This window comes from Deltaproteobacteria bacterium, assembly GCA_020848905.1.
In the GTDB taxonomy this organism is placed as follows: domain Bacteria; phylum Myxococcota_A; class Polyangia.
The window spans coordinates 230,687-288,357 of record JADLHG010000009.1; the positions used below are offsets into that span (position 1 = coordinate 230,687).

The 57,671-nt window shown below is 71.8% G+C and carries 33 protein-coding genes (2 of these 33 running past the window's edge); 16 read left to right on the forward strand and 17 right to left on the reverse strand.

Annotated features, from left to right (window positions below; genetic code table 11):
- From IT371_06115 to IT371_06135, 5 genes are all read right to left on the reverse strand, one after another.
- A protein-coding gene (locus IT371_06115) for an N-6 DNA methylase (GenBank protein ID MCC6747216.1) crosses the window boundary here: on the reverse strand, positions 1-3,552 show its 5' portion. The gene continues 426 nt to the left of window position 1, outside the view; 3,552 of the gene's 3,978 nt are visible here — the first part of the coding sequence; the start codon lies at positions 3,550-3,552; its stop codon lies off the left edge, out of view.
- Positions 3,553-3,554: 2 nt separating this feature from the next.
- Positions 3,555-6,323, reverse strand: a complete 2,769-nt coding sequence (locus IT371_06120; protein MCC6747217.1) for a DEAD/DEAH box helicase — start codon at positions 6,321-6,323, stop codon at positions 3,555-3,557.
- Positions 6,320-11,668 (reverse strand): DEAD/DEAH box helicase, encoded by a 5,349-nt coding sequence (locus tag IT371_06125; protein ID MCC6747218.1) that lies wholly within the window; start codon positions 11,666-11,668, stop codon positions 6,320-6,322. The genes IT371_06120 and IT371_06125 overlap by 4 nt, the downstream gene beginning before the upstream one ends.
- Before the next feature lie 66 nt (positions 11,669-11,734).
- Positions 11,735-13,543: a sigma 54-interacting transcriptional regulator gene (locus tag IT371_06130; GenBank protein ID MCC6747219.1), complete on the reverse strand. Its 1,809-nt coding sequence runs from the start codon at positions 13,541-13,543 to the stop codon at positions 11,735-11,737.
- Positions 13,544-13,624: 81 nt separating this feature from the next.
- Positions 13,625-14,929 carry an MFS transporter gene (locus IT371_06135; GenBank protein ID MCC6747220.1) on the reverse strand — a complete coding sequence of 435 codons (1,305 nt, stop codon included), beginning with the start codon at positions 14,927-14,929 and terminating at the stop codon, positions 13,625-13,627.
- Positions 14,930-14,996: 67 nt separating this feature from the next.
- Here IT371_06135 and IT371_06140 point away from each other — a divergent pair, with 67 nt between their 5' ends.
- Together IT371_06140 and IT371_06145 are read left to right on the forward strand one after the other, a co-directional pair.
- On the forward strand, positions 14,997-16,247 hold the full coding sequence (locus tag IT371_06140; GenBank protein MCC6747221.1) for a BamA/TamA family outer membrane protein: 1,251 nt from the start codon (positions 14,997-14,999) through the stop codon (positions 16,245-16,247).
- Between the two features lie 127 nt (positions 16,248-16,374).
- Positions 16,375-19,872, forward strand: coding sequence for a protein kinase (locus IT371_06145; GenBank protein ID MCC6747222.1), 3,498 nt, complete (start codon positions 16,375-16,377; stop codon positions 19,870-19,872).
- Here the strand turns inward: IT371_06145 and IT371_06150 are convergent, their stop codons facing one another.
- Positions 19,873-20,895 carry a gamma-glutamyl-gamma-aminobutyrate hydrolase family protein gene (locus IT371_06150; GenBank protein MCC6747223.1) on the reverse strand — a complete coding sequence of 341 codons (1,023 nt, stop codon included), beginning with the start codon at positions 20,893-20,895 and terminating at the stop codon, positions 19,873-19,875.
- Positions 20,896-21,335: 440 nt separating this feature from the next.
- On the opposite strand from IT371_06150, the gene IT371_06155 reads away from it, so the two are divergent.
- Entirely contained in the window at positions 21,336-21,986 is a 651-nt protein-coding gene (locus IT371_06155) for a hypothetical protein (protein MCC6747224.1), read from the forward strand.
- A gap of 234 nt (positions 21,987-22,220) precedes the next feature.
- On the opposite strand, the gene IT371_06160 is transcribed toward IT371_06155, so the two are convergent.
- Positions 22,221-25,220 carry a hypothetical protein gene (locus IT371_06160; GenBank protein MCC6747225.1) on the reverse strand — a complete coding sequence of 1,000 codons (3,000 nt, stop codon included), beginning with the start codon at positions 25,218-25,220 and terminating at the stop codon, positions 22,221-22,223.
- A 211-nt stretch (positions 25,221-25,431) separates the two neighbouring features.
- On the opposite strand from IT371_06160, the gene IT371_06165 reads away from it, so the two are divergent.
- Positions 25,432-27,297, forward strand: coding sequence for a hypothetical protein (locus IT371_06165; GenBank protein MCC6747226.1), 1,866 nt, complete (start codon positions 25,432-25,434; stop codon positions 27,295-27,297).
- 28 nt (positions 27,298-27,325) lie between these two features.
- On the opposite strand, the gene IT371_06170 is transcribed toward IT371_06165, so the two are convergent.
- Positions 27,326-28,168: a hypothetical protein gene (locus IT371_06170; GenBank protein MCC6747227.1), complete on the reverse strand. Its 843-nt coding sequence runs from the start codon at positions 28,166-28,168 to the stop codon at positions 27,326-27,328.
- 366 nt (positions 28,169-28,534) lie between these two features.
- Here IT371_06170 and IT371_06175 point away from each other — a divergent pair, with 366 nt between their 5' ends.
- Positions 28,535-29,155 (forward strand): hypothetical protein, encoded by a 621-nt coding sequence (locus tag IT371_06175; GenBank protein MCC6747228.1) that lies wholly within the window; start codon positions 28,535-28,537, stop codon positions 29,153-29,155.
- Between the two features lie 74 nt (positions 29,156-29,229).
- Here IT371_06175 and rpsU read toward each other — a convergent pair whose 3' ends face one another.
- Positions 29,230-29,595: a 30S ribosomal protein S21 gene (gene rpsU / locus IT371_06180; GenBank protein MCC6747229.1), complete on the reverse strand. Its 366-nt coding sequence runs from the start codon at positions 29,593-29,595 to the stop codon at positions 29,230-29,232.
- Positions 29,596-29,818: 223 nt separating this feature from the next.
- Complete coding sequence (locus tag IT371_06185; protein ID MCC6747230.1) at positions 29,819-31,075, reverse strand: glutamate-5-semialdehyde dehydrogenase; 1,257 nt, start codon at positions 31,073-31,075, stop codon at positions 29,819-29,821.
- Positions 31,076-31,162: 87 nt separating this feature from the next.
- Between IT371_06185 and IT371_06190 the strand changes: the two genes are divergently transcribed.
- Positions 31,163-31,372: a hypothetical protein gene (locus IT371_06190; GenBank protein MCC6747231.1), complete on the forward strand. Its 210-nt coding sequence runs from the start codon at positions 31,163-31,165 to the stop codon at positions 31,370-31,372.
- A gap of 27 nt (positions 31,373-31,399) precedes the next feature.
- The gene (locus tag IT371_06195; GenBank protein MCC6747232.1) at positions 31,400-31,705 is read left to right on the forward strand and encodes a redoxin domain-containing protein; all 306 of its coding nucleotides are present in this window, start codon (positions 31,400-31,402) and stop codon (positions 31,703-31,705) included.
- Between the two features lie 198 nt (positions 31,706-31,903).
- On the opposite strand, the gene proB is transcribed toward IT371_06195, so the two are convergent.
- Positions 31,904-33,058, reverse strand: a complete 1,155-nt coding sequence (gene proB, locus IT371_06200) for a glutamate 5-kinase (protein ID MCC6747233.1) — start codon at positions 33,056-33,058, stop codon at positions 31,904-31,906.
- 10 nt (positions 33,059-33,068) lie between these two features.
- Entirely contained in the window at positions 33,069-34,355 is a 1,287-nt protein-coding gene (locus IT371_06205; GenBank protein ID MCC6747234.1) for a TIM44-like domain-containing protein, read from the reverse strand.
- A gap of 384 nt (positions 34,356-34,739) precedes the next feature.
- Here IT371_06205 and IT371_06210 point away from each other — a divergent pair, with 384 nt between their 5' ends.
- Positions 34,740-36,971: a PQQ-binding-like beta-propeller repeat protein gene (locus IT371_06210; protein MCC6747235.1), complete on the forward strand. Its 2,232-nt coding sequence runs from the start codon at positions 34,740-34,742 to the stop codon at positions 36,969-36,971.
- Between the two features lie 39 nt (positions 36,972-37,010).
- Here the strand turns inward: IT371_06210 and IT371_06215 are convergent, their stop codons facing one another.
- Positions 37,011-39,326: a PAS domain S-box protein gene (locus IT371_06215; protein MCC6747236.1), complete on the reverse strand. Its 2,316-nt coding sequence runs from the start codon at positions 39,324-39,326 to the stop codon at positions 37,011-37,013.
- Positions 39,327-39,490: 164 nt separating this feature from the next.
- Entirely contained in the window at positions 39,491-40,582 is a 1,092-nt protein-coding gene (locus IT371_06220) for a UDP-N-acetylmuramate dehydrogenase (GenBank protein MCC6747237.1), read from the reverse strand.
- Between the two features lie 110 nt (positions 40,583-40,692).
- Here IT371_06220 and IT371_06225 point away from each other — a divergent pair, with 110 nt between their 5' ends.
- From IT371_06225 to IT371_06245, 5 genes are all read left to right on the forward strand, one after another.
- Positions 40,693-41,613 carry an HDOD domain-containing protein gene (locus IT371_06225; GenBank protein MCC6747238.1) on the forward strand — a complete coding sequence of 307 codons (921 nt, stop codon included), beginning with the start codon at positions 40,693-40,695 and terminating at the stop codon, positions 41,611-41,613.
- Between the two features lie 230 nt (positions 41,614-41,843).
- A complete protein-coding gene (locus tag IT371_06230) occupies positions 41,844-45,869 on the forward strand; it encodes a CxxxxCH/CxxCH domain-containing protein (protein ID MCC6747239.1) in 4,026 nt (1,341 codons plus the stop codon).
- Positions 45,866-46,717 carry a hypothetical protein gene (locus IT371_06235; protein ID MCC6747240.1) on the forward strand — a complete coding sequence of 284 codons (852 nt, stop codon included), beginning with the start codon at positions 45,866-45,868 and terminating at the stop codon, positions 46,715-46,717. Before IT371_06230 ends, IT371_06235 begins: the two co-directional genes overlap by 4 nt.
- An 82-nt stretch (positions 46,718-46,799) precedes the next feature.
- A complete protein-coding gene (locus IT371_06240; GenBank protein MCC6747241.1) occupies positions 46,800-48,494 on the forward strand; it encodes a right-handed parallel beta-helix repeat-containing protein in 1,695 nt (564 codons plus the stop codon).
- 122 nt (positions 48,495-48,616) lie between these two features.
- The gene (locus IT371_06245; GenBank protein ID MCC6747242.1) at positions 48,617-49,459 is read left to right on the forward strand and encodes a hypothetical protein; all 843 of its coding nucleotides are present in this window, start codon (positions 48,617-48,619) and stop codon (positions 49,457-49,459) included.
- Positions 49,460-49,471: 12 nt separating this feature from the next.
- Here IT371_06245 and IT371_06250 read toward each other — a convergent pair whose 3' ends face one another.
- Positions 49,472-52,930, reverse strand: a complete 3,459-nt coding sequence (locus tag IT371_06250) for a hypothetical protein (protein ID MCC6747243.1) — start codon at positions 52,928-52,930, stop codon at positions 49,472-49,474.
- A 278-nt stretch (positions 52,931-53,208) separates the two neighbouring features.
- Here IT371_06250 and IT371_06255 point away from each other — a divergent pair, with 278 nt between their 5' ends.
- Positions 53,209-54,018 (forward strand): hypothetical protein, encoded by an 810-nt coding sequence (locus IT371_06255; GenBank protein ID MCC6747244.1) that lies wholly within the window; start codon positions 53,209-53,211, stop codon positions 54,016-54,018.
- A gap of 121 nt (positions 54,019-54,139) precedes the next feature.
- Here the strand turns inward: IT371_06255 and IT371_06260 are convergent, their stop codons facing one another.
- Positions 54,140-54,562, reverse strand: coding sequence for a hypothetical protein (locus IT371_06260; GenBank protein MCC6747245.1), 423 nt, complete (start codon positions 54,560-54,562; stop codon positions 54,140-54,142).
- A gap of 637 nt (positions 54,563-55,199) precedes the next feature.
- Here IT371_06260 and IT371_06265 point away from each other — a divergent pair.
- Positions 55,200-56,351, forward strand: coding sequence for a phosphodiester glycosidase family protein (locus IT371_06265; protein ID MCC6747246.1), 1,152 nt, complete (start codon positions 55,200-55,202; stop codon positions 56,349-56,351).
- On the opposite strand, the gene IT371_06270 is transcribed toward IT371_06265, so the two are convergent.
- On the reverse strand, positions 56,281-57,177 hold the full coding sequence (locus IT371_06270) for a hypothetical protein (GenBank protein ID MCC6747247.1): 897 nt from the start codon (positions 57,175-57,177) through the stop codon (positions 56,281-56,283). The two genes, IT371_06265 and IT371_06270, sit on opposite strands and share 71 nt — an antisense overlap.
- A gap of 279 nt (positions 57,178-57,456) precedes the next feature.
- Here IT371_06270 and IT371_06275 point away from each other — a divergent pair, with 279 nt between their 5' ends.
- Positions 57,457-57,671, forward strand: the 5' portion of a protein-coding gene (locus tag IT371_06275; GenBank protein ID MCC6747248.1) for a DUF3829 domain-containing protein. 1,069 nt of this gene lie beyond the right edge of the window; the window shows 215 of its 1,284 coding nt (coding positions 1-215); its start codon is at positions 57,457-57,459; its stop codon lies off the right edge, out of view.

The following is a 57,671-nucleotide window of genomic DNA, read 5'->3' on the forward strand; positions in this document are numbered from 1 at the left end:
GACAGCGACCTGTTCGAGCACGGAGTTCGTCAGATGGGTGCCACTAACGCGCTGACGGACGAGGAAATCGAACACGAAGGCGTTGAGCTGCGATAGGAGCAGAAGCTGCGCCGTACAGTCCGCGACATCCTGCTGGAACACCCGCACCGTATAGTCGCTGATGTTGGCCGGGACGATCGCGGCGATCACCGTCCGCTCGTCGGTCGCCCGGGCGATGTCTCGAAGACACAGAAGGCTCGGGGCCGTGCGCAGCCTCGAATTCCGTCGAAGCGCGATCTCTCTGGGGATGAAGCGCCAAAAGTTGCTGTGGTCGTCGGGGCCCCTTTCGCCGACCCGCCGCGTTTCGCCTTGGACATCGTAGGACGCGAATCGATGGTCGTATTGATGGAAGAGTTTCCCCTCGAGAAGGGGCACATAGTCGCCGGACTTGACGAAGCTCGTCGGCGCCGCATCTGCCGCAAACACCTTCGCCGTCCGGACCTCGGCCGAGAAATCGCTGACATTGATGTAGCGATCGATCGAGATCGCCCACGGACTGGCTGCTGGTTCACGTCTAACGAGCACGGGAAGTCGGCGATGGCACGCGAGAGTGATCTTGTAGTCGCGCTGCGACGTGAACATCGGCGTGGTCTGGCTCTCGGGGCTGATCGTGGCGACTGCCTCGAAGTCGAGCGCGAACTGGCGCCCGGGTACCCGGAGCTCGCTGACGCTGCAAGACGAGAACGACACCGTCGCGGCTCGCGACGGAACCCCCTCGCCTGCAACTACCAACAGGCAAAAGCGGTAGCGCTGGTCAACGCTTGGGAAGAGTCCCGCTCTGTTCTCGAAGTCGTGCAGCTGCACGATTCGCCCGTCGCGCAGTGCTGCCGAAAACCAGGCACGAGAAGCGTCATCCGTCGCCACGCCCGTCGGAACGATGAGGCCCGCTCGGCCGCTCCGCCGAACGAGCCCGCCGGCGAGCTCGGCGAAGAGCGAGTACGAGTTGAACTTCCCAAGGCCCGTCAGTGGAAACCGCGATGATCCGCGAAGTAGCGTGTCCTGGCCGGCCAAGAGGCGGCCAGCCACCTCCCAGCGGGCAAAGAGGCTCGGGTTCGTGCGTGAAAGCTCCGCAATACGCTGCCGGCGACGCGCTTGGTTCTCCTCGCGGAAGATCTGCTCGTCGTGCGCCGCGAAGAAGGCTCGCTCTTCGAACTGCAAGCGCTCCCACGGCGGATTCCCCAGCACCACGTCGAACCCGCCCCTCGCGAAGACCTGCGGGAAGGCGAGGTGCCAGTGAAAAAAGTCGTACTGCGCGGCCAGCTCATCGACGGTCTTCAGCGTCAGGGCCGGGAGCGTGCCCTGGCCATCGCGGAGCTGGCGCCAGAGCTCGTTCGTGGGCGCAGCGTCGGTCATCGGCCCGGGTTGCTTGGGCCAGACGAAGGCTGCGCACCAGACGTCGGCCACCCGTTGCTGGTGGCGATAGGCTTCCGATGAAAGAAGGTCCTGCCAGCGGGCCTCCTTGCGCGCGAGCGCGGCAGCGTCGGCGTCGGGCGCGGCCTCGAGCTCGGCGACGGCCCGGGCCAGGAGCTGGGCCTCGCTCTCGGCCGGCCGGGCCCAGAGGCTCTCGAGCCCGCGTTGCCCGGCGGCGGCCTTCTTGTTCCGCTTCTTCAGCGCGCTGGCCGTCTTCTTGTCGTCGCCCTCGATCGGCTCCCAGGCCGCGTCGGGGACGCCGTTCTCCATGAGCTCGGGCGTGGTGCCGAGGAGTGCGTTGCCGTGCCGGATATGCGCGTCGAGGAAGGTCAGCGGCAGGCCCGGCTCCACGGCCTCCATCCAGAGGCTGACCTTGCAAAGCTCCACGGCCATCGGGTTCAGGTCCACGCCGTAGAGGCAGCGGCTCACCACCTGCCGGAGCGCGTGGCGGTACTCGGCCGGCGAGGGCGTGCCGCCGGCCTGCAGCCGGGCGAGGTGCGTCGCGAGGCGACGGGCGGCGGCGAGCAGAAAGTGCCCCGAGCCGCAGGCCGGGTCCACGATCGAAAGGCCCAGCAGCGCGTCGATCGGTCGCTCGGGGCGTTTGGCCAGCGTGTCGGCGATCACCGGCTCGAGCGCGCTGTCGAGGAGCACCTGCACCAGGCTGTCGGGCGTGTAGTAGCTCCCGGTGGTCTTGCGGGCGTTCCCCTTGGTCTCGGCCCCGGAGGCGAAGCCGAACCGCCGTCCCTCGGTGGACACCTGCGGCACCAGCTCGAGCAGGCTCTCGTAGACGCTGCCCAGCTCCTCGGGGCCCATGTCGCGCCAGTTCACGCGCGAGAGGCCCGAGGCCTCCCGCAGCCACGAGAGCCGATAGACGGCCAGGAGCAGCCAGCGGTTTTCGAGCCGCGAGGTGTCGAGCGCCGGACACTGCTGCAGCGCGAAGAGCCCCGCGAGGCAGGGCAGCCCGAGGCGCGGCTCGCCGGCCGCGAGCCCGCGAAAGACGATCTTCACGCCTTCAAAAACGTCCGCGAAGCGGTCGTGCGCGCTCCGCCTGAGCGCCCGGTCGCGCAGGCGTCTCAGGCCGTAGCCCTCGGCGTAGAGGCCGCGGGCCCGCTCGTCCGTCCCTTCCGGGTGCAAGAGGCCCCGCTCCTCGACGGTCAAGAGGAAGATCACGCGGTAGACCAGCCGCAGGAGCTGGGCGAAGTAGTCCCGCGTCGAGAGCGAGCCGTCCTCGAGCGCCGCGCGCAGGCGCTGGTTCTCGGGGTGCGAGAGGAACCCCTGGCCGAGGGCCACGAGCGCCTCCTCGACGCCTCGCCGAAGCTGCTCGCGGGCGCGGGTCCCCTCCTCGCGACCGGCGTCGCGCCAGGCCTCGAGAGCGCACTCGGTCGCTGGCTGGCCGGGGCGACCGAAGCGGGTCTCGTGCGCGAGCAGCCAGAGCGCGGCGAAGTCGGCGTAGCGCTCCTCGGCGAAGATGCGGCCGAGGTCGGCCTCGATCCAGGCCGGGCGGGTAAGGCTCGCGTTGTCCCTCACGATGCGCAGCGTGAGCCCGTCGCTGCAGAGCCCCCAGAGGGCCCCCTCGGCGGCGTTCAGCGCCTCCTGCAAGAGACCAAAGGCGCTGCGCCGGCGGCCGCCATCGCCGAAGCTCGCCGAGAGCGCGTCGAGCCCGCTCCCCACCGGGGCGATCACCACCGGCACGCGCCCCTCGAGCGCGGCGAAGCCGATGGGGAAGCTCCGCCCGTCGAGCGCGAGCGGCGCCACCGGCGCGAGGCTGGCAAAGCCCAGGGCCTCGCGCAGCAGCGCGGGCACGAAGGTCTCGGCGAGGACCCGGGCGTCGGCCCCCGCCGCACGTCCCGCCGCGAGCTCGCGGTAATGCGCCTGCGCGATGCGGAAGTAGCGCCCGATCTCCTCGCGCAGCCCGAGGCCCTTGGGCACGCGGTAGTCGGCCTCGGACTGCTGCCCCGCGCCGAGCTGGGCCACGCGCGCCAGCCACTCCGGCGCGAGCAGCCCCCCTTCGATAGTCAGCGCGTCGAAGCCAAGCTCCACCTGGCGGGCCCGAGTCCCGCGGACGCGGCCGACCGCCGCTGCTGAACGAGTACGCGCGGCCATGGTCAGTCCACCCGCGGCAGCAGCACGAAGAGGCCGATCACGTCGACGGGGAGCAGGGGCTTGACGGTCGCGCTCCCGCGCGCATCCGCGGCGTCGCGCACGCGGCGGTGATCGGCGAGGAGGGCCTGCGCCCGGCGCGCGGCGAAGGCGTCGAGTGCGTCGCGGCGCTCGCCGAGCTGGGCCAGGGCCTGGGTCACCTGCCGCTCGCGCACGTGAGCCGGGGGATCGGCAACGGGCGCGGGCTCGAGGAGCGCGAGGGCCTCGGGACCTTCGAGCTGCGGCGTCGAACCGGCGCCGAAGGCGAGTGCCGCGGCCTCCTCGACGAGGAGCAGCTTGCTCTTTCCCGCGCGCGGGCTCGTGAGCTGGTGCCGCAGCCGCACGAGCGCCACCAGCGTGCGCTCCGTGACGCCGGTGGAGACCCAGCAGCCGACCCGCCCGAGCACCGCCGGATCGGCCGCCGCGGCGTCGCTCCCGGCGTCGAGCGTCCCCTCGAGGAGCGACTCGGCGAGGAGCGCGACGAGGGGGTGACTGCGCTGGACCGCGCGGCAGCCGGCCGCGGCCGGCACGGCGAAGTCGAGCGCCACGGTGCCCGAGAGCCCGGCCGCCTCGAGGCGCTCGCGCAGCTCCTCGGGGAGCGGGGCCAGCGGGGCCTTGAAGCCCCGGCGCAGCGGCTCGAGGCCCGAGCCGAGGCGCGCGAGCCCGCGACCGACGAAGCGCCGAACCTCCTCGGCGCCGCCCACCGCCTCGAGGGTGCGCCGCCACTCGGGCAGCACCTCGTCGGGCTTGAGCCTCTGCTGGGCGAAGATCGTGCGGTTCTTCTTCGCGCGGTCGGCCGCGCGGCTCCAGGCGTCGTCGAAGAGCGTGAGCTGCGTGGTCGGGGTCCCCTTCTGCCGGCGCCTGAGGAGCACGGCCTTCAGCAGGGCCTGGGTCAGGGTGTGGCCCTCGTCGGGGAGCGGCACGGAGATGCCGAGCTCCTCGCGGATCTTGGCCGCCTTGCGCAGGATCACCTCGAGCACGGCGCCGTCCACCGGGTTATTGGCCCCGTACATCAGCGTGGCGCGCACCACGGGGCGCCGCTGCCCGAAGCGGTCGACGCGTCCCTCGCGCTGCTCGTGGCGCATCGGGTTCCACGACAGGTCGTAGTGCACGACCGCGTCGAAGTGCTCCTGCAGGTTGACGCCCTCGGAGAGGCAGTCGGTGGCGACCAGCACGCGCCGCTCCGCCTCGCCCAGGATCTCGACCTTCTCCCGCCGTTCCGCGGCGGTCAGCTCGCCCGTGACCACGGCCACCGTGACGCCCTCGAGCTTCGCCGCGAGGTGACGACCCAGATAGCCAGCGGTGGCGATGAAGCGGCAGAAGACGATGGGGCTGAAGCCCTTCGCGAGGAGCTCGGCGACGTGCTCGGCGAGGATCTTGAGCTTGGGCTCGCCGGCCTGCCCCGTGAGCTGCTCGGCCTCGGCGATCAGCGTGTCGAGCTCGGGGTCATCGGCGCCCAAAGGTGGCTCGAGGTCGTCGTCGGGCAAGGCGTCGGCGGTCCCGTCGAAGACCCGGTTCTCGAGGCTGTCTTCGTCCGGCGCGGTCTCGAGGCCCGAGCGGGTGCGCAGGGCCTGGGCGGCAGCCGCCGGGCTCGAGGCCACGCAGCGCATCAGCGCCAGGGTGCCCCAGAAGCTCAGCCGCTGCCGCCGCTCGTCGCCGCCCGCCGCCTCGACGACCTCGGCGCAGTAGTCGAGCACGGCCTGGAAGAAACGCTCCCAGGGGCCGGCGAGCTGATAGGTGAGCTCGCGCGTCTCGCGCCTGGGGAAGAGGTCGCCCTCGTGCCACTCGGCGATGTCCGGCCGCCGCCGCTGGACGAAGTGCTGCGCGAGCCGCTCGCGCAGGCGCGCGTGGGCCTCGCCCGTCGCGGTGGAGAGCCCCTCGAAGTCGCGGTGCAGGAGCCCGAGCAGCCGGTAAAATGCCTCCTCGTCGCCGCTGTGCGGCGTGGCGGTCAAGAAGACCAGGTGTCGAGAGGGGGACTCGGCGAGGCCGCGCAGCAGCTCGTAACGCTGGTGTCGCCCCTGCCCCGTGGGGGCGCAGGTGTGGGCTTCATCGACGATCGTGAGCTCGGGGCAGGCGCGCAGGAAGGTCGCGCGGCGGCTCTCGCTCTTGATGTAGTCCAGGCTGACCACCGTGAAGGGGTGCACGGAGAAGATGCTCTCGCTCGGCGGGACCTGCCGTTCGAGGCGGGTCGCGCTCGCGGCGGTGACCGCCACGGCGCGCAGGTGGAAGCGCGTTTCGAGCTCGGTGACCCACTGGTCGACGAGGTGCGGCGGGCAGAGCACGGCCAGGCGGTCGACCTCGCCGCGATCGAGAAGCTCACGGGCGATGAGCCCGGCCTCGATGGTCTTGCCAACGCCCACGTCGTCCGCGACGAGGAGGCGCACGGGGTCCAGCTTGAGCGCCATGAGGAGCGGCACGAGCTGATAAGCGCGCGGCTCCACGGCGAGCTGGCCAAAGCTGCGGAAGGGTCCCGCTCCGCGGCGGAGCGAGAGGAGGAGCGCGTCGCGGAGCAGCAGCGCGGCGTCGTGGCCGGCCTTCTGCGACGCGGCGGGCCAGGGGAAGGCGGCGTCGGTAACCGGCTCGAGCTCGACGGGCAGGTGCAGGAGCGTCAGGTCCTCCTCGGACCCGGCGAGCGGCCGCAGGCGAAGGGTCTCGGCGTCGCTTCCGGTGAGGACGATCCACTCGCGGCCCCGCGCCCGGACGAGGCTCCCCGGGGTGTAGCTCGCGCCGTTCATGGCGCCCGCCCGAGGGCCTGCGTGAGGGCGGAGAGCGCGTCCTGCCAGCCCGCCTCGTCGGCCGAGATCGGGATCACGGCGAAGCCCTGCTCCTCGAGGCGCGCGGCGAGCGGGGCCTGCGCGTCTTCGATCACCACCACGAAGTCTTGGCGCCAGACGAGGGGTAGGCGCGCCTCGCCGAGGGGAAGGGCCGCGTCATCGGGTGAGGGGAGACCCAGCTCGGCCACGCGCTCGCGAAAGCGCGCGGCGGCTCCCGGGAGCGCGGCGACGGGCGCGGACCCCGTGCGGCGGCGCGGGGGCGGAGCGCTCTCGACCGCCCCGGTCCTCGAGCCGGCAAGGCGCAAGAGGAGCTCGCGCAGCTCCGGGTCCCGGCGGTCGAGGAGCTCGTGCTCCGGCTGGTTGAAGTAGGACATCAGACATCCATAGCAGGCGGCGACGCAGGCCGTCCCCGGCCGTTCGCGGAGTCCGCCCGCGTCGGGAGGCAGCCCCCCCTCCTCCGGCAGCTCGAAGTGCAGGAGCTCGAGCGCTCGCCGCGCCACTCGCGCGAGGGCCTTTGGCTCCGCCACGAGGCGCGTGAGCACCCCCGCGCCCCCCTCGGTGGCCTCGTAGAAGAGGAAGCCCTTGCGAGCCTCGCGGCTCGGGAGCGGCTCGGCGAGGAGCTCGCCCTGCTCGAGCTGGTAACGGGTCTCGATCCCCCGCAGGAGCGCGTACTGCAGGGTGGTCAGCGTGACCGGCGAGAAGTCCTGGCGCGTGGGTCGAAGGAGCAGCGCGTTCTTGTGGTCCTGCACGCAGGGCACGATGCGCTGGGGGGGCACGGCCGTCGGGTCCTCGCCCTCCGCGTCCTCGTCGGCGTTCTTGGCCCAGTAGCCCGAGATGGGGTTCATGAGGAAGCCGTGGACGGCGCGGTCGGCACGGCGCCGAAGCCCCTTGTTGAGGCGGGTGATCGTGGCTCCCGCCCCGAAGGAGAGCTCGGCAAGGGGTCCGCGCGCGTCGAGCGCCTGGACGCGGCGCACGTCGAGCACATGGTCGCGCGTGGCCCAGGCGAAGGTCGTCTGCAGCTCGAAGCCCTGCCGCTGGCGCTCCTCGTCATTGGCCGTGATGCGCTCGGCCGGCCAGGTGCCGACGTTCTCGATGCGAAGGATGTCCCGCACCTGCTCGGCGTCCCCGAGCGGCGCGCGGCAGGCGTGGCAGAGGGAGCTCTCGTCCTCGAAGTGCGCGGCGCCGCACGAGGCGCAGATGCGCACGGCCAGGGTCGGCAGGCGCGTCTCCGCCCCCGTCGCCTCGGACCAGGCGGCGCCGAGCAGGGTTCGCACGACGCGGTAGGCGCGCCCCTCGTGGTAGATGAGGCTCCGCGGTCCAAACTCGGCCACGGCGAGAAAGCGCGGACGCTGGAGGTACGTTTCCCGGCCGCGTCCGTCGGGCGGCGGTGGCACGAAGGCGCGCAGCGGCAGGCGCGGGAAGTTGTAGCCCGGCAGAAAGCCCTCGGTGGCGAGATAGCGGTAGACGTAGAAGTCGCCGGAGCGCTCGTGGATCGACTGCTGCAAGAGCTCGAGCTGCGCGAGGGCCTGCGCGTGCCGGGCCTTGGCCTCGCTCCGCTCCCGAGGGCGGGCCGCGTAGCTATCGAGGACGCGGCGCGCGGCGTCCCGCTGCAGCTCGGCGCTGGCGAAGAGGTCGCGCCAGCGGTCGAAGGCCCGGCGGAAGCGCTCGAAGGCCGCCTCGACGAGCTCGCGCGCGAACGGCTCGGGGCCCGGATACCAGGGCGCCCGCTCGGCGGTGAGCTCGGGCTCGAGCGATGCGAGCAGACGCTCGAGCCGCACCACGGCGCGGGGCCCGACGGGGGGCGCGCACAGGCGCTGGACCAGCTCGGCCTTGAGAGGCCGACTGCGGTCGGGGAGCACGAGCAGCTCGGCGATCGAGGGCTCGAGCGGCGTCTCGGTCGAGGCGAGCCAGGTGGCGAGGAGGTGGCTCTCCACGAGCTCGCGGTTCGAGAGGTCGAGGATCGGTGGGCGCACCTCCCCGTGCACCATGGCCTTCGGGTCGCGGAAGAAGTACTGGTCGTGCGGGCTCTGGGCGGCGCAATAGGTCAGGACGAGCGCGGCCTGGCCTCCGCGGCCCGCGCGACCGCTCCGCTGCGCGTAGTTGGCGGGCGTCGGCGGCACGTTGCGCAGGTGGACGGCGTTGAGGCTCGAGATGTCCACGCCGAGCTCCATCGTCGGGGAGCAGAAGAGCACGGGCAGAAAGCGCGTGGACTCGCCGAGGGACTGGACCTCTTCCGTCCGCTCCGCAAGGTCGCGACGCTCGTGCTCTCCGTACCGGAAGCGTTTCTCGCGGATGGCGCGGCGGGCCCCCTCGACCTGCGCGGTATGCTCGCGCGCCTCGAAGCCGAAGAGGGGGTGCTCGGGCTGTCCCAGCACCGCGGCCAGGTTCGCGTAGAGGCCGCGGAAGAAGGTGTTGGCCCGCGAGCCGCCGCGGGCCGGATCGGGGTGGCCCCGGCGGAAGACCACGCAGGCGTCGTTCAGGCGGTAGCCTTTGAGCGCATCGAAGGGCGTGACCTCCTCGGAGACCAGGCCGTGCGCGCGCGCCGCGGCGAGGAGCGCCTCGATCAGCCGGTCGAGCTCCTCCGCTCTGAGCCGGCGGGCGATCGTCGCGTCGGACCAGAGCCGGCGCCCGCTCGGGGCCTGGGAAGAGCGGAGGAGCCGACCGAGAGCGCTCCGCGCGCCGCCCCGCACGAGGAGATCTTCATCCCGCATCCGCGTCTCACGTCGCGCCGGGGCGGCGACCATCAGCCAGCGCCCGCTCGGCGGCTTCTCGTCGCGAGAGAGCCCCCAAGGGGCTCGCAGCCGCGCGTGAGATCGGTCCGCGAGCTGCTCGACCGTCGCGGGCTCGAGCACCTGGCTGCGCACGGCCAGGGAGCGCCGGAGATGATCGAAGAGTTCGAGGTAGACCGCCTCCCGGACCTCCGGCGTCGCATGGCGCAAGAGCTCGGGCGCGTCCGCGAACTCGCTGTCGTCGGCGGCGAGCTCCTCGAGGCCGAGGTAGCTCACCTCGAGGAGGCCGAGGTCTTCGAGGTTCGGGTTCGTGTAGCGCCAGCCGCGTCGCTGATCGAACCAGGCGCGATAGGCGAGCACCTGACGGAGCGTTCCCTCCGCGTCCTGGAGGTTGAATCCCTTGAGCCCGGCCTCGAGCAGCCATTCCGCGCGCAGCTCCGCGTGCGCGCCGTCGAAGCCCAGGGCGCGCTGCTGGGCCAGGCCGAGCTCGTCGCTCCGCAGCCCCGCCTCGCCGGCCGCCTCGAGCGCGGCGTAGAAGGACCCGCGGACGAGAGAGACGAAGATGAAGTCGTTGAAGTGACCCGCCTGGAGGGCCGCGTCCTGGCGATTGTCGGAGAAGCCGAGGAGCTTGCGCGTGTAGCGGTCGAGCCCCGAGTCGGCCTCGTGGAGCGCCCGCAGCACGCTGGTCACGAGCACCGTGGTCGCCGAGCTTCGGCCCTCGGAGGAGAGCGAGGCCAGCCGCGTGCGGTCGCGGGCCGAGGTGGCGTGCGCCGTGCGGCAGCGCAGGCAGAAGCGGAAGCGCCCGGGAATGAGCCAGCCGGGCGTGCCCGTGCCGAGGAGCCCCCCCGGGCTCACGCGCACCTCCTGCACGCGCGCGCCGCGATAGGAGCTCTTCAGGCGCGGGGCCCCGTCCGCGTCGTGCTCGAGCCAGGCCTCGGGGTAGTCCGCGTCGCGGGCGGCGAAGTCGAAGTCGGCGTCAACGGGCGCCGGGACGAGGAAGCCGATCCCCTGGGTCTCGAGCGCCGCAGCGTCGGCCTCGGCCTCGGGCGCGAGCGCCATGGTGTCGTCGATGTCGCGCGGTAGCACGCGCGTCTCGGCGCCATCCGTGGCGAGCCGTACGGGGTGAGCCTCCTGGCCGCACTCGCGACAGAAGTGGAGCGGGTAGAGCCGCTTTTCCGGCGCACCGGGCAAGAAGTGCTGCCCCTCGACGGTCACGCTGCGCTGGCCGGGCGGCTCGAAGGTCGCGTAGGCGTTCCCCGCGCCGGAAAGAAACTGGTGCAGCTTGAAGGCGAAGAAGCCCCGCGAGCTGTCCCCCGGCCGGCCAGTGCGCACCTGCTCGGGAAGGCTCGAGACGAGGAGCAGCTCGCGCAGCGCCGCCCGACAGGCGTCCACGTCGCGACCCGCGTCCCGGCTGAGCGCGTCGGAGGCCTCGCCCAGGCTGAGCGGGCGCGCGCGCACCCACTGGCTATCGGCCTCGGACCAGGTCACGCCGAGGCGCGTCTCGACCCAGATCGCCAGGGGGTGCTCGCGCAGCTCCGCGTCGGAGATGCTCTCCGGCAACCCGGCGTCGATCGACGGACCGAGCAGCGGACGCACCTTCTCGTGATCGAGGTCGGCGCAGGTCACGCGCTCGAGGGACTCCGTGATCACGTTCGACTCGGGAACCTCGACGGCGAAGAGCTTCGAGGCCACCTCGGCCACCACGCGCTTCTTGTCCTCGAGGGTCCCCTCGCTGGCCATCGTCGCGGAGGTCCCCACGCAGAGGAGGCCCTTCGGCGCGAGCCGCTCGCGCACCCGACGCACGAGCAGCGCCACGTCCGCGCCCTGCCGTCCCCGGTAGGTGTGGAGCTCGTCGAGCACGAGGAACCGGAGGCCCGCGCAGTTGCCGATCACCGTGCGGTCGAGCTCGTCCTGTCGGGTCAGGAGGAGCTCGAGCATCATGAAGTTGGTGAGCAGGATGTCGGGCGGTTGGCGAGCGATCGCTTGGCGCTCCAAAGCGTCCGCCTGGCCCGTGTAGCTGGCAAAGGTTACGAGGCGCGGGCCGGCCTTCTGCCGGGCGTACTTCTCGAGCTCCTCGAGCTGGCTGTTCGCGAGCGCGTTCATGGGATAGATGACGATCGCGCGCGTGCGCGGCGGGGCGGCCGGCTCCCGTTCCTTCTCCCGCAGCACCTCGCTGAAGATCGGCAGGAAGAAGCAGAGCGACTTGCCCGAGCCTGTGCCCGTGGTCACGACGTAGCTCTCGCCCTCGGCCGCGATGGCGATGGCCTGGTGCTGGTGGCGGTAGAGCGACAGAGGCACGCCCGCCGGAGACCCGGGCGTCGGCGGACCACGAAAGTACTCGGCAGTTCGCGGCGCGAGGAGGCCCTTGGCGATGACTTGCTCGAGGCTCTCCGCCCGCTCGTAGCTCGGGTTGAGCTGAATGAGCGCCGGGGGCCAGAAGCGCTCCTCGGCGTAGAGCTCCTCGATGCGCCGCCGCAGGTCCTCGGCGTAGATCGTGGTGAAGGAGCGCGCGAAGCTCGCGTACTCGGCCACCACGCGGTCGCGCAGCGCGAAGACGTCGAGGCCAGTCCGGGTCACGCGGTGAGCCCCCTACCCATGCGAGGAGGATGCCGGAAGCCGTGACTACTCACAAGGTCCGGAGGTCTACTTCCGCTTCTTCACCGGCTTGCGGATGCCGAAGACGCGGATCTTGTGCACCAGCGTGCGGAGCGGGATGCGCAAGCGGCGGGCGGCTTCGGTCTGGTTCCAGCCGGACTGCTCCAGCGCGTCGGCGAGGAGGTGGATCTGATAGCGCTCGAGGCGGGTGCGGAAGTCCAGGTCCTCGTCCCCCGGCTGGGGCGGCAGCGAGGGAATGGCCGGCAGCGAGGTCGCGCTGCCGCGGCCGCGCACGCGCTCGAGCAGGTCATCCTCGTCGATCTGCGTGCCCTGCGCGACGAAGGCCGCGCGGTGGATCACGTTGCGGAGCTCGCGCACGTTGCCGGGCCAGCCGTAGCGCAGGAGCCACGCGGCGGCGGCCGGGGTGAGCCCCTCGAGCTGGCGGCCGTGCAGCTCGTTCGCCTCCTCGAGGAAGCTCTCGGCCAGCGGCCCGATCTCCTCGGGGCGCTCGCGCAGCGGCGGCACCCGCAGGGTCATGGCGTTCAGCCGGTAGAGGAGGTCGCTGCGGAAGGTGCCCGCGTGGCACATGGCCTCCAGGTCCTGGTTCGTGGCGGCGATGACCCGCACGTCCACGTCGATCTCCTTCGTCCCACCGACCCGACGGATGACGTGCCCCTCGAGCGCGCGGAGCAGCGCGACCTGCGCCTTGGGCGGCAGCTCGCCGATCTCGTCGAAGAAGAGCGTCCCGCCGTCGGCCTGTTCGAAGATCCCTTTGCGCTGCTCGCTCGCGCCGGTGAAGGCGGCCCGCTCGTGCCCGAAGAGCGTGGCCTCGATCAGCTCGGGGGGAATCGCCCCGCAGTTGAGCGAGCAGAGGCGTCGCGCGCGCCGCGGTCCGGCGCGATGGATCGCGAGCGCGAGGAGCTCCTTGCCCACCCCCGTCTCGCCGGCGATGAGCACCGGAATCCCCGTGTGCCCGAGCCGCTCCGCGGTGGTGAAGAGGTCGCGCATCGTCTCGTTGTGAACGACGGGAGCCCCCACCCCGCCGAGCTCGAGAGGAAAGGCGAGCCCCGCCTCGGCCGTGTCGGCGACGGCGACTACGGGCAGAGCCAGCGTGGCCCTCTGCACGGCCGACCAGACGTGGTCGATCAGTGCCTCGATGGTGCGCGCCCCGTCGGGGTAGATGCCGAACCCGATCTGCAGCGACGGTTCACCCTCGAGGCGTCCCGCGAGAATCGCCTCGGTGAGCGTCTGCACCTGGCTGGCCCCGGACTCGGGCAAGAGGATCTCCATCACGTCGGGTCCGTAGAGACCCACGCGATCCACCGAGCGGAGGAGCGCCCGTACTCGCGGGCACCAGCGACAGAGGTGCCCTTCGCCCCCGCGCGCCGCGCGCACCATCAGGAGCGCCATGCGGCGGTTGAAGACGCGGCACCTTTGCGCCTCCTCCTCCAGGCGGCTCAGGAAGCGGTCGTGGCTCGGGAGCCCATAGAGCGCGCTCTCCTTGGGCGACAGCGCGTGGACCAGCACCACCACCGACCCGAGCATCAGCTCGTCGCCGGGGCGGGCGCGGCTGCGGCTCACGCGGGCGCCGTTGATCCAGGTACCGTTCGTGGAGCCCAGGTCCTCGATCCACAGCTCGCCATCGATCACCTCGAAGCGGGCGTGCTGACGCGAGAGGCTGTGGTCCCGGATCGGCACATCGGCCGGCGGCTCGCGCCCGACGATCTTGCCGAGCCCCGGCGAGAGTCCAACCACCTGCGCGCCGTCGCGGTGGTAGATCACGAGCGAGGTGGCTCCCTCGTGGCTGCGGGCCTGTTCGAGCAGTCCGAGGAGATCGTCCGGGATGCGGACCGTCATCCCCGTCGGCGCAGGTGTGGCGTCTAAGTCGTCTCGGCTCACGTCGTCGTCTCCCCCGGAAGCGCTCACAGACTCTCCATCTTAACCCGCCTGCTCGTCGACGTCACGAGCTCGCAGCGCCGCTTCGGCCCGCAGGCTGTCGCGCCGCACGAAGGGCGCGGCGGCGAGCCAGAAGAGCCCGCTCACCACGATCACGAGCGCGGTGTAGCTGAAGGCCGTGCCGAGGTCGCTGCGGTCGGCCACGCGGCCGATGAGCACCGGCGAGGTCATCTCCCCGAGGGCGTGTACGATCAGGGTGTTGAGCGCGAAGCCGGTGGCGCGCAGGCGCGGCTCGACGACGTTGGCGAGCACCGTATTCGCGGGACCCGTGTTCACGAAGAGCAGCAGCACGGCGACGGCCATGGCAGTCCAATAGATCATCGGCTGCTTCGACGCGGTCAGTAGGTAGAGCAGCGGAAAAGCGCCGAGGGTCGCCACCCCCGAGACCACCGCGTGGGCCCCGGGACGCCGCGCGGCCAGCCGGTCGCTCAGCCAGCCCCCGCCGAGGGTGCCGAGGATCCCCATGCTGACGGCCGCCAGCCCGAAGTAGAGGTCGGCCTGCTCGAGCGTCAGCCCGCGCTCGAGGTGCAGAAAGGTGGGCATCCAGTAGGAGAGCCCGTTCATGGCGAAGCCGTAGGCCGTCATGGCCAGGGTATCGAGCAGGTAGCTCGGGTTCGTGAGGAGCGCGGCATAGGCGGCGACGCCGAGGCGGCGTCCTTGATAGCGGGACAGGGCCTCGGCATCCAGCCCCTCGGCCGCCCCGCGCGTGGGCTCCCGGATGAAGAAGATGAGGAGGCCGCCGACGAGACCGGCCAGTCCCACGCCCGCAACGGCCACCCGCCAGCCGAGGCGGGTCCCCACCTCGCCGCCGATGATGTAGGCCAGCGCGCCACCCAGCGGCAGGGAGGCGTAGAGCACCCCGAGGGCGCGACCCCGCTCCTGCGCCGGATAAAGATCGGTGACCAGCGTCGGGGTGATGGTGCTATAAGCGGACTGTCCGAGCCCCACGATGGCCCGCGTGACGAGCATCTGGCGGAAGCTCTGCACGAGGCCACCGGCCGCCGCGGCCAGACCCCAGGTCAGCATGCCTGCACCGAGGAGGATGCGGCGCGGCAGGCGGTCGCCGAGCACGCCGAAGAGGGGCGAGCTGAGCATGAACACCAGCAGAAAGGCGGGCATGAAGTAGCCGAGCTCCTCCTTGCTGAGCGGCGCGAAGGTTTTCTCGAGCAGCGGCAGGAGCGAGGCCAAGAGGTAGCGCCCCACGTACGTGATGAGATTCAGACCAAAGAGCAGCGACAGAATCACCCTCGGGCGAGCCAGGGGGTGTGTCGAAAGGGGAAGGGTCATCGGGCCTCGTCGCTCCTCGTCGGTCCCGGCCCCGCTCCCCCGCGCGGGCGCCGTCTTCGTCGGACTCGTGCTGCTAGCCGGCCTGCTCGCCGGACCGCTGGCCGCGCCGGCCCACGCCGCCAAGCCCGACCAACTGAAGCCCAACCGCTACGAGGTCGGCGCCGTCCCGGCCCTCGGCGGGGACACGGACGTCGGCTTCGGCTTCGGGGCCGTGCTCTCGCTGGCTCGCTTCCAGGCCGGATACTACCCCTTCCGCTGGCGTCTCGAGCTCCAAGGTTACCTTACCGTGAAGGAGCGCCCCGAGGGAGGCGTCGAGTGGCCTTTTCACGACCACTATCTGAAGCTGGACCTCCCCGGGCTGCTGAGTCCGCGCCTGCGCTGGACCTTGCGCGTCGGATTCAGTCGCTTCGTCACCGCAGGGTACTACGGCCTCGGCAACGCCGCACCCGCGGTGTCGCGAGCCGACGCCTTCGACCCGACGCTCCAGCCGCGCGAATACAACGAGGCCCTGCGCTACCACCAGTTCGACCGCGTCTTCCCGCGAGCGCTGGCCAACGTCCGTGTCACCCTGCGCAAGGAGTTGCAGCTCTTCTTCGCCGGCACCGCGGCCTTCAACGACCTGCGCCTCTACCCGGGGAGCAAGCTGGCCGAGGACGTGGCGAGCGGCCCTCCGGCGGTGCGCGGAATGCTCTTCGGCGCGTCGCGCCACCTGACCCTGCAGGGCGACGCGGGCGTGCTCTGGGACAGCCGCGACCACGACATGGTGCCGAGGTCCGGCGTCCTGCACGAGGCGTCGCTGCGGGCCGGGACCTTCGAGGAGGGGCGGGTCTACGGCGGCTTCAACGTGACCTTGCGCTTCTTCCACGCCTTCTTCCGCGACTACCTGACCCTCGCCGCGCGCGCGGTCTTCGACCTGCTCTTCGGCCAGGTCCCCGTCTACGAGCTGGCCCGCTACGGGGGGCTCTTTCCCGACTATGGGCCGGGAGGAAGCACCTCCGTGCGAGGCGTCCCGGGGCAGCGTTACCACGGCAAGCTCAAGCTCGTCGGAAACCTGGAGCTGCGCAGCAAGTGGCTGCCCTTCACGGTCCTCAAGCAGCGCTTCAACGTGGGGACCGTGGTCTTCGCCGACGCGGGCCGCGTCTGGGCCGACTACACCGAGCGGCCGGAGCTCGACGGTAAAGGCCTCGGCTTGAAGGTGGGCGCGGGCGGCGGGGTCCGCCTGCAGTGGGGCGAGGCCTTCATGATCCGCACCGACGTGGCCTGGTCTCCGGACGCCTCGCCGATCGGCTTCTACGTCGACATCTTCCATATCTTCTAGTCGGCGGAGCCGCGGGGCGCGCGCCGCGCGACAGTGACGACTTCGCCCGTGTCGGGCGAACCCTCGTCGAGTATCATGGCTTCATGCGTTGCCTCGGCTGCGACCTCTCGTGCGACAGGCGCCTCGCGTGCACGTGACGGCGGGAGAGCTCGTCGCCGGCCGCTACCTTCGCCGCGCCCTCCTCGGAAAAGGGGGGAGCGGCGAGGTCTGGCGCTGCCGGGATCTGGTCCTCGAGCGCGAGGTCGCGCTCAAGCGCATCGACCGCACCGGCCCCGGCGCGAGCACCGAGGCCGACCAGCTCTTCTACAAGGAGGCGGCAGCGCTCGCCTCGCTCGAGCACGACAACCTCGTGCGCGCGCACGATGTGGGGCTTCTGCCCGACGGGTCGCGCTACCTCGTGCTGGAGTACGTGGAGGGGATCTCGCTCGGGGCCGTGGGACGCCGCCAGGGGGTTCTGCCGTGGGACCTGCTCGGCGCGGTGGCCTGCCAGATCCTCGCCGGCCTGGCCCACATGCACGCCCGCGGCATCCTGCACCGCGACCTCAAGCCCGACAACGTGCTGCTGAGCGAAGCGCCCGGAGGGGGCCTGCGCGTCTCGGTGGTGGACTTCGGCCTCGCCACCCTGCAGGACCCGTCGCTCAACGACTTCCGCATGGACGAGCTCGCCGAGGTGCCGGAGGGAGCGGGCGTCTTCCTCACGCCCCCCTACGCGGCGCCGGAGCAGATCCAGCGGCACCCGCAGCTCCTCGGACCGGCGACGGACCTGCACGCGCTGGGCGTGATGCTGCACGAGTACTGCTGCGGCGAGCTCCCCTACCGCGGCGCCACGCTCGAGGACCAGCTCCGGCTGGTGCTGCTCGCCGCGCCGGACCCCTTCCACCCGACCAACGGCGCGCCGGAGCGGGTCGGGGAGATCGTCGCGCGGCTGCTGGCCAAGCAGCCCTGGCGTCGTTACGAGTTCGCGGCCGAGGTGCGGCGCGCCTTCGACGGGCTGTGGGACCCTGCCTCCGCGGCGACTGCCTGGCACGAGCTCCGCGCGAGCTGGCCCGAGGGCGAGGTCCGACGCGGCACGGGGCCCGTGGCGCCGGTCGAGAGCACCGACGGAAGCGACACCACCCTTGAGCTCGCCGCGTCGAGCGCCGCGTCGACGAACAAGGGCCCGCGCGCCGCCGAGCCGGCTACCGAGCTGGGCCTCGCACCCCCGGCGCTCCTGCCGCTGCAGGTCCCACCGCTGCGTGGCCGCAAGCGCGAGCAGGAGGAGCTCTGGGCCGAGGTGTGCCGCGTGCTCGCCGGAGAGCGGCGCATGATCCTGCTCTACGGCGAGGCGGGGGTGGGCAAGAGCCGCCTGGCCCACTGGCTCGCCGAGCAGGTTCACGAGCGGGGCTGCATGGTCACCCTGCGCGCGTCGTTCGGTCGCACGCGCGGCACGATGCAGGGGGTGACGGGCGCGCTCGAACGCTATCTCGGCCTCGGCCCGATGGGAGGCCCGGCGATCGAGCAGATGCTCGGCCGAAGGTGGGGCACGGACCCGGCGAGTCGCGAGCTCGCGGGGGACCTGGCCGCGCTCCTTCGCCCGCTCCCGGCCGGCGCCGCCGCGAAGACCAGCCCGCGTCCGCAGCTCGATCGCCCCGAGGCGCGGGTCCAGGTGCTGCTGCAGGCCATCTCGCGCCTCGTCGAGGGACGCCCGCTCCTCTTCTGGTTCGACGACCTCGGCCGCGCGAGCCCCGAGGAGCAGACGCTCGTCGAGGAGCTCCTCAGGCGTCCCGAACCCGTGCTCGTGGTCGCCACCGTGCGGCACGCCGGCCTCCTCGAGGCGCGGCCCCCTGCCCCGCTCGAGTCCTTCGGCCACCGCCCCGACGCGCACTGCGTCCCCGTCGAGCCGCTCGACCCGTCCGGCCTGCACCACCTGCTCGAGGGCGTGATGCCGCTCGAGGCGGGCGTCGGTCGCGCGCTGCACCTCGCGAGCCGCGGCAACCCGCTCTTCGCGCTGCAGCAGCTCCGCACCTGGAGCGAGGGGCACCAGCTCGGCTGGGACGCCGCCCATCACTGCTATCGCGTGGACGAGCAGGTCCTCGCCCGCCCGGCCGCGAGCGCGCGCTCGCTCTGGGCCTCTCGCATCGCCGCGCTCCCCGAGGAGGCGCAGCTCGGGGCGCTCGCCGCCACCACGCTCGGCTCGACCTTCGCGCGGGACCTCTTCTACGCGCTCCTCTCCGCGCTCGCCCTCGACGCCGACCGCGTGGTGCTGACGCTCGTGCAGCACCAGCTCCTCGTGCCGGACCGCGAGACGCTCGGCTTCTACCACGACCTGCTCGAGGAGCATCTCGTGGACGAGCTGCGCGGGCGCGCCGACGCGCGACGCATCTACCTCGCCGCGGCCGAAGCGCTCGGAGCGCATCCCCTCGGCCGCACGAACGCGCTCGTGCGGCTGGCGGTGCAGAATCTCCTCGCGGCGGAAGAGCCGCGGCGCGCGGCCGAGACGCTGATGGCCTTCCTCCCCGAGGAGTGGCGCACGCGTCGCGACCCGCTGCAGGTGATGGAGAGCCTACGCCTCCTCGAGGGTCAGCTCGACCCGGAGTTCGAGGCCGACTGGTGGCGCTGGAAGGCCGAGGCCGAGATCATCCGTTCCCGCGACACCGAGGCCGAGGTAGCGGCCCGCGCGGCGCTCGCCGCCTACGAGCGTCGCGGAGATCAGCCGGGCGCGGCCACGGCACTCCGCCTGCTCGGCGAGGTGGCGAACGCGCGCTGCGACTACGTCGAGGCCGAACGCGCCATCGGCCAGGCGCTGGAGGCCTGCCGCGCGCTCGAAGACTACGAGGGGCAGATCCGCGCGCTGCTCTGTCTCACGCGCGTCTATTACTCCCAGAGCCGTCTCGCCGAGGCCGAGAGCGTGACGCAGGAGGCGCTGGCGATCGTGGACGGCATGGGGGGGCTCGTGCTCCCGGAGCCGTGGCTCTTCATGGGCTTTATCAAGATGGCCGAGGCGCGCTACGCCGACGCGCGCGTGTGGCAGGAGCGCGCCATCGAGGCCTTCCGCGCCCAGGGCGAGGAGTTCGGCGAGGGGGAGTCGCTCTTTCTGCGCGGCTGGGTAGCGCTGCAGCAGGAGGACCTGGCCGAGGCGGATCGCTGCCACCCCGAGGCGCTCCGGCACTTCCGTCGGGTGGACGAGTGGTGGTGGATGAACGTCTGCCTGCTCCTCGAAGGCTGGGTCCACTGCCATCGAGGCGCAGCCGAGCCGGCGCTGGCGCTCGGAGAACAGGTCCATCGCTCGTTCGTGGAGGGCAACCTGGCCCACGAGACGGGGCAGGCGCTGCTGCTCATCGCCGGGGCCCACCAGATCGCCGGGCGCGAGCGGGAGGCCGAGACGGCACTCGACGCGCTGGCGGCGCTCGAGCGCCCCGAGCCGATGGTCATGCAGCCCTATCACCTCTTGCGCGCCGACCATGCGCGGCGCACGGGCCGGAGCCACGATGCCGAACGCGCGGTCGAAGCGGCGCTAGAGAGCCACCGTGCGCTCGGCCTCACCTCGTTCGCCGTACCGTGGGCCCTGCGCCGGGCCGTGACCCACCTTTGGCCCGAGGAGCTCGCGACCGAGCTCCGGAGCTGGCTCGCTTCGCTGAAGGCCTGATCAGTCGACCGACGAGGCCGCGTGCACGCGGTGCCTGAGCGCCCGTCGCACCACGTCGGAGAAGATCGCGTCGCCCACCGCGTCGGCCCGGGCTTCCGGGTGGAACTGGTACCCGCGGACCTGGCCGCTCAAGGTCTCGACCGCCTCGATGATGCCGTCCGGCGCTCGCGCCGCCACGCGCAGCCCCTTGCCGAGCCGCTCCACGGCCTGATGGTGCCGGCTGACGCAGAGGACGCGCCCCACCCCGGTGAGCTCCCCGAGCCGCGTGTCCGGGTCGAAGGTCACCGCGTGCTCCACCTGCGCGCCTCGACCGCGATGCGGGGTCGTCGTCGCTCCGTCGAGGATCAGGTCCTGAAAGAGCGTGCCACCGAAGGTCACGTTCAGTAGTTGCTGGCCGCGGCAGATCCCGTCGATGCCGAGCCCGCGGGCCAGCGCGCGCCGGATCACCTTCTGCTCGTAGCGATCGCGCGCGTCGAGAAGCTGCTCGGCGTGCGTCACCGGCCGCCGGTAGAGCTTCGGGTGCACGTCGTCGCCCCCCGCGAGAACGAGATGGTCGAGCGGCGTGAGGAGACGGTCGATCTGGCTGCGCGCCGCGCCCGGAGGGAGGAAGACCGGTTGCCCGCCAGCGCGCGTGACGGCCGCCGCGATGGCTCGCGCTCCGGCCTTGTCGGCCTTGCCCCCGACGAGCGTGCGGAGCTCGTTGAGCTGGATGCCCACCAGCGGGCGCCCCTCCTGCTTCGCGAGCGCGAGCACCCCTTCCGGCTGCGCCCCCGCGAGGCCCTGCCCCCACGCCGCGAGCGCGCCTTCGGCACCCGGGTAGATCCGCCGACGCTCGAGGCCGGCCACGTACGAGCGGACCGCCGCCCGCGCCGAGGGGCCCATGAGCAGCATCGGGCCGAGGCCCGGAATTTCGACGACCTGAGGCTGGTGCCGGGACCGGGCGTTGGCCGACGGCGCCGCGAGCAGGAGCCCGAGCGCCACGGCCAGCGCGAGAGGGCGGAACAGATGGGGTCTCAACCTCATGCGCTGGTTGTAAGGCAGGAAGCAGGCCAGCGGTTAGGGGGATGGGGTGCCGTGCGGCCGGGGGGTTCCGGTGGTGCTGTGTACCGGGGGACTGGCTCCTCCAGCCTCCGGACGGCCGAGTACCGGAGAGGGGGCCCTGGGAGGGAGACGGGAGGTGGGCTGGCGACGGGGGGTGGGCGAGAGCGCGGGCGTCCGTGGGCGCACGCCGGCGGCGGGGTGGATCGGTGCGGCGGGGAGGGGGGCTTGGTTGTTGTGCTTGTCTTGGAGGTACGAGGACCTGTCCTCTTTGTTCGTGCAAGAAGATCACTTGACGTCAGGCCAGCGCTTTGCTACTATTAGCCTTATTCATGCTGGTACGCAAACGCAAATCCTCCCCAGGAGATGACCGAACTTCGGGCACACGTATGCTGGGGGGGTCTGCGAAACAGCTCCCGTTGCCTATGCGGGAGGCGACGGGATGGGGCGGGAAGCGCGAGGGTGCGGGGCGCAAGAAGCAGCCGGGGAGCGGACTGCCGCATCGGGCTCGACCGCTCCTCGCCAGCCGGTTTCCGGTGCACGTCACGATGAAGGTGGTGGAGGGGCTACCGAACCTGCGGAGCAAGACGCAGCTCCGCGCGATCGAAAACGCCTTCGTGCAGTCGGCGGGGCGGTTCGGGATGAACCTCGCCCACTACTCGATCCAGAAGAACCACCTGCACCTCGTGACGGAGGCCAAGGACCGGGGCGTGCTGATGAAGGGGCTGCGCGCGCTGGCCATCCGCCTCGCGCACGCGCTGAACCGCACGGTGGGCCGCAAGGGGCGCGTCTTTCGGGACCGCTACCATCAGCACATCCTGAAGACGCCGAGTGAGGTGAAGGCGGCGTTGGCTTACGTCCTTCAGAATTCGCGAAAGCACGGCGTCGCGCGAGGCAAGTGGGTCCCGAGGCGCGACCTGGATGCGTGCAGCTCGGGGCGGTTCTTCGACGGGTGGAAGGACCTCACGCCCGTGCCCCCCGACGGAGACCCACCCGTGCTCGAGCCACGGACCTGGTTGCTCAAGACCGGCTGGAAGCTGCGGGGGCTCATATCAACGAGTGCGGTGCCCGGATAGCAGAACCAGCCTCGATGGCAAACCAGTCGCCTGCCCTCCGAGACAAGTCCCACACGAAACGAACTCTCCCAACGCAACGACGCCCACGACCGCCCGCGTGCGCCCACGGCCGCCCGCGCTCTCGCCCACCCCCCGTCGCCAGCCATCCTCCCCGACGCACCGATCCACCACGACCGCCCGCGTGCGCCCACGGCCGCCCGCGTTCTCGCCCGCCTCCCGCGCTCTTCCACCCTCCTACCGCCCGCTCCCCGCCCGGTCCACGCCGAAGCCGTAGGCGTTCGGGACCGAGAGGGTGATCTCGCGCCCCGTGGGCGTGCCGTCGGGCAGGTAGGTCGTCTCCATCAACGGGTGACGCCAGGTGACGCCGTCCCCGACGAGCTCGGGCGAGAAGAACGCGGGCCGCTGATAGGCGTCGGCGCCCGCCGCGTCCACGAAGATCCCCGTGGTGCGGAGCGCGTGACGCGGGCTCGTCGACTCCACGTTCTTGAGCAGCGCGGTGGCCATGCCGAAGCCGAGGTAGTTCGTGCTCTGGTAGTCGTCGGCCCCTCCTCCGTTCACCAGCACGCCGAGGGACTGATTCGACCCGGTGCCGAAACACTGCCACGCGCCGCGATAGGTATCCTTGCCTCCGGCGTCGGTGTGCCAGCCGATCGACAGGTCGTGCGCGAAGCCGTGCGACAGCCCGATCAGCGGCAGCTCCGTGCCGTACGCGTCGTCTCCGGCCGCGTCGTGAAAGATGCCGAGGCCGAAATGCACGGCGGAGCCGGCGGTGTAGATGCGCCCGTCGTAGCGGTCGTTGCCGGCCTCGTCGAGGAGCGCCCCCACGCCGAACCAGTAGCCCGTCCCCTGGCAGAACGAGCCGCAGCGATAGACGTCGTCGCCCGCAAGGTCGAAGAGGACCCCCGCGCCCCCCGAGCTGTGCACGCCGTTCTCGAGCCCGTCGATGGGATAGTCCGCGCGCCGTCCCCAGGCCGCGCCCTGGTTGTTGCCGTGGCCGTAGATCGGGTCGTCTCCGGGGAGGCGCTTCTTCTCCTCCACGTAGAGGTCCCCGGTCTGCGCGACGTAGCGGTCGTTCCCGCCGAGGTCGGCGAGCAGGCCGACTCCCTTGACGTAGGCCGCGCCCTGCATGGCCGAATACCCCTCGTAGCGGTCGTTCCCGCCGCCGTCGAGCAGAAGCCCCACGCCGAAGTGCCCCGAGCCTTGCGAGCCCGCCTCGGCCCGATAGGTGTCGTCGCCCCCCTGGTCGAAGAGCACCCCCACGCCGAGGATCCCCGCCCCTTGCGAGAAGCGCAGGCTCTCGTAGGTGTCGGCTCCCTCCCCGAGATCGAAGAGCATCCCCACGCCCAGGTTGCCGTACCCCTGCCGCCCCTGCTCAGAGAGCGAGACGGGGATCTGCGCGTGCTGCAGCCGCCCGTCCTCGTCGGAGACGAGGCGCCCCTTCGCGTCCTTCGGGTCGGGGCGCTTCGGATAGCCGTAGCTGTCCTTGCCGCCGAGGTCGAGCGCGAGCGCGACGGGGTTTGTGCTGCTGCGGGTCGCGCCCACGGGGAGTTCGTAGGTGTCGTCGCCGCCCGCGTCCACGAGGAGCAGGAGGTCTCCGCGATAGGCCTCGTCGTCGCCCTTGTAGCTCGTCGCATGCCCATCGGAGATCACGATGCGACCGAAGGGTGTGCTCTGGTTGAAGGCGAAGGTCCGCTCCGGCCCTACGGGCGTCAGTCTGGCCCCCTCGACCGCGCGCGCCACCGTCGCGGCCGCCTGGAGCAGCAGGCCGTAGCCCAGCTGGCGGAGCAAGAAGCTCGCGTCCGGCTCCTTGCTCAGATCGACCGCCGCGCCGGAGAGGCTGCCGCTCTTCTTGCGGTAGAAGAGCGCCATCGTGTTACGGAAGAAGCGCTGCGTGAGCGCGTCGGAGTGGCCGATATACGAGATGGCGCGCTCGCGCAGCTTCACCGCCTCGGCGAGCGCAGCCACGATCGGGGCGAGCTGCTCCTTCAGCTCGACAGGGAGATCCTTCGCGTCCTCGGTCACGCGGTCGAGCGCGGCCCGCCTCTCGGCGTCGGTGTGCACGCGATAGAGGGCGGTCACGGCGGCCTCGAAGCTCGCCGGCGGCGCGAGCGGCGCGGCGACGACGTGCCGCTCGTCCCAGAGGCGTCCGGCCACGGCCAGCGCATCGGAGACGGGGGTCGCGCTCCCTTTGAGCGAGGCCAGCTCGCGGCGCAGCGCTGCGACGAAGAGGGGGATCCCCATCGGCGCGTAGTAGAGCTGATTGTAGGTCGTGAGGCGCAGGGCGTCGTTCGCGAGGCCGTCTCCGTAGAGTCGGGTGAGCTCGCCGAAGCGGTGGCCGAGGTCGCAGCGGTCGCGCTTCACCGCCGAGAAACCGGCCGCGAGGGCCGCCTCCAGGTCCGCGTCGGCGAGACGCGCGAGGCACGCGCAGGCCGCGGGGAGGCACACCGCGCCGCTCCGCGAGGCCACACTCCCGCAGAAGGCCCCCGCGCCGCAGTCGGCGTCCGTGGCGCAGCCGCGCGTGCAGAAGCGGGCCGCGAGCGCGTTGTCGGCGGAGACGCAGGTGCCTCCCGGCAGCACCGCGCTGCAGTCCCCGCTCGCGCAGGAGGCGCCGACGCCGAGCGCGTTGCGCGCCTTGCCGCAGCTCGCTGAGCTCGTGTCCACGAGGCGGCGGCAGGTGCGCACCCCCTTGTCGTCGGAGGCGCAGTACTTGAAGCCCGTCGGGCAATCTCCGGCGCTCTCGCAGCGCCGGCTGCAATAGCTCGAGGTCCCCTCCGTCACGCACTCCGCGTCGGGGGCACGGCAGGGCCCGGCCGTCCCGGGTTTGCACGCGAGCCCGGTCACGTCGCAGCTCCCCCAGAGCGGATGGCACTGCGAGGCGTAGGGGCCCGTCACGCCGTCGGCGGGGCGGCACTCGAAGCCGTCGGGACACGGGCTCCCGTCGGAGCAGGCCCGCGCGCAGAAGGGTCGGTCGGCCTTGTCCTTGAGACACAGGTCGCGCTCGTCGCCGCAGTCCTCGTCCCGCTCGCAAAAGGCCGGCTCGCAGAGCGCGCGACCGCGGCGCACGCACTTCTTCTGCGCGGCGCTGCAGTACTCGTCGGGCAGGCACGCGCTGCCGAAGCACGAGGGCGCGGCGTCGGTCGCGTCGGGGCGCCCGACGTCGGGACGAAGGTCGGGCCTCCCCGCATCCGTCGGCTGGTAGGTGCTGCCGCTACAACCGAGGAGAAAAATCGTCACCAGGCCCGCGCCGGCCCGCGCGCCGCGAGCAACGCCCGCCCGGGCCCCGGCCCGAGGCCGCATCCTGACGTCCAAGGGAGGTGTTCCGGCTTCGCCATGCATGCGCGGCAGTGTACCCGGTCGTGGGGGGTGGCCGCATCCGTGGGCCGGACCGTCACCCGGCGTGTCAGGAAACGGCCCGCTCGAACGTCTGGAGTGTGGAGGGGGTGCCATGTACGACGGCTGGTCCACGCTCGAGGCTCTGGAAGGACGCTGGCTCGTGGATTTCACCGCGCTCGGCCCAGCGTGGACCTGGCTGGGAAATCAGCCGCTCGAGCTCCTGGACGAATGCGGCGTCCCGCAGCGCCGGGTGGGTTCCCTGGCCCTCTCCACCCTGGCCGAACGCCCTCCGGCGGGCGCTGGGCGCGGCAGCGGACCCACGGGACCCACGGTGCCCGTCCGCTTCGAGCACGCCCCGGTGGAGGTGCCCTGGCATCGCCTGCGCCTCTGTCTCCCGCCGCTCCTGCTCTCGCCCGGGACGATCCTGCCCCTCGAGCTGGAGGGCGCGTTGCGGCGCGGAGCCTACGCCGAGCTGGTCGAGACGCTGCTGCGGCGCGACCCCGCGGCGCGCGACGGACGCTGGCGAATCGCTCTCGGCGCCGCGGTGGAGGGGCTCGGCCGCCCCGAGGAGGCGCTCCGACTCCTCGACGAGGCGGGGCGCGAGCCGGGCGCGAACGATCTCTGGCTCGCGGCCACCACGACCGCCGTCTCGGCCCTGCGCCGCGTGGGACAGCCCGAGGAAGCGCTCGCGCTGCTCGAGCAGCGGCGCCCGCGGCTCGCGACCCTCTCGCCGATGGAGCGCGACCGCTTCACTCTGCTCGAGCTCGTGACGCAGTTCGAGGTGGAAGGCCAGAGCCCGGACCTCACCTCGGCGGTGGAAGAGGTCGTCACGCGCCTGCGGACCGCCGGCCCGACGCGTCGGGCCGAGGCGCTCCTCACCGCCGGACGCCTCAGTCTGGACCGCGGGCTGCCCGCCCGCGCTCGCGCCGAGCTGGAGGAGACCTTGACGACGCTCGGAGAGGTGCCGGCACTTCCCCTCGCGGGGCGCATCTTCGCGGCCCTGGCGAGCACCTGCAGCGCGCTCGAGGCCGAGGCCCACGCGCGAGGCTACGCTGCCCTCGCGGTCGCCTGCTTCCGCCGGGCCCGCTGCGACGGCGAGCTGCTCGACGCCCTGCAGCTCCTCGTGCGGCTCTCCCCCGATGACCCGGCGGTCCCCCGACTCGAAGAGGAGCGGGACGGGCTCGCCCGTGGCCTGTCGCTTCCCTTCGCCCCGTGGGCCATGCCCGTCGGCCAGCTCCTCTGCTCGGCCCCACGCGAGCACCTCTCGCTCGCGGCGTGCGCGGCCCGCGACCTCCCTCTCGCGCTCCACGCACCGGTCGTGGGCGCGCTCGGTTCGCACGCGCAACGCCTCGGCCTGGAGCTGGAGCGGCTGATCGCCTTCGCCACCGACGGCGCGCGGCTCTACCACGCCGCCGTGCGTGGCGGCCGACCCGGGCCAGGGGCGACGACCGCGCCCCTCCCCGCGGCGCATCGCACGCGACTCCACGCGCAGCTCGCACCCGACGGCGCCCACGCGGCAGACTTCCGCGCTCTGTTGGAGGCCACGCTGGAGCGCTGGCCGGGCCTCTTCGAAGAGCTCGCGCGATCCCTCTGCCAGGAGCTCCTGACGACCCTTCCTTGGGGCGGCCGGGAGCCCGACCGCGCGGAGCTGGCCGAGTTCGTCGGGGCGACCCTCCGGCAGGGCTTTCGCGTGGAGCAGGCGTGCGACCTCGCCTTCGCGGAGCTGCAGCACGAACGCCTGCAACGCGCGCTCCCCTGGCCGCGCGATCAGCTCTGCTTGTGCGGCGCCGACCTGCGCCCCTTCGTCTACTGCTGCGAGCCGGAGGCGCCTCTCGACCTCTCTGACCGGCTCGGCGAGCTGGCCTCGGGAGCGTCTCTCTTCAGCCCTTGCTGCGGCACCGAGCTGCACGGCTTCCGCTGCCTGGCCTGCCACCAGCGCTACACCTGGGAGCTCGGCGTCGTGGCTCGCGCCGCCTGAAGCGCGCGCTTCGACGACGCGCGTTCGACTACTGCACGAACTTCGGCTCGTCGGGAGCGCGCACCGAGACGCCCGCCCGGAAGGCTTCGCACTCGCTCGAATACCTGCGGCCGTTGCACCCTCTCACGGGGGCCCACGCGTCGGGACAGCTCGACGGGCGCGCCACGCAGAACCCCACCTCGCCGCACCCGTCGTGCGAGAAGCACAGCTCGCCCGTGGCGCAGTCGCTCGCCGTGCGACACGGCAGCGGCGTGCCGATGACGAAGCGCCGTCCCCAGGAGAGCTCGGCCCCTTTGGCGATGCAGGTCTGCAGCACCACCCGCTCCCCGGAGGTGTAGACCTCGGCGAAGAGCTCGGCGGCGGTGAGCCGCTTGCCGCTACCGAGGTCCACGAAGTCGGAGGTTGCGCTCGTCGGGGTCAGCGCCTGGAGGTCTCGCACCTCGGCCACCGAGAACGCCGTCGGCGTGTGCCCCGCCCCTTGGTTAGCCAGGGTGAGCCGCACCCGGTCCCCGAGCCGCATCGTCAGAAACGAGGCGCCGGCGAGGAAGTTGTGGGCGAGCAGCCCGAGCGGCGCGGCCGCAAACTGGGTGACCTCGTCCTTCCTGGCGGAGACGTGCCCTCCGAGAACGCAGCCGGTCCGGTCGCGCGGCTGCTGCACCACGGGGTGGGAGAAGAGCTGCGTCGTGGACCAGAGCGCGCCCGCCCGCTCGCCGCGCACTTGCGTGGCCGGGATGGCGACGGACGGGGTGGCGCAGCCGGCGGGGACGCGGTCGAGCGACTCCTCGCGTGGCAGCTCGCCCTCGAGCCCGCACGCCGCGGCGAGCAGCGACGAGGCCAGTACAGACAGGTTTCGCAAACGTCCGGGTTTCATGTCGAGCGGCACCTCCGATGGGGGGTCGAGATCACCGCCCGGAGGCATCGCAAGGCTCGGGCCCGGGGGCCGCGCGCGCGAAGCCGGCGTTTCGATGGATGGTGCCCCCTGTCGGCCTCATCGAGCCTCCAGAGGCCTCTCCGAAAGGCGCAAAGGCCTGTCTTTACCCCATCTTGTCAGCATCGAACGTTGGACGGACCGCGGCCGGGGCTCCTCTCGGATCCGCTCTCGGGCCCACTCTCCGAGGTAGCCACTGCCTCACCGCCGGCGCCGCCGCCTGCCGGTTGCGCCGCCGCCGAAGCTCGCGAAACAACGCCCGCCGAGGAACGGCATGGCTGTTGCTCGTGAGGGACCGAGGACCTTCGCATGCCCGTCGGCGCCTACCTGAGCCTCCTCGCCCACGCCCTTCGCTCCGTCGACGATACGTCGACCGACGCGCGCTCCCTGGACGAGCGGTTTCCGCCCGGAGCGCTCCTCGGACGCGGGGCCTACAAAGAGGTGCACGCGGTGCTGGGGAACCCGAACCTGGCGCTGGCCCTCTGTCGAAAGGAGAGGCCCGAGGGGGCCGGCGAGGGCTGGAGCCCCGCCCAGCACTTCGCGCGCGAGCGCACCGCGCTGCGTCGCCTGCGGGCCGCAGGCGTGGCCACCGTCGAGGTCGTCGCGCGCGGCGTCGCCTCCGACGGAGCGCCGGGCGTGGTCTATCGCCGCTACGCCGTGGGCTCCAAGGATCCTCTCGAGCGGCGCCTGGCCTTCTTCAACGAGAGGTCGGCTCGCGACCTGGCGCGCCTCACCGCGGCTCTCGCGACGGCGCGGATCCGCGTCGTGGATCCGCAGGTCCTCATCGGTGACGACGGGACGCTGGTGCTGGCCGACCCGCAGGAGCTCCTGCCGAACCCGCGACGGTTACCGCAGACGTTTTATGGGGTCTCGGAGCTCGTCGAGGCCTACGACGACGCGCAGGCCTCTATCTATCGCAGCGTCTGCTGAGAGCTCGCAGCCCGGTCGGTACTCTGGAGTGAATGAGGAGGTCGAAGCGTGGGCCAGGTAGGGCCCGAGAGAGGCTATTCGCGCCCGCCGCCGCCGCCGCCACCCGGCCCGCCGCTCCGCTCGCCCGGCCCGCCGCTCCGCTCGCCCGGCCCGCCGCTCCGCTCGCCCGGCCCGCCGCTGCCCCGCGCTTCGTTCCGGCGCTTCGACCGACGACGACGACGCTCGGCCTCGCGCGCCTTGCGCCGCTTCCGCACGCTCGGCTTCTCGTAGTGCCGGCGCCGCTTCATCTCGCGGCCCACGCCCTCTGCCGCCACCTTGCGCTTGAGCTGCCGCATGGCGCGCTCGAGGCCGCGCTCATCCACCGTGACCTCGAGAGGCCGTCCTTCGACGGTCTTCGACGGAATCGCGGCGTTGACGTCCTTGCTATCCGTGGTGCTCATTCCTTCGTCCTTCGCATCGTCCGGGCGCCGCGCCGGTCTGTCGCCGCGCGCGGCCTGGGGCCCGTCCACCGTCTCCGGCGGGCCTCCTACTTACTGGCTTTGCCGGCCCGACGCAAGAGATCTATTACAGATCGCCCCCCAAAAACAATGGATCCAAGGCCCCGAATCCACGGCCTCGAAGCCACGGCCTCGAAGCCGCGGCCCGGGCGCCTGCCCCGGACGCCTACCCCCGGACCTGCCCCGTACCAGTCACCACGTATTTGTAGGTGGTCAGCTCCTCGAGACCCATCGGCCCCCGGGCGTGGAGCTTGTCCGTGCTGATGCCGATCTCGGCCCCCATGCCGAACTCGCCCCCGTCGGTGAACCGGGTGGAGGCGTTGATGTAGACCGCCGCCGAGTCCACCTCGCGGGTGAAGCGCGCTTGCGCCTCGCGGTCCTCCGCCACGATCGCATCCGAGTGGCGCGAGCCGTAGCGCTCGATGTGCGCGATCGCCGCGTCCAGGTCGGGCACCACCCGCACGGCCAGGATCAGCTCCAGGTACTCGGCGAACCAGTCCTCCTCGGTGGCGGCCTTCATGGCCGGCACGAACTCCCGCGCCCGCGCGTCCCCCCGGAGCTCCACCCCGCGCGCGAGCAGGCGCTCGGCCACGCGCGGCAGAAAGCTGGGCGCCACCGCCTCGTGCACCAGCAGCGTCTCCATCGCGTTGCACACGCCCGGCCGCTGGCACTTGGCGTTCTCGCTGATCGCGACCGCCATGGCCAGGTCGGCGCTCGCGTCCACGTAGGTGTGGCAGACCCCCTTCGCGTGCTTGATCACCGGCACGCGAGCCACCTCCATCACGGCGCGGATGAGGCCCTCCCCGCCGCGCGGGATGATGAGGTCCACGCGCCCCTCGAGCTGGCAGAGCTCCCGCACCGCCTCGCGGTCCGGCGTCTCGACGAGCTGGATCGCCGCCGGGGGCAGGCCGTGCGCCTCTCCCGTGCTCTGCAGCGCGCGCGCGATCGCCTGGTTCGTGCGCAGGGCCTCGCGTCCCCCGCGCAGGATGACCGCGTTCCCCGCCTTCAGGCAGAGCCCCGCCGCGTCGGCGGTCACGTTCGGCCGGGCCTCGTAGATCATCCCGATGACGCCGATCGGCACGCGCACCTTCTCGAGCACGAGCCCGTTCGGCCGCGTCGCGCGCGAGAGCAGCGTGCCCACCGGGTCGGGGAGCGCAGCCATCTCTCGCAGCCCGCGCGCCATCGCGTCAATGCGCGCCTCGTCGAGCGCGAGCCGATCGAGCAGCGCGCCCGAGAGACCGGCGGCCCGGCCCTCCGCGAGGTCGAGCGCGTTCGCCGCGCGCAGGCTCTCCCGCGCGGCGAGGAGCCCCTCGGCCAGGGCGAGCAGCAGCGCGTCCTTCTGCGCCGACCGCAGCCGCGCGAGCGCGCGCGCCGCGACCACCGCCCGGTCTCCCAGCAGCACCATCTCGTCGTGGAGCGACATGGGCTCGAGTATGCCACGGCCCGGCGGGCGCTTGGGGTTGTCAGCGCCTGGCGCCGTGTCATATCTCCGGGCAGGATGGGGCCCAGGATGCACGCACGAACGCTCGTTCCATCGCTCGCCCTGCTCGTCGGCGTGGCCTTGCCCGCCGCCCTCCACGCCAAGGAGAAAGGCATGCTCTCCGTCGGTGCCAAGGCCCCGAGCTTCCAGACGAAGACGCACCGCGGAGAGCTGGCCAGCCTCGACGAGCTCCGCAAGGCCGGGCCGGTGGTGCTGGTCTTCCTGCGCGGCTTCAGCTGACCGTACGCGCGCAAGCATCTCGGGCAGATGCGAGACGACTTCGGCAAGTTCACCGCGCACAAGGCCACGATCCTGGTGGTGGTCAAGGACAGCGCGGAGAACGTGCGCGCCTACTTCGACAAGGAGAAGCTCCCCTTCGCCGGGCTGCCGGACCCCGAGGCGCAGGTCGCGCGGCGGTACGGCCAGCAGTGGAAGCTGCTCAAGCTCGGCCTTATGCCTGCGCTCTTCGTGATCGACCGCTCGGGCACGATCGTCTTCGACCACTACAGCTCGAGCATGTCGGACATCCCCGCGAACACGACGGTCCTGAAGGCGCTCGACGGGGCCCGCTGACCGTCGTTCCCACCGACGGGGCCGATCGCGGCCAGGCGGGCCACGCTCCGACCAGAACCCCGCTCACAGCGGCGAACGCTTGCGTTGAGGCGCCCGCCAGGCAAGGAGCGCGCGGAGCAGCCTTTTTGGCGCTGTGAGCACGCACCGCAGCGAGCGACGCCGCATGGCGGGATGGATCGACGCAAGCGTCAGCCGCTGTCAGACCAGCACCAGGTTGTCCCGGTGCACGACCTCGTCGTCGTGGGGCCGCCCGAGCAGCGCGCCGAGCTCGTGCGTGCGGCGCCCCTTGATGCGCTCGAGGTCGGCGCTCGCGTACTCGGTGAGCCCGCGCGCCACGACGCTTCCGTCGGGGCTCTTGATCGTCACCACGGCCCCCACCTCGAAGCGTCCCTCCACCGCGCGAACCCCCGCCGGCAGCAGGCTGCGCCCCCCCTTCTGCAGCGCCTGCACCGCGCCGGCGTCCACGACCAGCGCTCCCTGCGCCTTGTGAAAGTAGGCGATCCAGCGCTTGCGCGCGGTGAGACCACCGTCCCGGCGGGCGAAGCGCCCGATGAGCGTGCCGACGTCCTCGCCGGCGAGCACCCGCGAGATGGTCCCGGCCCTGCGCCCGTCGGCGATCACGGCCACGCCGCCCACGCGGGCCACGGTCTGCGTCGAGCCGAGCTTGCTCGCCATCCCCCCTGTGGAGAGCGCGCTCCCCTTGCCCGAGGCCAGGGCCAGCGCCTCCTCCGTGACCGCCGGCAGGTAGGCCACGCGCCGGGTCCGCTTGCCTACCCCCGGCGCGCGCAGCCCGTCGGTCGTCGAGAGCAGGAGCAGCAGCTCCGCGTCCACGAGCAGCGTCACCAGCGAGGCCAGAAGGTCGTTGTCCCCGAACTTGATCTCGTCCACCGCCACCGCGTCGTTCTCGTTGACGATGGGCACGATGCCGTGCCGGAGCAGGGTCATCAGGGTGTTGCGGGCGTTCAGGTGGCGCACGCGGTGTCGCAGGTCGTCGTGGGTCAGCAGCACCTGCGCGATGGTGCAGCGCTCGGCCGAGAAGAGCTCGTCATAGTGGGCCATCAGTCGCGACTGCCCGACCGCCGCGGCCATCTGCAGCTCGGGGAGCGCGGTAGGACGGCTCTTCAGGCCAAGCGTGGCCATCCCCGCGCCGATGGCCCCCGACGAGACGACGATCACCTCCCGCCCGCCGCGCCTCACCGCCGCGATCTGCGCCACGAGCTCCCGCATGCGGCGCCGATCCGGACGGCCGTTCCGCCGAACGAGCACGCGCGTGCCGAGCTTGATCACCACGCGTCGCGCGTGCGAGATGGCCTCCCGCTGAGCGGCCGCTTCGTGCTTCAGCTCGACGGACATGAAGGGGCCCTTACGCCTCGTCCACGTTCTGCTCGGGCACCAGCACCGCCTCGAGGTCCCACTCGTGCTGGCCCCCCGAGAGGGCCGCGCCGCAGTAGCCGCAGGTCGTGTCGTCCGAGTTCGCGAGCGGCCCGCGGCAGACGGGGCAGTCGAGCGACGCGATCCCCCGCTGGGTGGTGGCCTGGCTCGAGCGCGCCAGCACGAGCTGGTGCATCATCCCGTAGGGCTCCTTGCCGTCGACGGATGCGCTCCAGCGCACCTCGGCGTAGACCCGGTCGCGCCCCGCCGCGCTCCCCGGCTCCACGCGCGTGATCTCGACGCTGCCGACGGCGATGTCGGTGAGCTTGGCGGCGTAGATCGCGAGCTGCTGCCGCGCCTCGGGGCGGTCCAGCTCCACGGCCACGAAGCGGCGGAGCTTCTCGAGGTTGCCGGTCGCGCAGGCCTCGAGCCACTTCCACAGCACCACCGAGGCCCGATCCTCGAGCGCCTGCCGACTCACCGCGCGGTCCCGCTGCTCGAGCTCCGCGAGCCCCGGGATGGCGTCCTCGGCGGCCTCGAGGTTCCACTCCTCGGGCTGCGTGATCTCCGCCAGCACCCAGTCGTGCTCGCCCGAGTTCAGGACGGCCTGGCAGTAGTCGCAGCGCACCGTCTCGGCGAGCGGCAGATCCGCGCCGCAGCTCGAGCAGCGCCCCTCGAGCGCCGGCGCGCCCTTCGTCTTCTGACCCCGCCGCCGGATGAAGGACCAGACCTCGTGGTAGCTCGAGAGCTCTACGCGGGAGAGCTTCTTCGCCGCCTCCTCGGGGCCCATGGCGAGCGGGACCTCCGCGTCGCGCGCCTCGCCCACCACCTTGCAGTGCACCGTGTCCCAGTGGCCGTCGGCCTGCGCGGCGAGAAGCTCCACGTTCTTCACCGACCAGTCGGCCATCGCGTTGCGCAGCCCCTGGGCCCGCAGCAGGCCGAGCTGGGTCTGGAAGCGCAGGTACACGCCGTCGGAGAGCAGGCGTCGCGCGGGGGTCATGTCCCCGCCAAGCCAGGCCTCGTTCACCTTGGCCATCGTCTCGCGCGTTCGGGCGGCGAAGGCTGCCGGGTCGAAGCCCTCGTCGCGCTGCTGGAGCGCCTCAATCCCGCGCTGCTGCGCGCCATAGTCCACGGCGATCTTCGCCCGCTCCGGCTTGCGGCGCGCGCGCCAGATGAGCAGCCCCACGATGAGCGCGATGGCGAGAACGGCCACGATGAAGACCACCGTCCCGGCCGAGCTCTGCGAGGAACGCGCGTGCGCCCCGTACGGAGACGTCACGACCACCGGTCCATGCACGGGCACCGGCACCACAACCACGCCCCCCGAGGGTGAAGACGGGCGCGAGGGCACCACGGGACGCGGCGCCGGCTTGAAGGGGCTCGAGGTACCCGAGGAACGGTAGGTCGTGGAAGTGCGCGGACTGGTCGAGCTGGACCGATAGCTGCTCGAGCTGGATCGGTAGGTGCTCGAGCCCCGGCTGGGCGAGACGTAGCTGCGCCCTCCGCCGGGGCGCGAGCCCGCATTAGGACTCAGAGCGAGCGCGGTCAGAAACACCACTCCGGCGGCCGTTCGGATCATCGTGTGTTCGCGCATGCGGCTATCTTACGCCGCTGTCCCGGGCGGGCCATGGGAAATCCGCCCGCACCGGGCTACACTCGGACGATGCGCATATCGAGGACGAAGCGACGGCTCGCCGTGACGGCGCTGCTCTCTCTGGCCTGCGTCACCTGCAACGAAACGCCGAGCCGCACCGACGGCGCCGGAGGCCTCGACGGCCAGCAGCTCTCGGACGGCGCGCTCCGCGACGGAGCCCCGCAGGACGGCCCCGCCACAGACGGCCTCGCCCCGGGGGGCGACGGGGCGCAGCCGGGCAACGATGGCGCCACGCCCCTGACCGACGGTCCCCGCCGGGATGGTCCGCGCCGCGACGGTGCACCGAAGAGCGACGGCCCGCGCCGCGACGGCGCTCCGAAGGCCGACGGGCCGCGCCGCGACAGCGCACCGAAGAGCGACGGCCCGGTCCCGCCGCCCCCCGTGGCCGGGGAATGGACGCAGCACGCGCACGACGCGCAGCGCACGAGCTTCACCTCGCAAGAGGTCGCCGCGCCGTGGCGCTGGAAGTGGTCCTGGAACGGTCCGAACGCGAGCGGCGGCATCTCCTCGGGCAAGACGGGCCTCCCCCGCAACGTGCAACCCGTCACCGGCGCGGGGCGGGTCTACGTGGCTCGCGGCGCCGACGGGATCACCGCGCTCTCCGAGGCCACCGGGGCCGAGCTCTGGAGCGCGAAGCCCGGCGGCTCGATCCTCTCCACCCCGGCCTACGATGGGGGCTCGCTCTACGTAGCCTCGGACAACGGCACGCTCTACCGGCTGAACGCCTCCTCGGGCCAGGTCACCGGGCAGTACGCCGCCGGCGCGGCCCTCGCCACGCCCCCGGCGCTCGCCGGCGGGCGGGTCTTCGTCTCGTCGGGAAACAAGGTCCACGCGGTGGACGCGGCTACGATGGCCGTCGTCTGGACCTACGACGCTGGCTCGCCCGTGCAGACCCCGCCCGCCTACTCGCCGAGCAAGAATCGGGTGGTGGTGGCCACCGCCGACCTCTACGTCCACGCCATCGCCAACGGCAGCACCCCCGTCGCGACCCGCGCCTGGCGCGTCAAGCCCACCACGCGCGCCCCGGGGAGCCCCGTCGAGTACCTCTGGGGCTGGCCCGTCGTGGCCGAGGGGCACGGGCTGGTCCTGATCAAGCTCCGCCTGGACTGGGACACGATGTGGACCTGGAACCCCTGGCCCACGACCAACGCGCAGATCCGCACCAACCTGCAGGGCAACCCGGGACAGCAGGCCCTCTTCGCGCTTAAGCTCGACGACGGCAGCTCCCCCTTCATCTGCAACGTGGGCCACGGCGGCTACGGCGACGGCGGCTACATGCCCATGGGGCCGCAGCCGGTGGTGAAGCGCTTCGGCGACGGGAGCGAGGTGGTCTACACGGTGGGGCGCGGGAGCAGCACCACCGACGCGCGCTGGGACTCGGTCTTCGTCGAGCTCCTGCTGGATAGCACCACCGTAGCCGGCTACGGCGGAGGCGAGGTGCGTTTCATTCAATACAACCACAACGTTCTCACCGACGAGCAGCCGAATCCCGTCGTCTCGGGGAGCCAGCTCCTCGGCGGGCACTGGATGGCGGGCTACGCGCTCGAGCTCACCGACCGCAGCGCCGCCCGCGGGGCCTTCGGCAACCGCATCGCGAGCCGCGATTTGCCGCATATCACGACCTCGGCGTCGAATTGCGGCTATAGCACCGGCCACTATTGCGCGGGGGGCCTGATCCAGGACAGCGACCCGCGCGCCTATCCTGCCGGCTTTTACATCTATTACAAGGCCGGCCAGGTCTACGACGCCTACAACGGCGACTACGCCACCTGGGTGGTCTCGAACAGCACCGTCTACTTTCGCAGCTGCGACGGCGCCATCGTCGCGCTGCAGGCCGGGACGCCGCTAGTGGGCCCGCCGCCGCCGGGACCCGTGGGGGTGGACAGTGTCCCCGGGGGACGCATCCCGAACCCGGGGGCCAAGCCGCGGCCCGCGCGAGGACCCGCGGTGATCCCCTTCACCGAGGCCCGCGAGCACCCCGGCGAGCTGAAGATCGTCGAGGGCACGGTGCGTTATATCTTTAATAACGGCAAAGCGGTCTATTTCGGCTTCGCGTATCCGCACCAGGGGGTCTTCAAGGCCAAGGTGCGACGGGCCGCCTGGCCGCGCTTTCCGGGCGGCCCCGAGCGGCTCGTCCGCCTCGGCAGCCGGGTCCGCGTCCACGGTCGCATCGCCTGGTATCAGGGGGATCCGGTGATCTACCTCGAAGGACCGCGGGACCTGACCGTGGTTCGCCGGTAGGCTTCTCCGTCGGGAACCGCACCGCGGAACGCGGCCGGCCTACGAGAGGGGCCGCGGGGGCAGGAGCTCTCCCACCAGTCGCCGGAACTCCTCCAGCTCGAAGGGCTTCTCGAGGCAGGGGTTCGGCGTGCGGTCCAAGAACTCACGCGCCCGGGGCGTGAAGGCGCCCCCCGTCAGAAAGACCACCCGCCGCGCCTGCTCGCCGTCCAGGCGCTCGAGCTCGGCGAAGAAGTCCATCCCCGAGAGCACGGGCATCATCAGGTCGCAGAGCACGAGGTCGAACCGCTGCCCGCTGCGAAGCCGCTCGAGCGCCCGGAGCGCGGTAGTCTCGGTCTCCACCTCGAAGGCCTCCGTGAGCATCCGCCGCACCATCACGCCCACGAGCGGCTCGTCGTCGAGGACGAGCAACCGGTAGCGCTGCGCGAGGGGGGCCGCGGCCACCGCCGCGTGCTCTCCCGAGGGCGTTTCGTCCGTCGTGGGAAGTCGCACCGTCACCCGCGTCCCCCGCCCTTCCTCGCTCTCCACCCGCAGCGCCCCTCCCAGGTGCGAGACGATGCCGTGGCACATCGACAGGCCCAGGCCCGTGCCCACCCCCACCGGCTTGGTCGTGACGAAGGGGTCCATGACCCGGTTGAGCAGCTCGCGTGGAATACCGGGCCCCGTGTCGGCCACCACGACCTCCACCCACCCCTCCTCGGGCACCGACGTCGCGAGGCGGATCTCGTGTCGATCCGCCTGGCCGTCGGGAAGGGCCTGCGCGGCGTTCAGCACCAGGTTCAAGAAGACCTGGCCGAGACGGGCCGAGTTGCCCATCACGCGCACCGGCGGGCCGAGGTCTCGCACGAGCCGGGCCCGGTGCCGGATCTCGTTCTCCGCCAGGCGCAGCGTGGCGTCGAGCACCGGCGCGAGCTCCACCGGCACGCGGCGTTCGTCGTCTCCACGCGAAAAGAAACGCAGGTCTCGTACGATCCTCCTCACGCGATCCCCCCCCTGCACCGCCTCCTGGACGAGCTCGCTGAGCTCGTCGAGCTGCGCGGCCAGCTGCCCCGCCACCCCGGAGGCGCCGGCGCCCGCTTCGTCCGCGGCTTGCCCGCGACGGGCGAGCGTGGCGAGCTTCGGCAGGCGCTCCGCCAGGAGCCCCAGATTCCCCACCACGTAGGAGAGTGGGTTGTTGATCTCGTGCGCCACTCCCGCCGCCAGCGTGCCCACCGAGGCCAGCCGATCGGATTGCATGAGCTGCGCCTGGAGCTGTCGCCGCTCGGTGACGTCGTGCATGACGAGCAGCCAGGCGGGCTCGCCCTCGAAGGTGACGTCCAGCGTGTAGGCCTCGACGGTCGTCTCCCCCACGTCGACGCGGCGCAGGCGCAGATCGAGGAGCGGCGGGTCGCCGCGCCCGGGCCGCTGCGCCGAGATCGCGCTCTCGAGCCGCTGCCGGTCCTCCGCGTGCACCAGCTCGAAGAGCGAGCGCCCGAGCAGCTCCCCCGCGTCGGCTCGACCGAGCAGGCGCACGGCCGTGGGGTTCGCGTAGCAGACACGCTCCCCGCGATGGACGAGCACCGCCACCGGGCAGCGCTCGATGAGGTTGCGGAAGCTGGCCTCGGTGCGAAGCTGAGCCGCCTCGGCGCGGCGCTGCCCCGTCACGTTCATCGCCACGCCGAGCACCCCCGCGAGCCGACCGTCCTCCCCGCGCATGGGGCCCCACCAGCAGTCCCAGTCGAGATCCAGGCCGCGTAGGTGCACGAGCCCGCGCTGCTCGCGCCCCTCGAGCGCGCGTCGGCAGCTCTCCGTCACCTCCGGCTCGTCGCCGAACGCCTCCTCGAAGCTGCGCCCCACGACCTGGCCCGACTCGAGCCCGAGCGCGCGCAACCCGCCTCCCTCCGAGAGGGTGAAGGTCCCCCGCTGGTCGTAGGCGAAGACCACGACCCCGGCGTTGTTCACGGCCTCGCGCATCAGCCCTCGACCCTGGCGGATGCCTTCGTGCACGCGCTCCGCCTGGTACACGGCCGCCACCAGCGCGAGCCGCAGTCGATCGCTTCCCGCGCCAGTGGGGAGCCAGGCCGTGACCCCCGCGTGGAGAAGAGGCTCGACGGCCCCCGGGGTCGCGTCCTCCACGAGCGCCATGATCACCGGTTCCAGGCCGCGCGGATGCAGTCGAAGCTCCCGGCAGAAGGCCACGAGGTCCAGCGCAGGGGGCGTGTGCTCGGCGATCACGAGGGGGAAGAGCTGATCGCGCTGCAGAGCGAGCGCGTCCCCGGCGTCATGAACCACGCGCACCTCGTGCCCGAGGGCCCGGATCTGGGCCTCCAGCACACCTGGGGCGCTCGAGCGTTCGCCGCACAGAAGGAGAGTCCGCATCGCCACCGCCCGCCGGTCCATCTCTGCCGCCCCCCCGGACGGCCACCTTGCAGATCCGTCGAATACGCCATGCAGGGGGTTTTCGCAAGCCGCTTCTGGTAATTCCCGCGGGACAGAAAAATCCGGCGCGCCCCGCGAAAACCCCCTGTCCGGAAGCCACGGACTCAGGCGGCGAGCGGATGCCCGGCCGCGAACCCCACGAAGACCGGCTCCGCCTCGAGGGTGACCCCGAAGCGGCGCAGCACCTCGGCCCGGAGCTCTCGCGCCAGCGCGACCACCTCGCGGGCCGCGGCTCCACCGCGGTTCACGATGGCCAGGCAATGTTTGCTCGATAGGCCCGCCGCGCCGGCTCCGTAGCCCTTGTGAAAGCCCGCACGCTCGATGAGCCAGGCCGCCGGTAGCTTGCTTGACCCCGGGCCGGCGGCGAAGCGCGGCAAGGACTCCCCGTCGCCGAGGAGCCCCGCTGCTCTCGCGCGGGTCTCGACGGCGCGCGCCTCCTCGTCGGTCACGATGGGGTTCGTGAAGAAGGACCCCACGCTGCGGCTGTCGGGGTCGGCGGGGTCCAGCACCATGGCCTTCTGCCGCCGGAGCCCGAGCACCGTCTCGCGCACGCCCTCGAGCGCCGGAGCCCCGTCGCGGGCCGCGAGTGCACGGGCGAGCTCGGCGTACCGCGGCGGCGCCGGCGGGCCCGGACGCAGTCGGAAGGTGACCGACAGGACCGCGTGGCGGCCGGCGAGCGTCGTCTTGAACACGCTCGTCCGGTAGGCGAAGCCGCAGGCCGCGGCGTCCAGCTCCACGATCGCGTCGGCGCAGCGGTCGTAGCTCCTGACCGCCACGATGCAATCGCGCACCTCCTGGCCGTAGGCGCCCACGTTCTGGATCGGCGTCGCCCCCACCAGCCCCGGGATCCCCGAGAGGCACTCGAGCCCCGCGAGTCCCTCGGCCACGCAGCGCGCGACGAAGGGGTCGAACGGCTCCCCGGCCGCCACCTCCAGCTCCACCGCGTCTTCTCGCTCGGCGCAGCGCCGCACCCCCCGCAGGCCCCCGAGCGCGACGACGCAGCCGGCGACCCCCTCGTCCGAGACCACCACGTTGCTCCCGCCGCCGAGGAGCACCGTCTCCTCCCCGGTCGCGCGGGTCTCGCGCAGGAGCGCGCAGAGCTCCTCCTCGCTCTCGGGCTGCACGAAGCGCCGCGCGGGGCCCCCGACGCCAAGGGTCGTCCAGTTCGATAGGGGTTCGTCGAGGCGCTCGCGCATGGGGTGACCCATCGTACCGGGCAGGACCCTCGGAGCGCAAAGAGCACGAGGGACCGGGTGCGCTCCCCCGTGGTACAAAGGACCTCCAGGGGGGTGGAAGAGAGGACAGGGTGGCTGCGGAGCTGCATGACGATCTCTGGTTTCACGATGCGACCGACGACCCGGCCGAGCAGGCCGCCGCCGACAGCATGGTCGCCGCCGTGGCGGACCTCATCGAGCTGCGGCCCTTTCCCGATTCGGCCGCGCGGTTGATGGGCTTGCTTCGGGATCCGAACTTTTCGGTGCGCGAGCTGAGCCGCATCATCGAACACGACCCGCTGCTCGCCATGCGGGTCCTCAAGCTGGTGAACTCGGCGGCCTATCGTCTGAGCGCGCCCTGCGGCTCGGTGGAACACGCGGTGACGCTCCTCGGCAGCCGCTCGCTGACGAACCTCGTCACCAGCATCGCCGTGCTGGAGATGTTCAAGGACCGGGCCGGCGCCGAGAGCCAGGTGCGCGACCATTCGCTCGCCGCGGCCGGGATGGCGCGACAACTGGCGCAGCTCGCGCGCACGCCGCACGACGAGATCATCACCTGCGCGCTGCTCCACGACATCGGCAAGCTCCTGCTCCTGCAGGTCAACGACCCGGGCTACCCGGAGCTGCTCGCTCCCTCGGCCGAGGACCCCCGGCCGACCCACGAACGCGAGCGCGCCCGCTTCGGCTACGACCACGCGGTGCTGGCCGGGCACGTGCTGCGGCGCTGGCAGATCCCCGAGCCCGTCCCGACCGTCGTGGCGTGGCACCACCAGCCCGAACGGACGCGCACGGCCGGGACCGACCCGGCGCTGGCCCGGCTCGTGGCGCTCGTGCGGCTCGCCGACCTGCTCTCGTACACCGTCGGGGAACAGGAGCTCTCGGACGACACGCGAGCGCGCGTCGACGCCGAGAGTCCGGCGACCGAGCTCGGGCTCGAGACGGACCGCATCGTCACGGCCTGGCCCGAGCTCCGGCAGACAGCCCAGGACTGGATCGGAGCCATCGGCGCGTAGGAGGGGAGTCGAAGCTCCGCGGTCCTTGGCCACGCAGCGGGGCCAGGCACCCCGGAGCTGGTGGGAGTTGTCCCACCGAGACCCGTCGCTTCGTGGGCCCGGCGCCCGCGCTCGGGGGCGCTTCTCGCAGGATGATTCGTCTTTTGCGAGGCTCAAAGCTGGAACGGCTCGTGCGTTATCACTCCCGCCAAGGTCTATCCAGAGGCACATTGCTGCGTGAGACGATCGCGTTGCTGAGGAACGGCGAAGCTACGCTGCGGCACTGCGGGAGGCCCCGGGCCTTCGCGACGCGCGGGGCCTTCGCGCTCGCCTTTGCGCTCGCCCTCGGCGCGTGCAGCGGTCCCGCGGGGGGCGGCGCCGACGGCGGTCCCGGAGACGGCGGGCGAGGAGACGGCCGCATCGGCGACGCGCGCGTCTCCCCCGACCTCGGGGTGGGCTGCGCGCTCTGCCACGGGAGCGCGCTGAACGCGGCGCCCCCCGTCCCCGTGTCGGGGAGCTCCTCCTCGACGAGCCAGCGCGGCGTCGGCGCACACCAGGAGCACCTCGCCCCCTCGACGTGGCGCGCGGCGATGCGCTGCGACGATTGCCACAAGGTCCCCAAGGAGACCGGCGACCCCCGTCACGTGGATTCGCCGCTGCCCGCGGAGGTGACCTTCTCGGCCCTCGCGCAGAGCAAGCAGGCCAGGCCCGAATGGAACGGCGTCACCTGCTCGAACACCTACTGCCACGGCGGCACGATGTCCGGCGGGACGCTCACCGCGCCGAGCTGGACCACCGTGGACGGCACCGCGAGTCAGTGCGGCGCGTGTCACGGCATGCCCCCCACGCAGAACCACCCCTCGAGCACGAACTGCCACATGTGTCACTCGGCGGTAGTGGACGAGAAGAACCAGATCGCCGCGCCGCACCTGCACCTCAATGGAAAGGTGGAGACGGTCGCCACCGGGTGCTGCAGCTGCCACGGGACAGCCTCGGGAACGGCCGCCGGCGGGTGCGCCGATCCGCTCGTGGACCCCGCGCCGCCGAAGAGCGTGGGCGGCGGCACGGCGGCGAGCGAACGCGGGGTCGGCGCGCACGCGAAGCACCTCGGCCCGAACGACTGGCACGTGAAGGTGCAGTGCGAGGATTGCCACCGCGTGCCGACGGCGCTCGAGGACCCGGGGCACGTGGACAGCCCGCTCCCCGCCGAGCTCGTCTTCTCGCCGCTCGCCACCGTCGAGGGGAAGGACCCCACCTGGGACGGCACGAGCTGCGCGAACACCTACTGCCACGGCGGCAAGACCTCGGGGGGCAAGGCCACCTCCCCGATCTGGACCAAGGTGGACGGCTCGCAAGGCAAGTGCGACTCGTGCCACGGCATGCCCCCCGGCGGCACGCACCCGCAGAGCGCGAGCTGCTCCTCGTGCCACGCGAAGGTGGTGGACGCGAAGAACAAGATCATCGCGCCGAACCTGCACCTGAACGGCACGGTCGAGACGGTCACCCCCGCCTGCACCACCTGCCACGGCGTGAAGGACCAGAGCGAGGCGCCCCCCGTCGGGACGACCGGGCAGACCGCGACGAGCGACCGCGCCGTCGGAGCGCACGCGCAGCACCTCAGCACCTCCACCTGGCATCGCCAGGTCGAGTGCCTGGACTGCCACCTCGTGCCGAAGACGGAGAAGGCCCCCGGGCACGTGGATTCGCCGCTCCCGGCCGAGGTGATCTTCTCCGCGCTCGTGCGGACGGGCGGCTCGAATCCGGTCTGGAACGGCACCACCTGCGCCGGCTCGTATTGCCACGGCGCGACGCTGAACGGCGGCACGGCCGTCGCGCCCGTCTGGACCAAGGTGGACGGCACGCAGGCCAAGTGCGATTCCTGCCACGGCATGCCCCCGGGAGGGACGCACCCGCCCGGGAAGAACTGTTCCACCTGCCACGGGCAGGTGGTGGACGCGAACCAGAAGATCATCGCGCCCAACCTCCATATCAATGGTCACGTAGAAGTCATCGCCCTGCAGTGCAACAGCTGCCACGGCGGGGCCGCCAACGCCGCGCCTCCCGTAGGGTCGAGCGGGCAGACCGCCACCACGGACAAGAGCGTCGGCGCCCACCAGAAGCACCTGGCGTCGTCCTCGTGGCACAACCCGGTGCAATGCACGCACTGCCACGCGGTCCCGAAGAACAGCACCGATCCGGGCCACACGGACTCGCCGCTGCCGGCCGAGGTGGTCTTCACCGCGCTCGCCGTGGCGAAGGGGGCCCAGCCCGTCTGGAACGGCACGACCTGCGCCGGCTCGTATTGCCACGGCGGCACGATGACCGGTGGAACCGCGACGTCGCCGGTCTGGACCAAGGTGGACGGCACGCAGAGCGCGTGCGGCTCCTGCCACGGCATGCCCCCCGGCGGCTCGCATCCGGCAAACCCGGCCTGCTCCACCTGCCACGGCATGGTGGTGGACGCGAACCGCCGGATCATCGCTCCCAACCTGCACCTGAACGGCCTCGTCGAGGTCACGACCATGCAGTGCAATAGCTGCCACGGAGGGGCGGCGAACGCGGCCCCGCCGGTGAGCACCACGGGCGAGACGGCCACGAGCGCCCGCGGCGTGGGCGCGCACCAGTCGCACCTGCGCACCTCCACCTGGCGGGCCCCGCTCCAGTGCGCCGACTGCCACGTGGTGCCGACGAGCTCCGCGGCCGCCGGACACAGCGATACGCCCCTCCCCGCGGAGGTGACCTTCGCCGGGCTCGCGAGGCACGGCGGCGCGAATCCGGTCTGGAACGGGGTGACCTGCGCGGGCTCGTACTGCCACGGCGGCACGATGAACGGCGGCACGGTCACCGCCCCGAGCTGGACCAAGGTGGACGGCACGCAGGCCGCGTGCGGGGCCTGCCACGGCCTGCCCCCCGGTGGAACGCATCCGCAGAACTCCGCCTGCTCCTCCTGCCACGGTCAGGTGGTGAACGCCGCGCGCGCCATCATCGCGCCGAACCTGCACCTCAACGGCCAGGTCGAGGTCGTGAACCTGCAGTGCAACACCTGCCACGGCGGCGCCACGAACTCCGCGCCGCCGAAGGGGACGAACGGACAGACCGCGACGACCGACCGCTCCGTGGGCGCGCACCAGGCGCACCTCGGCTCCTCCACCTGGCGGGCCCCGATGCTCTGTAGCGACTGCCACGTCGTACCACCGGCCGTCTCGTCGCCGGGGCACAACGACAGCGCGCTCCCCGCGGAGCTCGTCTTCTCGGCGCTGTCGAAGACGCAGGGCGCGAATCCCGTCTGGAACGGCGTCACCTGCGCCGGGACGTACTGCCACGGAGCCACGCTCTCCGCGGGAACGATCACCGCCCCCACCTGGACCAAGGTGGACGGCACCCAGGCCGCGTGCGGGACCTGCCACGGACTCCCGCCGACGCAGAATCACCCGGCCAACGGCGCGTGCTCGGTCTGCCACGGCCAGGTGGTGGACGCGGCGCGCAAGATCATCGCGCCGCTCCTGCACGTGAACGGCAAGGTGGAGTCGCAGAGCTCGCACCCGGCGGGGTACAAGGAAGGCAACGTGCACGGCCCCGACTACTTCGCGAACCCCGCGAGCTGCGCCACCGCGAGCTGCCACGGCACGAGCCTGGACGGCGCCGCGGGGACGAGCTGCAATAGCTGCCACGCGAACTGGAAGACCAACTGCATCTTCTGCCACGGCGGCACGGACAACCGGACCGGCGCCCCCCCCGCGTCAGTGAGCGGCCAGACGCTGAAGAGCGTCCCGGGCGTGGGAGCGCACACCCGGCACCTCACGGCCTCGGCGACCCACGTGGCCTGGGACTGCGCGCTCTGCCATCGCAAGCCGACCGACGCGATGACGGCAGGGCACGTAGACCCGAGCCCGGCGGAGCTCGTCTTCGGCGGACTCGCCGCGGGGAGCGCCTACAACGCGCAGAGCCACGTCTGCAGCAACGTCTACTGCCACGGCGACGGTCGCACGAACGGCAGCGCGACCTGGACCGGGACGCTGTCGAGCGCGTGCGCCCCCTGTCACGACGACGAGACGGTGGCGACGGAGAGGTCCATGAGCGGGGACCATCACAAGCACATCGTGGACAAGCGGATCAAGTGCTGGGAGTGCCACGCCACGGTCGTGAACGCGAGCAAGCAGATCATCAGCGCGACGCTTCACGTGAACGGCCGGAAGGAGGTCTCGATGCCTTCGGGGACCTACAACGCGAGCACGCGGCTCTGCACCACCACCTGCCACAAGAACCAGACCTGGTGACCTCGCACCGCATGGCTCCCGCTCGCTTCGCGGCTCCCGTCACGACGTTGCTCCTGCTCGCCTCGGCCTGCGACGGAGGCAGCCGCGCGGTGCACCCGGCCGACCCCTGCCTCACCTGTCACGCCGAGAACCGAAAGCGAGCGTTCTTTCCAAATCACGGGGCGAGCGATTTCCCGACCACCTGCCTCGACTGCCACACGCAGGAGGCCTGGAAGCCGGCCAAGTTCGCGCACGCCGACCTGCCGCTCGTCGGCCGCCACGGCAAGCTGGAGTGCAAGGCCTGCCACGCGACGAAGCCCGTGCCCATCGCCTGCGCCGGCTGCCACGAGAAGGACCGCGCGCGCCCGAAGGACCCGAGCCACCTCGCCGCGGGCTTCCCGACGCTCTGCGAGACCTGCCACTTCCCGACCGGCTGGAAGCCGGCCGTGGACCACCGCAAGTTCCCGCTCACCGGGCGCCATTCGGGGGTGGCCTGCGCCGATTGCCACCAGCCGCCCGCGCCGACCCCGGCCCAATGCGTGGGCTGCCACGAGAAGGACCGCGCGCGCCCGAAGACCCCGAACCACCTGCAGGACGGGTTTCCCACGCTCTGCGAGAATTGCCACCTCGCCGCCGGATGGAGCTACTCGCGGAACAACCACACGGCGAAGTTCCCGCTCACCGGCGGTCACGCGCCGCGCACCTGCCTCGACTGCCACGCGCGCGTACCCGTCCCGAAGACCTGCGTCGGCTGTCACGACGCGGATCGCACGCGGGGGATCGACCCCGATCACCGGGCGCCGGGCTTCTCCACGGCCTGCGAAACCTGCCACGGCACCACCGCCTGGCTACCGGCGAAGAAGCCGTGACGCGTCGCCCGCGACGAGCGCGCCACGGGCCCGAAAGCTCTCGGCCTCGGAAGGCTCCCGGCCTCGGTGTAGAATCGATCGCATGTGGCACCCGCGACCGATGAAATGCCTGGGTGGCCTGCTGCTCGTCTGGACCCTCGTCGGCTGCGACAGCACGCCGCGCACGGGCCTCGGCGACGCGGGAGCGCAGGACGGCGCCACCGATGGCGCGAGAGCGACCGATGGCTCGGGCGGCTCCGACGGCCTGCTCGTGGGGGACGGCGGGTCTGCCGCGGGAGACGGCGCGCAGGGCCGCGACGGTGCGACGCCCCTCGCGGACGGGAGGACCCGCGACGGGCGAGCGCGCGATGCCGGGACGCGCGATGGACGGACGCGCGATGGCGGGACGCGCGACGCCCGCTCGGCCGACGGCGCACCTCCCACCGGCCGCTGCACGCCGACTCCCCCCGCGGCCCCGGGCAACTCGGGGGTCACGCTGCACGTGGCTGTCTCGGGCAACGACGCCACCGGCACCGGCGCGGCGGACAAGCCCTTCGCCACGCTCACCGCGGCGGCGAAGCTGGTGAAGGCCGGCGGCACGATCCTCGTGCACGGCGGCACCTACAAGGGGAAGAAGCACACCGTCACGGCCACGGGCAGCGCGAGCGCTCCCATCGTCGTGATGGCCGCGCCGGGGGAGAAGCCCCTGCTCGACGGCAGCGGGCTCGGCCTCATCGAGTCGGACGGCGTCCTGCGGGTGGACTACTCGAGCCACGTGATCGTGGACGGCTTCGAGGTCGCGAACTCCACGGGACGCGGCATCTCGGTCTACGAATCGGACCACGTGACGGTCCGACGCTGCACGGTGCACGACGTCTCGTACCGCGCGCTCGGCGGGGGCGGCTCGGACCTCGTCTTCGACGGGAACGAGGTCTACAACGGCGCGCTCGCCAACCAGGGAGGCGGCGGCAGCGGCGGCTGGCCGGCGATGGTCTCGACCTACCAGCGCGCGAACGGGACGCTCAGCAAGAACATCCAGTTCGTCAACAACCACTTTCACGACGCCTGGGGCGAGTGCCTGGACTTCATCATGCTGGACGGCGGCGTGGCGCGGAACAACCGCATCCACGACTGCTATAGCGTGAACCTCTACTCCGACCGGTCGCAGCACCTGGTCCTCGAGGGGAATTACCTCTATACGACCACCGCCAAGTACGACCGGAAGGACAACGGGCAACGCGCCGTGGGGATCAACCTCGCCGTGGAGAGCGGAGACCACCAGGCCACGCTCGCGACCGACGTGCTGATCGCGAACAACGTGATCGTCGGCACCGGCAAGGGGATCGGCTTCTGGTGGGACGGGGCCAACGGCGCGGCGCAGAACACGTACCAAAACGTACGCATCCTCTATAACGTCATCAAGGACACGCTCGGCCCGGCGCTGAACTTCTCGAAGGTGGGGAGCGGGGCCACGGCCCCCTCGGGCTGCCGCGCGCAGAACAACATCTTCTTCGCGGGCAAGGACGGCACCACCTTCTCGCTCGGCAACCCGGCGGCGTGGAGCCTGTCGCACAACCTCTACCCGGGGGGCGTGCCGGCGGGCTTCGTCGAGCCCACGAGCCTCGCCGGGGACCCGCGCTTCGTCAGCCCCGTGCTGGGCGGCCCGGCGGAGGGCTTCAAGCTCCAGGCGGGCTCTCCGGCGGTCGGCAAGGGCCTGGCGCAGGCCGAGATGCCGCGGGATCTCTGGTGCGCGCCACGGCCGGCGAGCGCGACCGCTCTCGGGGTCCACCAGCCCTGAGGGCCCCGCACGGGCAAGGTGCACGCGCTAGGGACTTGTTCCGGCGCGCCCGATGGAATATTGGAGGGGAGATTCGCGTTTCTCCGGCGCGAACCACGCTGTCCACTCCCGCAGGAGTCTCCATGCAACGACGAGCTCTGTTCCTTGGACTAGCCCTGGCCCTCGGGGCCTGTAGCGAGAACCGCGCCGTGAGCGACGGGGGCCTCGTCACGGACGCGGCGGCGAGCGACATGACCTTCACCGACGGCGCGCGCGGCGATGGGCAGGCCGGAGGGGACGGGACGGTCGGAGACGGTCGCGCGGGGGACGGCACGACGACGAGCGACGGCGGGCCGAAGGCCGACCTCTCCCGCACCGATGGGACCGGTCCCGATGCGCGCCGCGCGGACGGCGGCGGGCCGGGCGGGTGCAAGGTGGACTGCGATTGCTCGCAGGGGCTGCTCTGCGCGACGGGCAAGTGCCTCCCGGGGTTCGCCCCCGCCTACTGCTGCACGAAGCCCGGCTGCCCCTCGGGCCTCGGCTGCACGAACCCCGACGGCTCGAAGGGCACCTGCCCGGCCGCGGGGAGCTTTCAGGCGCAGATCTCCACGGTCTCCGTCTACGCCGACCTCATGCCCGGCCCCGGCGGCGGCGATCGCACCATGGCCTCGCTCACCATCGCCTACGACAACGGCAACGGGAAATCCGACGTGACGGGCCTGTCGGTGACCGACGCGGCCATCGTGGATGCCAAGACGGGCAACACCACCGTCCACCCGCTGGCGCTCAAGGCCCAGGGCACGTTCACCGGCGCCGTGAAGGCCGGACAGAAGGCCTCTGTGGACTACGTGCATCAGCGCAGCACCCAGAGCGTACCGGTGAAGTTCTCGTGCGGCACCGCCGTACGGGTCCGAGCGCGGGTCGACTTCGCCGGCGGCAGCCTCGGCTACCTGACGAAGGACACGACCTTCAACTGCGTGCACTGACCGCGGAAAGCCCTACGGCACGCGGGTCAGGCTGACGGCGTCGAACCAGGCCGTGCCGGTCGCCGTCCCCATCCCGCCCAGAAAGGCCCGCAGCCGTACGAAGCGCGTCCCCGCCTGCGTGGTGAAGGTGTAGCTCTGCGGCACCCATCCCGTCGTGCCGCTCGCGTTCGCCCCGAGGGAAAAGCCGCTGTCCAGCCGGTCCGCGTCCACCGCGCCGCTCTCCTTGGCCGCCGCACCGTACTGCGCCGGAACCAGCCGGCCGACGAGCTGCGCCGAGAGCTGCACGAGCCCGGCGGTGCGCACCTGGTAGCTCACCCGATAGCTGCGCCCCCCCTCGACGGGGAGGAGCGTGGAGTAGGCCTCCGCGTTCGAGGGCGTGGCGCTCGAGAGGCGTAGCGCGCCGCCCCCCGCGTTCTTCGTCGTCGTGTCGCAGACGACCGCGAAGCCGCTCCCCTCCCAGACCCGCTCCTTCACCAGCGGCTCCTCGCAGTAGGCGAGCGGCAGGTTCTTCGTGGCCTCGTTGATCACGAAGGTGTGCCGCGCGTTCAGTCGGTTCGCGACGTAGAGCTGGCTCGTCGGCGCCACGAGGCAGTGCGGCGCCTGGAAGTCGCAATAGAGGTCCTTGTCGGCGCTGAAGTAGAGGTTCGTGGGGACCGGCCGGTCGATGCGGTCGTAGGCCTTGTAGAACTTGTCTTGCGTGGCGCGCGCCACGAGGTCGAGCCCCTGAAAGACCGTGCCCGTCGCGTCCCCCTGCGCGGCCAGGCTCCGGCGGAGCGAGAGGTAGTAGTTCGGGCTCATCCCCGGGCCCGCCCCCCAGTCGTCGCGCCCCGTCTGGCGGAAGCTGTTCTCCTGCACCTGATCGTAGGGGCCGCGGTCCACGTAGTAGAGGCTCACGCAGCGCCCCGCCTTGCAGGTCAGGCCGCTCGCGCAGCTCCCGCCCGCGCCGCACGGCGTGCTCGAGGGATCGCCGTCGCAGCGCCACTTCTCGCGCAGGCGGTAGATCTCGGCGCCCTTGAAGAGCCCAGCGCGATAGTCGAGGTACTCGCGGTGCCGGTACCAGACGTTCGCCAGGTTGTGGAAGAACTCGGTCGGGATCGTGGTCACGCCGTGGAGCACGTAGAAGTTGATCGTGCCGATGAGCCCCGCCAGCGCGCCGAGCGCGTAGCCCGGGTGCGGGTGGTAGTCGTGGTTGTCGAAGAGGTACGAGAAGTCGTGGTTCGCGGGGAGCACGCCGCGGTCCCCTGGGCAGAGGCAGCTCTGGCTGCGCGCCGTCGGGTCCACCGAGGCGGCGCAGTCCTTCACCTCTGTCTTGGGGGCGTAGACCGTCTGGATGCCGACCTTGCCCCCCGTGCACGCGGCGCAGGCCTCGTTCGCGTCGTGCGAGAAGACGCGCATCCCCATGGCCCGTGCCCCGGTGAGCCAGCGCCCCGCGTTCGGATAGCTCGCGAAGAGCTTCGACGCGGCGGCGAGTCCGTAGAGCGGGCCCCAGGCGAAGTCCTCCCCCGAGGAGTCCCCGACGTGCGCGTCGAGCAGCGGTGGGTCGGCCGAGGTGAACCAGTCGAAGTGCGCCGCGAGCTTGCGCCAGGTCTCCGTGCGCAGCTCGTCGGGCATGGCGTCCCACGCGAGCTCGGCCATCTTGATGTAGGTCGTCCCCGAGACCGAGGCGTGCGTGCTCCCGCTGTAGGCGTCGTCCCAGGCGCCATGGTTGGCGAGCAGGTAGCGCCAGACCTTGTTTCCCTGGTCGCGGTCGAAGGGGAGCCCCGTGGCGGCGTGGCGTGCGTAGTGCGCCTGCGCGAGGTCGACCAGGATCAGCCACCACCAGCTTCGCGGTGTGGTCCCCTGGTAGTGTGCGACGTGTGTCTGCGTCCAGCGCTCGAGGTTGCCGAACATGCCGATCTCCTCGTAGCTGTCGAGCCAGAGGTGGCCAAAGCGCAGGTTCCAGCGCGCGGTGCCCGCCGCCTGCGCGAGCTCGGGCGGCAACGGGAGCGCTTCTACGTGCAGGCGATCCACGGTCAGCCGCGCTCCGTCGTTCACGCCGAAGCGCACGTAGCGAAAGCGCGTCAGCTCCGGGTCGATGGGCTGCCGGCGGCCTGTCGCGTAGGGCTCGGCGCTGAGCGAAGCCAGGTTGTAAGGAGTGATCCCCCGCGTCTCGTCGTCGAGCTCGGCCCACGCGCCCACGTCGGTGACCCAGAAGACCACCTTGTGCCAGCCGAGTGTGCGCTGGATGCCGGTGTTCATCCACTGGTTGGCGGGGTCCTGCTTGGCCCGCCCCGCGGCGTCCTCGACCCGCGCGCGATAGACGTAGCTGCCCGCCGAGACGTCGGGCTTCACCGCGAGGGCCAGCGTACGCGCGGAGGGATCGTTCCACTTGTCCCCGGGCAGGTTCGAGACGGCGAGGTGGAAATAGGCCGCCCCTTGCGTCGTGAGGTCGTCGTAGAAGTAGGCCGTCACGACGCCCTGCCGGTCGCGGCCCAGGTCCCGCTCGAGCAGCCGCTGCCCCTTCGCAGCAGCCACGCTCTCGAGGCGCACAGCCTGCTTGCCGGTGAAGAAGCGCTCCTTCGTGACGAGCGCCAGGCTGTCCTTGCCGGTCTGGGTCCACCCGGTGAGCGCGGGCTCCTCGAAGTCCTCCACGAGCTCGAGCGAGGGCCTCGAGGCCGCGACGCGCAGGTGTCCCACCTCGTGCCAGTAGGGGCGGTTCTCGGTGTAGAGCGAGGCGCCGGCCGCATCCTGGTGCCCGATGAAGACGAGCAGGTCGCGCTCGAGGAAGAACTTCCCGAGCACCACCTCCCACTCCACCTCGAGCGTCGTGGCGTCCAGCGCGCGCACGGCCTTCGCGCGATACCGCCCGATGCTGTTGGCCGTGGGTGCCGTAGTGTCGGCGAGCGTCTCATCGTGGTTGAAGTAGAGCCACGCGCCCGCGCCCACGGCGTGCCCTCCCACGTCCCAGAGGTAGTTCTTGTAGCAGTGCCGCGGCTCGGGGGTCAGGCCGCAGACCTCCTTCGCCCCCGTGAAGCGCATCCCGTGCTGGACCCAGGAGCTCCCCTGCTTCTTCACCTGGCCGTGCGCCGAGAAGTAGGCGTGCGCGGCGGCCGGGGCGGTGCGATCGATCCAGAGTCCGGCGAGCGCGAGCTGGTCCGCCCCCGCGGCCCAGTGGTGACGGGTCTTCAGCACGAAGGGCTGCTCGGGCTCGACGCGGGCGGCCTGGGGCTCGAGGCCGAGCCCGGCCGGGGGCGCGGGCGGCGGCACGGAGGGAGGAGCATCCGGCCCGCGACCGTCGCCGGCTGTGGGCAGGTCGCGGCGGCCACCGTCACCGAAAACGATGGGCCCGTCCGCGGGGCTCGCGTCCGACCAGGGAAAGCCGCTCTCCTGGCGAAAGCCCCCTTCGCCGGGGCAGGCCGCCGAGAGCGCGGCGCCAAGGGCGAGCAGTATTTTGGAAAAGCGGGGAGAGGGACCTCGATGACGACAGGACATGCGATGCAACCTCGGTGAACCGTCCGGGTCGTGCGCCGCCGCTGCCAGACTTGCGGCGCGGGACCGAGCGGCCACCAGAGCAAGTTCGTGGCCAACGAACGCTGCGGGGGACTTGTATCTTTACGTTTACGTCGTGGGTCAAGCGAATCCGACAGGCAACACAGGCCGTGGCGCAATCCGGGGGGGAAATCTATATATGGCTGTATTTATTTGTTAATATTGTGCGTTCGGCCTTGGCACCGGGGTTGCTCTATCCCCCGTCAGACGGAGGGATGAACATGAAGAAGACCCAGAAGACGAACCGCATGACCAACCTGCTCCTCGGCCTGACCCTGAGCCTGACCGGCCTCGCGGCCTGCGGGACCGACGGCAACCCGGGCCCTAATCCGGGCCCCGGAGTCACGGTGGGCAAGGCCCTGCAGAGCGCGTGCAAGACCGAGTCGAAGTCGGACACGGGAGGACTGGCCTTCGGCGCGTTCAAGGCCGAGCCCCGCGGCGACAAGCTGGTCATCGCGCACACCGACGCGCGCTACAACTGCGCCGCCAAGCTGGACCTGAAGGTCACCGTGAACGGGCACACGATTCGCGTGGAGGAGATCATCCTGAACCCGACGGAGACGGCGCGCTGCATGTGCAACTTCGACCTCAGCGCCGAGGTCTCGGGGCTCCCGAAGGGGCACTACGACCTCGAGCTCATCGACGCCGAGGGCAAGTCGGCCGCCAAGACCACGGCTCTGGTCGGCGAGCAGGTCCCCGCGGTGGGCGCGACCTACCAGAGCGCGTGCAAGGCCGAGACGAAGAGCGACTCCTTCGGCGCCGGCCTGAAGACCGAGCAGAAGGACGGCGAGGTGATCGTGCGCCACGAGGACGCGCGCTACAACTGCGCCGACAAGCTCCGCATGGACGCCGAGCTCTCCGGCGACACGATCACGGTCCGCGAGGTGGTGACCTCCACCGAGAAGGCGCTCTGCATGTGCAACTACGACCTGTCGGTGAGCCTGAAGGGGCTGAAGGGCGGCGCCTACAAGCTGAAGGTGGTGGACGCCGACGGCAAGGAGATCGGGCAGACCACGGTGACCCTGCCGTAACTAACGGTCGAAAGCTCCTCTCCGTCGCTCCCGCCTCGCTACCCCCGCCCTTCCGAACTCGCCCCTCACGCAGCAACCCTCACGCGGCGACCCTCACTTGGCGACCCTCACGCGGCGACCCTCACTCGCGCCGCGTTCTCCGCGTTACGCCCGCCAGCGCGAGGAGCAACAGCGCCAGCGCGGGCCAGCGCACCGGTCCCGACGCCACGTTGCAGCCGCCCTTGCCGTCCCCCTCGCCGCTCGTGGTCGGGTCGGCCGCCGCGCCCTCCGGACCCGCGTCGGAGGTCACGAGCGAGGCGTCCGACGGAAAGATCTGCGCATCCACCACCGGGCCCGCGCTCGCGTCCGCCGTGGGCGCCGGGCCCACGCCCCCGTCCACGGTCGGCGCGCCCGTCGAGCATTCGCGAGGGAACGTCCCCGCCGGATCGGCGTCCTCGACCGTGCCGCAGGTGTAGCGCCCCTGCTTCTTGCTCCAGCCGCACTTCGGCGTGGAGCCGCTGCAGGTGCGCGTCTTCTGCGTCCCCTGCGCGCAGTAGGTGAGCACCGCTCCCGTGCAGCAGCCCTTGGTGAGGTTCGCGCACGCCCCGCTCGCACCTCCGTCGCGCCGGACCCCGCCATCTCGCGACTTGCCGCCATCCGCGGCATGGGCCGGGCTCGCCAGCGCTGCTCCGAGAACGAGACCGAAACCGACCGCCCGGAAAGTCAGGAGGCTGGCCAGAACTACTCGTGCAGGGATCGTGGTCGAGGCGCCCGACTGGCCAGGCGCGAGGAGGGCGCATACTCGTCGGTATGTAACCGACGCGCAACGCAGCCAGCCGGGATGGATCGGCCGCGAGGATGCACAAGTAATTCTGGCCAGCCTCCTTACTCGCTGCATTCACTCTCCTATGGCTAGGGCCGCCACGCTGCGTGACGACCGGTGGGCTCCTCCGCGTTCGGAACCCCCTGACAGAGCAGGAACCGTTCCACGCGCGCCGTCGGAGCCGCATCGCGTCAGATGCGCGGAATCACGAGGCAGCGACGGACGCCGTGGGCTTGGTTCGGCGGGGCGACCCGTCCTCGCCTGGGGGTGGATCCTCCAGCGGGGTAACCTTTCCCCCCCAATCGCGGCGGGCCTCCTCCGCCGCTCGCGCCGCTCGGGCCTTGGTCGCGCCGCTCGGTCCTTGGTATGGTCGCGCCGCATGCGTGCCTCGGTTCTCGCACTGCCCCTGCTCGTGTTCGGTTTCGGCAGCGGCCGTGCGCGCGCCGGCGACGTCTGGACCGACCCGTATCCAGGCATCCGCTACCTGCACCGCAGCACCAGCGAGCCGAAGGAGATCCACGCCGCGATCATCGATCTGTCGCACCCGGGCATCACCGTGCGCGCGACCAAACCCGACGAGAAGGGCCTCGTCCCGACCGTCTTCGCGAAGAAGGTGGGCGCCGCGGTCTCCGTGAACGGCGACTTCTACGCTGCGGGCTTCGTGCCGAACGGCCTCGCCGTGGGGGACGGCGTGCACTGGCCCAAGAGCGCGGACGACAGCTACGCCTCGTTCCTCGCCTGCACGGCGAGCAAGCAGTGCCAGGTGGATACGACCGGCAAGGCGGTCCCCCTCGACCCGAGCTGGAAGAATGTGGTGGGCGGCGTGAACGGCGGCCTCGTGGCGGGTGGGCAGGTGACGCAAACGGTGGCCAAGGACAAGAGCTGCGGCGCGTTCTGCACGACGGACCACCCGCGCACGGCCGCGGGGCTCGACGCGACGGGCTCGAAGCTGATCCTCGTGGTGGTGGAGGGCCGGCGCGCTCCGGTCAGCGGGATGAGCCTGAACCAGCTCGCCGTGCTGCTGCAGGAGCTCGGCGCGCACGACGCTGTCTGCTTCGACGGTGGCGGCAGCACGGGCATGGTGATCGGTGGCCAGCTCGTCAACCAGCGGCCGACCGGCGAGTCCGGCGAACGCGCGGTGGCGAACCACCTGGCCGTGCTGCACGACGGGACCCAGGCGCCGAGGCAGGACGCGGGACCCGCCACCGATGCGGGCGCGCCGACGAGCCCGAGGGACGGCGGAGGCGGCTCGTCCTCCGCGACCAGCGACGGCACGCAGCCCTCGCTCGCCGACGGAGGCGGCAACCCCTGGGCTTCGGACGCGGGGGCCACGGCGAAGGACCCGTCACGCATGAACGGGAGCTGTGCCACCGGCGGCGGCTCGGCGAGCGGGCCGGGCATCCTCGCGGCGCTCGCAGCGCTGCTCCTGCTCGGTCGCGCAGGGAGGCGGGCTCAGGCCACTACTCGGCGCCCACTGGAAACCTCGCGCGCACCGCGCTGTAGAGGCGCGTCGTGCCATTCGCGAAGGTGATCGTCAGGTCGTCTCCCGCAGCAGGCGCGACCGCCACCACGTCGCGCAGCCCGCTGTCGGAGAAAGCCACTTCGTGTCCGTTGACGAGCGGGATGAGGGTCACGATGGTCACGTCCCCGACGCGCTGGACCATAGGCATGTAGGTGATCACGATGTCACCGGGCTGCCCCTTGTAGACCCAGAGCTGCTTCTTCGTGGTCTGCGCGACGAGGTCCCCGCGCACGGAGAACACCTTCACCGCGCTGTTCCCGATGTCGACCCACTGCTGCTTCTCGGCGGCCCACAGGTAGATGTCCCCGTCGTCCTGCACCGCCACGAGATGGTCCGCGTAGGCCAGCACGGCCCGCACCCCCCAGGAGTCCTTCACGTAGGTCCCGAGGGCGGCAGAGTCGGAGGCGGCTTGCTGAAAGACACGCCCCTTCTCGATGAAATAGAGGAGGTCGCCGACGCGCGCGAGCTGCTGCGCGCCCCGGTCCTGCTCGAGCTCGGCCAGGGAATAGACCCGGCTCGGCGCGGGAGCCTTCTGGAACAGTCGCCCGAGGAAGTTGCACTTCTTGGTGAACGGATTCCAGCCCAGCCAGCCCCCCCAGCAGTCGCTCGGCTGCTCGTCGTCCCCGCCCGAGATGCGTCGCACGCCGAGACCCTGCGCCTCGAGGGTGCAGCGCTCCACGGCGGCCGGATCGCCCATCGCGCCCTGCGCCCGCTCGAGCGCGGCCTGCTCGGCGCAGCGCGTCTCCACGTCCTTCTCCCCGCAGCCCGAGGCCAGCGCCGCGAGCACTGCACAGACCCGAACTCCCCGCGAGCGGACGATAGCTGCTCGGCGCATGCAGGCTCCTTCCCCTTCCGGTCTCCGGACGCACGAGGCCCATCTGGGGATAAAGCAATGCACGTGCCGGCAGCAGCGGCCGTTCGGCAGCGCGCACTCGCCGGCAAGTGCGTGAAATCGGACGAGGCCCGCGCGGTGCCCACCACGCGCGGCCGGCCACTCCAGCCGTCCCGGTGGCCACGAAGGTAGGCCCCCTGCGACCCGCTCCACGCCCTCCGCGACCCGCTCCACGCCCCCCGCCTGAGGTAAGATGCCGGTCTCTTCGCGTCCGAGGCGAGCATGGCCAAGACGATCAAGTGCCCGAACTGCGCCGGCCCGCTGACGCCGCTTGCCCAGCAGCCCACCGTGCGCTGCACCTACTGCGGCTACGAGGCGAAGAACACGATCTACGTCGCGCCGCAGGCGCCGCCGCCGCCCACCACGCAGCCCACTCCCGAGGAGCAGGCCGAACGCGTGCGGCAGACGCTCGGGCAGGTCCGCAAGCGCGGCAGCCG

Coding starts and splice junctions, on each gene's coding strand:
- IT371_06120 (MCC6747217.1), bottom strand. CDS start 6,323: ATGAACGGCGCGAGCTACACCCCGGGGAGCCTCGTCCGGGCGCGGGGC.
- IT371_06130 (MCC6747219.1), bottom strand. CDS start 13,543: ATGACGGTCCGCATCCCGGACGATCTCCTCGGACTGCTCGAACAGGCC.
- IT371_06135 (MCC6747220.1), bottom strand. CDS start 14,929: ATGACCCTTCCCCTTTCGACACACCCCCTGGCTCGCCCGAGGGTGATT.
- IT371_06150 (MCC6747223.1), bottom strand. CDS start 20,895: ATGAGGTTGAGACCCCATCTGTTCCGCCCTCTCGCGCTGGCCGTGGCG.
- IT371_06155 (MCC6747224.1), top strand. CDS start 21,336: ATGCGGGAGGCGACGGGATGGGGCGGGAAGCGCGAGGGTGCGGGGCGC.
- IT371_06165 (MCC6747226.1), top strand. CDS start 25,432: ATGTACGACGGCTGGTCCACGCTCGAGGCTCTGGAAGGACGCTGGCTC.
- IT371_06170 (MCC6747227.1), bottom strand. CDS start 28,168: ATGAAACCCGGACGTTTGCGAAACCTGTCTGTACTGGCCTCGTCGCTG.
- IT371_06175 (MCC6747228.1), top strand. CDS start 28,535: ATGCCCGTCGGCGCCTACCTGAGCCTCCTCGCCCACGCCCTTCGCTCC.
- rpsU (MCC6747229.1), bottom strand. CDS start 29,595: ATGAGCACCACGGATAGCAAGGACGTCAACGCCGCGATTCCGTCGAAG.
- IT371_06185 (MCC6747230.1), bottom strand. CDS start 31,075: ATGTCGCTCCACGACGAGATGGTGCTGCTGGGAGACCGGGCGGTGGTC.
- IT371_06190 (MCC6747231.1), top strand. CDS start 31,163: ATGCACGCACGAACGCTCGTTCCATCGCTCGCCCTGCTCGTCGGCGTG.
- IT371_06195 (MCC6747232.1), top strand. CDS start 31,400: ATGCGAGACGACTTCGGCAAGTTCACCGCGCACAAGGCCACGATCCTG.
- proB (MCC6747233.1), bottom strand. CDS start 33,058: ATGTCCGTCGAGCTGAAGCACGAAGCGGCCGCTCAGCGGGAGGCCATC.
- IT371_06210 (MCC6747235.1), top strand. CDS start 34,740: ATGCGCATATCGAGGACGAAGCGACGGCTCGCCGTGACGGCGCTGCTC.
- IT371_06215 (MCC6747236.1), bottom strand. CDS start 39,326: ATGCGGACTCTCCTTCTGTGCGGCGAACGCTCGAGCGCCCCAGGTGTG.
- IT371_06220 (MCC6747237.1), bottom strand. CDS start 40,582: ATGCGCGAGCGCCTCGACGAACCCCTATCGAACTGGACGACCCTTGGC.
- IT371_06240 (MCC6747241.1), top strand. CDS start 46,800: ATGTGGCACCCGCGACCGATGAAATGCCTGGGTGGCCTGCTGCTCGTC.
- IT371_06245 (MCC6747242.1), top strand. CDS start 48,617: ATGCAACGACGAGCTCTGTTCCTTGGACTAGCCCTGGCCCTCGGGGCC.
- IT371_06250 (MCC6747243.1), bottom strand. CDS start 52,930: ATGTCCTGTCGTCATCGAGGTCCCTCTCCCCGCTTTTCCAAAATACTG.
- IT371_06255 (MCC6747244.1), top strand. CDS start 53,209: ATGAAGAAGACCCAGAAGACGAACCGCATGACCAACCTGCTCCTCGGC.
- IT371_06265 (MCC6747246.1), top strand. CDS start 55,200: ATGCGTGCCTCGGTTCTCGCACTGCCCCTGCTCGTGTTCGGTTTCGGC.
- IT371_06270 (MCC6747247.1), bottom strand. CDS start 57,177: ATGCGCCGAGCAGCTATCGTCCGCTCGCGGGGAGTTCGGGTCTGTGCA.